The 56,369-nt window shown below is 70.5% G+C and carries 31 protein-coding genes; 14 read left to right on the forward strand and 17 right to left on the reverse strand.

Translation table 11 applies throughout. The annotated features are described in order from the left end of the window. Positions 1–186: 186 nt before the first annotated feature. On the reverse strand, positions 187–1,047 hold the full coding sequence (locus ACFV04_RS18585) for a DUF5655 domain-containing protein (protein ID WP_380530186.1): 861 nt from the start codon (positions 1,045–1,047) through the stop codon (positions 187–189). Between the two features lie 625 nt (positions 1,048–1,672). On the opposite strand from ACFV04_RS18585, the gene ACFV04_RS18590 reads away from it, so the two are divergent. Continuing rightward, positions 1,673–2,530 carry a methyltransferase domain-containing protein gene (locus ACFV04_RS18590; RefSeq protein WP_380530189.1) on the forward strand — a complete coding sequence of 286 codons (858 nt, stop codon included), beginning with the start codon at positions 1,673–1,675 and terminating at the stop codon, positions 2,528–2,530. Between the two features lie 7 nt (positions 2,531–2,537). Here the strand turns inward: ACFV04_RS18590 and ACFV04_RS18595 are convergent, their stop codons facing one another. The 8 genes from ACFV04_RS18595 to ACFV04_RS18630 are packed head-to-tail and all read right to left on the reverse strand — an operon-like array spanning position 2,538 to position 12,395. After that, positions 2,538–3,071, reverse strand: coding sequence for an adenylyl-sulfate kinase (locus ACFV04_RS18595; RefSeq protein WP_380530192.1), 534 nt, complete (start codon positions 3,069–3,071; stop codon positions 2,538–2,540). Next, positions 3,068–3,802, reverse strand: a complete 735-nt coding sequence (locus ACFV04_RS18600) for a sulfotransferase family protein (RefSeq protein WP_380530195.1) — start codon at positions 3,800–3,802, stop codon at positions 3,068–3,070. The genes ACFV04_RS18595 and ACFV04_RS18600 overlap by 4 nt, the downstream gene beginning before the upstream one ends. After that, positions 3,795–4,592, reverse strand: coding sequence for a hypothetical protein (locus ACFV04_RS18605; RefSeq protein ID WP_380530198.1), 798 nt, complete (start codon positions 4,590–4,592; stop codon positions 3,795–3,797). Before ACFV04_RS18605 ends, ACFV04_RS18600 begins: the two co-directional genes overlap by 8 nt. A gap of 5 nt (positions 4,593–4,597) precedes the next feature. Continuing rightward, positions 4,598–6,250, reverse strand: coding sequence for a pyridoxal phosphate-dependent decarboxylase family protein (locus ACFV04_RS18610; RefSeq protein WP_380530200.1), 1,653 nt, complete (start codon positions 6,248–6,250; stop codon positions 4,598–4,600). Beyond that, positions 6,243–7,286: a radical SAM/SPASM domain-containing protein gene (locus tag ACFV04_RS18615; RefSeq protein WP_380530203.1), complete on the reverse strand. Its 1,044-nt coding sequence runs from the start codon at positions 7,284–7,286 to the stop codon at positions 6,243–6,245. Before ACFV04_RS18615 ends, ACFV04_RS18610 begins: the two co-directional genes overlap by 8 nt. Next, positions 7,286–8,485, reverse strand: a complete 1,200-nt coding sequence (locus tag ACFV04_RS18620) for a glycosyltransferase (RefSeq protein ID WP_380530206.1) — start codon at positions 8,483–8,485, stop codon at positions 7,286–7,288. The genes ACFV04_RS18615 and ACFV04_RS18620 overlap by 1 nt, the downstream gene beginning before the upstream one ends. Before the next feature lie 11 nt (positions 8,486–8,496). After that, positions 8,497–10,509, reverse strand: coding sequence for a radical SAM protein (locus ACFV04_RS18625; protein WP_380530208.1), 2,013 nt, complete (start codon positions 10,507–10,509; stop codon positions 8,497–8,499). Positions 10,510–10,556: 47 nt separating this feature from the next. Next, positions 10,557–12,395 carry a hypothetical protein gene (locus ACFV04_RS18630; protein ID WP_380530211.1) on the reverse strand — a complete coding sequence of 613 codons (1,839 nt, stop codon included), beginning with the start codon at positions 12,393–12,395 and terminating at the stop codon, positions 10,557–10,559. Positions 12,396–12,697: 302 nt separating this feature from the next. Between ACFV04_RS18630 and argS the strand changes: the two genes are divergently transcribed. The 6 genes from argS (at position 12,698) to ACFV04_RS18660 (ending at position 33,872) form a co-directional block, all read left to right on the forward strand. Beyond that, entirely contained in the window at positions 12,698–14,458 is a 1,761-nt protein-coding gene (argS, locus tag ACFV04_RS18635) for an arginine--tRNA ligase (RefSeq protein WP_380530213.1), read from the forward strand. A 453-nt stretch (positions 14,459–14,911) separates the two neighbouring features. Further along, the gene (locus ACFV04_RS18640; protein ID WP_107072821.1) at positions 14,912–16,102 is read left to right on the forward strand and encodes a serine/threonine-protein kinase; all 1,191 of its coding nucleotides are present in this window, start codon (positions 14,912–14,914) and stop codon (positions 16,100–16,102) included. Positions 16,103–16,199: 97 nt separating this feature from the next. Next, positions 16,200–19,352 carry a DEAD/DEAH box helicase gene (locus ACFV04_RS18645; protein ID WP_380530216.1) on the forward strand — a complete coding sequence of 1,051 codons (3,153 nt, stop codon included), beginning with the start codon at positions 16,200–16,202 and terminating at the stop codon, positions 19,350–19,352. Next, a complete protein-coding gene (locus ACFV04_RS18650; protein ID WP_380530219.1) occupies positions 19,349–24,805 on the forward strand; it encodes a hypothetical protein in 5,457 nt (1,818 codons plus the stop codon). Before ACFV04_RS18645 ends, ACFV04_RS18650 begins: the two co-directional genes overlap by 4 nt. Next, positions 24,802–31,536, forward strand: a complete 6,735-nt coding sequence (locus ACFV04_RS18655; RefSeq protein WP_380530222.1) for a DEAD/DEAH box helicase — start codon at positions 24,802–24,804, stop codon at positions 31,534–31,536. Before ACFV04_RS18650 ends, ACFV04_RS18655 begins: the two co-directional genes overlap by 4 nt. Next, positions 31,533–33,872, forward strand: coding sequence for a UvrD-helicase domain-containing protein (locus ACFV04_RS18660; protein WP_380530225.1), 2,340 nt, complete (start codon positions 31,533–31,535; stop codon positions 33,870–33,872). The genes ACFV04_RS18655 and ACFV04_RS18660 overlap by 4 nt, the downstream gene beginning before the upstream one ends. 59 nt (positions 33,873–33,931) lie before the next feature. Here the strand turns inward: ACFV04_RS18660 and ACFV04_RS18665 are convergent, their stop codons facing one another. The 5 genes from ACFV04_RS18665 to ACFV04_RS18685 form a co-directional block, all read right to left on the reverse strand. Next, the gene (locus ACFV04_RS18665; protein WP_380530228.1) at positions 33,932–35,221 is read right to left on the reverse strand and encodes a DUF2399 domain-containing protein; all 1,290 of its coding nucleotides are present in this window, start codon (positions 35,219–35,221) and stop codon (positions 33,932–33,934) included. Next, positions 35,221–40,602 (reverse strand): SbcC/MukB-like Walker B domain-containing protein, encoded by a 5,382-nt coding sequence (locus ACFV04_RS18670; RefSeq protein ID WP_380530231.1) that lies wholly within the window; start codon positions 40,600–40,602, stop codon positions 35,221–35,223. Before ACFV04_RS18670 ends, ACFV04_RS18665 begins: the two co-directional genes overlap by 1 nt. After that, complete coding sequence (locus ACFV04_RS18675) at positions 40,595–41,836, reverse strand: DUF2398 family protein (RefSeq protein ID WP_380530234.1); 1,242 nt, start codon at positions 41,834–41,836, stop codon at positions 40,595–40,597. Before ACFV04_RS18675 ends, ACFV04_RS18670 begins: the two co-directional genes overlap by 8 nt. Before the next feature lie 77 nt (positions 41,837–41,913). Beyond that, positions 41,914–43,419 carry a DUF2397 family protein gene (locus tag ACFV04_RS18680; protein ID WP_380530237.1) on the reverse strand — a complete coding sequence of 502 codons (1,506 nt, stop codon included), beginning with the start codon at positions 43,417–43,419 and terminating at the stop codon, positions 41,914–41,916. Between the two features lie 804 nt (positions 43,420–44,223). Beyond that, complete coding sequence (locus ACFV04_RS18685) at positions 44,224–45,027, reverse strand: exodeoxyribonuclease III (protein WP_380530240.1); 804 nt, start codon at positions 45,025–45,027, stop codon at positions 44,224–44,226. Between the two features lie 309 nt (positions 45,028–45,336). On the opposite strand from ACFV04_RS18685, the gene ACFV04_RS18690 reads away from it, so the two are divergent. Continuing rightward, positions 45,337–46,110 (forward strand): GntR family transcriptional regulator, encoded by a 774-nt coding sequence (locus tag ACFV04_RS18690; RefSeq protein ID WP_360262999.1) that lies wholly within the window; start codon positions 45,337–45,339, stop codon positions 46,108–46,110. Positions 46,111–46,437: 327 nt separating this feature from the next. Here the strand turns inward: ACFV04_RS18690 and ACFV04_RS18695 are convergent, their stop codons facing one another. From ACFV04_RS18695 to ACFV04_RS18705, 3 genes are all read right to left on the reverse strand, one after another. Then, positions 46,438–47,601 carry an ROK family protein gene (locus ACFV04_RS18695; RefSeq protein ID WP_360262997.1) on the reverse strand — a complete coding sequence of 388 codons (1,164 nt, stop codon included), beginning with the start codon at positions 47,599–47,601 and terminating at the stop codon, positions 46,438–46,440. 244 nt (positions 47,602–47,845) lie between these two features. After that, entirely contained in the window at positions 47,846–48,187 is a 342-nt protein-coding gene (locus tag ACFV04_RS18700) for a hypothetical protein (protein WP_380530243.1), read from the reverse strand. A 122-nt stretch (positions 48,188–48,309) separates the two neighbouring features. Then, positions 48,310–49,929: a hypothetical protein gene (locus ACFV04_RS18705; protein WP_380530246.1), complete on the reverse strand. Its 1,620-nt coding sequence runs from the start codon at positions 49,927–49,929 to the stop codon at positions 48,310–48,312. 319 nt (positions 49,930–50,248) lie between these two features. On the opposite strand from ACFV04_RS18705, the gene paaK reads away from it, so the two are divergent. The 6 genes from paaK (at position 50,249) to ACFV04_RS18735 (ending at position 56,226) form a co-directional block, all read left to right on the forward strand. Further along, on the forward strand, positions 50,249–51,583 hold the full coding sequence (paaK, locus tag ACFV04_RS18710) for a phenylacetate--CoA ligase PaaK (RefSeq protein ID WP_380530249.1): 1,335 nt from the start codon (positions 50,249–50,251) through the stop codon (positions 51,581–51,583). A 264-nt stretch (positions 51,584–51,847) separates the two neighbouring features. Next, positions 51,848–52,978, forward strand: coding sequence for a sugar ABC transporter substrate-binding protein (locus ACFV04_RS18715; RefSeq protein WP_380340517.1), 1,131 nt, complete (start codon positions 51,848–51,850; stop codon positions 52,976–52,978). Positions 52,979–53,049: 71 nt separating this feature from the next. Then, a complete protein-coding gene (locus ACFV04_RS18720) occupies positions 53,050–53,829 on the forward strand; it encodes an ATP-binding cassette domain-containing protein (RefSeq protein WP_380340520.1) in 780 nt (259 codons plus the stop codon). 71 nt (positions 53,830–53,900) lie between these two features. Then, complete coding sequence (locus ACFV04_RS18725; RefSeq protein ID WP_380340602.1) at positions 53,901–55,169, forward strand: sugar ABC transporter permease; 1,269 nt, start codon at positions 53,901–53,903, stop codon at positions 55,167–55,169. Between the two features lie 31 nt (positions 55,170–55,200). Next, positions 55,201–55,872, forward strand: coding sequence for a class I SAM-dependent methyltransferase (locus tag ACFV04_RS18730; protein WP_380530253.1), 672 nt, complete (start codon positions 55,201–55,203; stop codon positions 55,870–55,872). Between the two features lie 81 nt (positions 55,873–55,953). After that, a complete protein-coding gene (locus ACFV04_RS18735) occupies positions 55,954–56,226 on the forward strand; it encodes a hypothetical protein (protein WP_380530256.1) in 273 nt (90 codons plus the stop codon). Positions 56,227–56,369: the final 143 nt, after the last annotated feature.

The following is a 56,369-nucleotide window of genomic DNA, read 5'->3' on the forward strand; positions in this document are numbered from 1 at the left end:
GTTGCTCACCCCCCTGATGGTGATCTTCACCCTCTTTACGTGGGTGGGCTTCTTATTCGGGCGGGGGGCGCGCCGGTAGCTCGTGGCGGGCCCCGGCGCGAGGACTTCGCCCCCCATGGCAGCGGCGCCCGAGACGGCAATGGGCCGGACACCCAAGCAGGGTGCGCGGCCCATTGCCGTGTCCGATCAGGCCGCTGCTGCGTAGCTCGTTCGCAGCAGCGACATCGACCGGTCGAGATCCTCCACCGAAGCGATCCGGACCTCCAGCTCGCCCGTCCCAAGGTGCCCGATCTTCCGGACATCCCGCGTCCAGCCCGGCACGAGCTGCACCGTCGCCGGGTCGACTCGCAGGAACACGACCAGCGCCTGCTCCCGTGCCAGGACGCGGACGCAGGCGAAGTTCCGACGGCGACGGTAGGCGACGTAGTGCTGCAGCTCCACCGAGTGGCCCTCGCCGAGGTCGAGCAGACGGGCGTCGAGTTCTTCATACAGCTCCCGGAGCTCACTGCGCACCTGCGTCAGCGCATCGCTGACCGTCCGGCGCACTGGTGAGCTAGACCGCATCCGTTCCGACTGGCCAACCGTCGAGGAGCCGCAGCCGCCGGCGACCGAAGCAGCCAGGTCCAGCGTCACCAGGTCGTCCCCGTAGCGCCGGTAGACCACCAGGTCGACACGGTGGTGAGACATGCCCGCCGCCACCAAGTCGTAACGGGCGTAGTCCGCCGCGATGCAGATCACACGCGGCCGGCTCCAGTCCACCTGCTTGGCGGCCTCCGGCCCGAGCCGCTGCTCGACCAGGGCTTCGAACTCGCCGCGGTTCTCAATCAGCCAGGCCAGGTAGAACAGCCCCTGGGAGAGGACGCTCTGGCTGCTCGTGCGCTTGTACTCCACCAGGACCGGGCTCCCGTCCTCGTCAAGACCGAGGCTGTCGATCCGACCCCGGTGGACCGGTCCGGTGGAGTACTCGCTTGCCATGAAGCGAACACCGCCCAGCATCTCCTCCATGTTCGCCTCCACGAGCCGCTGGAGATCGCGCTCGAACTCCACAGTCGCGCCCTCGACACGGCGAACATCCCCACCAGCGACCCGAAACACCTGCAGTCCCGCCACGTACCCCCCAGCACACCACCCGCCGGGCCGTCCAACGATGGACGGCACACCATACATGCCGGAAACCGGACAATCTAGCGGTTGTTGCGTATATCGCATTTCAAGTAGGCGGGAATAGAGGGGCGCGGCGGATGGTGTGGCGATGGCCGTTGGCGGAGGGAATGTCGACGGCGAAGGCCACATGCCGTGCCGGGGTCGGTGACCAGGCGCCGCAGCGGGCGCCGAGCTCGCGGTGATGGCCTTCGCGGCATCCGCAGCGCCGACAGACGCGACCGCGTCTTTGCTGGGGTTCGATGAGCAGCGCACGGTGATCGCCTCGAAGGGTCGCGCGCGGGTCGTCCTCCTTCCCGCCCGGGGCCGCAGGGCGACCTCGTCGCGACCACCCGGCTAAAGAAGCGCCGTGACCTGGGAACCTCCCCTGATTGGTGGCAATGGGAGCCCCTGCAGCAAGGAGGGTTGCGTCTCGAGATGTGATATCTCAAATCATGTCATATGGTGCAAACCTGAACTATTGGTGCCGCCATCTCGGGCTCTGGCGCGGACAGGCGAGGAGGGCAGTGCTGTGTCCGACAGCGCTGAGCCGATCCATGCGCGCCTTGCGGAGCTTGCTGGCCCGGCGGATTCTGGTCAGGTTGTTGTTGATCTCGGGTGTGGTGCGGGGCCAACGCTTCGGGCTGTCAGCCGGAAAGCGCCGCAGGCTTCCCTCATTGGGATCGACCGTTCGGCGGAGTCGTTGCGCCAGGTCCACGCGGCTCTGGCAGGCCACAAGGGGTCGACGGCGACGATCGTTGCGGATCTGCGCGACCGTCTCCCGTGTTCTGACGCGAGCGTGGACGTTGTCCTGTCGTACAACACCATCGAGTGCCTGCCGGACCCGCTGGAGATGCTGGCCGAGGTGGCGCGAGTTCTTCGGCCTGGGGGGCGGGCGGTCATCGCGCACGTCGACTTCGACTCGATGGTCATCGCGGGCGCGGACGCCGATCTCGACCGGCGGGTATGCCACGCGTTCGCGGACGATGCGCAGAGCTGGATGGATCACGCGGACGGCAGGATCGGCCGCAAGCTCGGGCTGCTCCTCGCCCGTAGCCCGCTGGACCTCGTCGGAGTTGAACCACTGCTGGCGTGGTCGACCGCGTTCACGGGGCATGCGAAGGATCGGGTTGACCAGATCCGGAAGGCTCTGTTGTCGGCCGCCAGGCACGGTCGTGGCGCGGTCGCCCCTGAGGAGGTCGAGGCGTGGTACACCTCGGTGTGCGAGGCGGACCAGCTGGGCGGTTTCTTCTTCTCCGAGCTGGCGTTCATCGCGGTGGCGGAGAAGGTGAGGAGCGGTCGCAGCGGGCATGGGGCCGGCTCGCACGACGGCTGGCAGACGGCCCATGTGCGAGCCGGATCGATGCCGCATCTCCCGACTGCTGCTTGACCAGCGTCTATAGGGAAGTGGCGTTCGCGAGGGTGGTGGCGGCGAAGGTGTACAGGGCGGTCACGGTGGTGCTGAGCGGGGCCGTGGTGTCCAGCGCCAGCGCGGGCTGTTCGGGATCGGACCAGGACAGCTCCGGCGCGTCCGGCGCCGGGTTGGTCCGGTAGGCGCGGACGGTGCGGAGGGCGTCGCGGGCGTGGCGCACCGGTTCGGGCGCGTGGACGTGGATGAGGTGGAGGCGTTCTCCGAGAAGGTCTGCGGCGAGCCGGCGCTCCGACTCGGTGGAGGTCACCAGGGTGACGATGCCGACCCGGTGCCGGCCGGCGGCGTGCGCGAGGGTACGGATCGTGGCGACGCGGTCGGAGGGTGACCAGCCGAGATCACGCAGGACGCCGGTGGTGCGTTCGACGTCCGCGTCGTAGAACCCGCAGTCAGCGCCGTGCTCGGTGCGGAGGTGGGCAAGGAGGTGACGGGCGAGGGTGCTCTTGCCGGAGGCCGGCAGCCCGAACAACCAGAAGACGGTTGACGATCGCGGCTGGCTCACGGGGCGTAACCCCACTTCTGGCACCAGGAGTCGAGCAGCGGCGGGACGTCTGGGGCCTCGGGTGGCTGGGTGGCGGCCTGGATGCAGCCCGAGGCGATCTGGGGTGACCAGTCGCCGATGCCGTAGACGAAGGGGCCGTGGTCGTGGCGGCCGTAGTCGAGCATGCTCGGATCCCAGGGGATGCCGATGTGCTCGCACAGGGCCTTGCAGGTGGCTTCCGGATCGGCGGTGAGCTGCTCGTAGGTGACGTGGACGGCGCCCGGGAGGTTGGCGGCGGCTTCGTCGAGGGCGGTGGCGAACTTGTCGACGGTGATGGCCGCTTCGGCGAGGTTGTTGGCGTCGCCGGCGCGGCGGATGGAGTCGGCGATGGCGACAGGGTGGCGGCGAAGGACGATGTAGCGGGCCTGGGGCCAGCAGGCGGCGAGGCGTTGCCAGATGAACACGTTGCCCGGGGACTTCTCGACGAGCACGCTCTTGCCGGCCTCGGTGAGCTGGCGGTGCAGCAGGTGGTCCCAGAGCAGGTGCTCGAGGTCGGTGCGGTTGAGGCCGAGGGTGCGCATGGACAGATCGGTGAACTCGTCGTCGACGGCCACGGTGTAGCCGGCGAGGTGGAGTTCGTGCGGGGCGTGGACGTCGGGGTGGGAGCCGAGAAGGCAGCGCAGCAGGGTCGACCCGGAGCGGATCGGGGAGAGGAGGAACACGGGCGAGGGGACGAGACGGTGGTCAGGCACCGAGTTCCTCCTTCACGGCGTGCTCGCGTTCGGCGAAGACACGCAGGCGGGTGGCGATGTCGCGGCGATAGTGCGCGGAACCGGGGGCGGTCTTCTCGTCGCAGTGGAAGACCCGGAGCGGGAGGCGGTGCAGGTAGCCGATGCCGGGGCCGGCGGGATGGGCGAAGGTGTGGGAGAGCCAGTCCTCGTAGTTCATCCAGTGCTGGCCGTCGTCGTGGAACCGGTCGCCGGGGACGCCGCCGACCGCGGTCATGACGGGGCGGGCCCGATGGGTGTCGTAGATCAGGAAGTGCGAGGAGACGCGGTTGACCGAGCGAGCGCGGTCGCTCAGCGGCGGGCCGACTTCTTCGAGCTTCCACTGCCAGCAGTAGTGATCATCGATGCGCTGGGCGAGCGCGAGCTGAGGGCAGTGGTCGAACGTCGCGGCGATCTCGGAGAGGACATCGGTGGCGTGCGGGTCGCGGAAGGCGACGACGTCGCCTTCGATGGTGATCAGGAAGCGGCTCTTGTCGCTGACGAAGTGGGTGTGGATGTTGTTCGCCTGGTCGCCGGAGGCCCGGTGGCGGGCGCGCCAGCGCAGCCGTACCTCGTCGAACCCCCAGGTGCTGTGGGCGAGTTCGATGATCTCCTCGACCGGGGCGCTCTCTGCACCGTCCACGACGAGTACCAGGTCGTACGGGTGGCGGGTGCCGCGGGTCAGGGCGTCCAGGGTGGTGGGGATGGTTCGGCGCAGGAGTTCGACGTCGCTGTGGACGAGGTAGGCGATCGTGAACGCGGGTGGATAGGTCACGGCGGTCACCATCCCGCTGGCCCGGTCACGCCCGGCCTCGGGGTGCTGGCGGCCGGGTTCGCGGATGCCAGTAGGGTGCGGAGGTCTTCCAGCATGCGGCCGGTGAGCTCGTGGGCGGCTTCGATGATGTCCTGCTCGATTCCGTGCTCGATCTCGTCGGGGATGTGCGGGTGGCCCACGCACATCCCCATGACCTGGTACTTGGCACTGCTGCCGAGTCCGACCCGGTCGGCGAGGTCCTGCAGTGCGAAAAGGTCGAAGACGACCGTGCCCGCGCGGTACAGGCGGTCGGCGAAGGCGGCCGTGTAGTGGGAGATGAGGTCGCGCACGGCGGCGTGGTGCGCGGCCGGCAGGGGGCTCTGTTCGAGGGCTTCGGCGACCGGGGTGGGGAGGAAGACGAAGGCGCACCGGTAGAAGTCGGAGGTGCCGAGCATCCGGAAGCAGCCGGTGCGTTCGAGCAGGTCGACCATCCTCTGGAAGGTGGCCTGACGGTCTTCGACGAGTCGGCCGATGCCGTCGACGCCCTGGTGCTTGATCAGCGCCCAGAGCTTGAGCGATTCGAAGCCGCGGGAGCCGTAGAACGGGGTGATCAGTCCGAGGTCGAGGCAGTCGGGGTCATGGGCGCGGTCCGGGTAGCGGGCGAAGCGGCCGAGCGCGGCAGGGTCGCGGAAGAGGACGTAGCTGGATGGGTAGCTGACGAACAGTCCCTTGTGCGGGTCGAGGGCGATGGAGTCGGCGTTCTCGATTCCGGCGAGCTGGACCTTGAGCTTTTCGGAGAACAGCAGGCTGCCGCCGTGGCAGGCGTCCACGTGGAACCACACACCGTGCTGCTCGCTGAGGTCGGCGAGGGCCTGCAGGTCGTCGATGCCGGTGGTGCGGCAGTTGCCGGCGACGCCGACGACCATGAAGATCCGCTTTCCGGGAGGCGGCGAGGCCAGCAGGCGGGCGACGGAGGTGGGGTCGCTGGTGAAGTCCGGGGTGGCGTCCGCCCATAGGAGTCCGTCGGTGCCGAGGCCGAGGGCCTGGGCGGCGGCGAGGTAGGAGAAGTGCTCGACGCCGCCGGCCAGCAGGATCACCGGCTGCTCGGGGAGTGCGCGCAGGCCGGCGGTGCGGATCTCGGGGTAGGTGTGGGCGAGGGCGGCGGCGATGGCGATGTGGTTGCTCATGTTGCCGCCGGAGGTCCACATGCCGCCGAGCGAGGCGAGTCCCTGGTAGTCGGCCAGAGGCGTGACCGGGTAGCCGATGAGTTCCCGGAGCCAGGTGATCAGCTGGGCTTCGATCACGCTGGCGGCGGGCGCGCTGCGGTCGTAGGCGATCAGGTTCTGGTTGAGGAAGGACGCGACGATGTCGGCGGCGAGGGCGGCGATGCTGTCGCCGATGTCGGGGAACGCGAGGTAGCGCGGGTCTGCCTGGGAGATTGACCACTGGGCGATCTCGTTCAGGGACTCCAGCAGCTGCTCGTCGCTCCGGCCGTTCTGGGGTAGCGGGCCGGCGAAGCGGTCGATGAGCTCGCTGACCGTCGCGTGCCGCAGGACCAGGTCGTCGCGCAAGGCACCGGAGGCGAAGTCCAAGCCGAGGTCGACCGCCCGGTGCAGCAGAAGCCGGCTCTCCCCGATGGGACGGCCGCTCAGTAGAGCGGGTGGATGGGTGTCAGACACGTCCGAACTCCATTCGGTACACGCAGTCTTCGCACGAGGACCAGGCAGGGCCCTGGAAGAGGAACGAGTCCCGCAGAGCCCCGTACGGCTTTGAGGTCCAGATCTCGGCCATCGGCGCCTGGTGGATGTTGCCGAGCACGTTTCCGGGTGAGGACTCCATGTGGATGCAGCACGGCGTGACGTCGCCGTCTTTGGTGATGTACGTGGCGTCCCAGGGCCACGGGCACACGGCCCGGCCTGCGGCCGGGGAGGCCAGCCGGGAGTAGTCGAAGATCGAGAGCTGCAGACCCAGCTCGTCGGCGCGGGCGAGGCCGGCCTCCAGGTGCGGCACGACCTGCGCGGACGGGGCGGAGAACAGGGACTCGGTGTTGAGGGTCTTGTCATCGCCCCAGTGGTGCAGGCTCTCCACGCTGATGCGCGTGACGCCGTGGTCCGCGACGAAGTCGACGATCGCCGGGAACTGGTTTAGGTTCGCGGTGGAGAGCGTCACCGCGGCCGACAGCTCGGTGTCGCGCTGGTGCGTCATCTCCGCAGCTTCGCGAAGCGCGGTGGACAGCTGGGATCGGCGTAGGCCAGAGCGCATCCGCCCGAGCGTGGCGTCGTTGGCGCCGTCCACGCTTATGGCGAGCAGGCCCAATCCGGCGTCGAGGACCGGTTGGAGACGACGGCGTACGAGCAGGCCGTTGGTGTTCGTCGAGGTGAACACGGACCGGTCGGTGCACGCCTGGACGTAGGCGGCGAAGTCGCGGACGATCAGCGCCTCACCGGCGCCGACGAAGGAGACGTGGCCGAGGTCCGGAAGCTGCTCGAGCAGCGCGACGAAGGCGCCCAACGGCAGATGTCCGCCGCTGCTGTCGTGCACCGCCCGCACGCACCCGGCGCAGGCGAGGTTGCACAGGTCGGTGAGTTCCACCTGCAGGTATTGGGGAGTTGGCGTCGGCCGGCCCGGTTCGAGCCCGTAGCGGTCGAAGTCGTCTGTGACGAGGAACTTCCGAAAGCGCTCCGGCACCTCGATCGGCCGCACCTGCTCGGGCATCACCTGGTCACCTCCTTCCGGTAGACGGAGACCATCTCGTCGACGAACGCCTCGAACGCCACTGTCCGGCGGCCGAACGACGGCACCCGCAGGTCCTGAGATCCGGCCGCTGCATCGATCGCCTGTCCCCACGAAGCCGGATCGGCGTACTGCTCGACGAGGTGGACGCCCTCGTCGTCCGCGAGGTGGCGCATGGACGGCACCGCCGAGGACCACACCGGCACGCCCAGGGCCCGGGCCTCGTGCGCCACGATCGGATGGTTCTCCCACCACTGCGAGGGCACCAGCAGCGCCCGGGCGCCGGCCAGCACCGGCCCTACGTCGGAGCGGGAGAGCGCAGGAAGCCAGCGCACCCGCGGATCGGCTGCGGCGACCAGGCGCATCCGTGCCTCGTAAGCGGCGTCGTCCGGCACGGTCGCGACCAGGAGCGGCAGCGTGGTCGGGCTGTCCGCGAGGGCGTCGAGCAGGACGTGGAGGCCCTTCTCGGGTGAGCACCGGCCCAGGAACAGCAGGTACTCGCCGCCGCCACTGTTCTCGGTCAGCGACTGCCAGCTGTCTGGCAGCCCGTAGCAAGCTTGGTCCCGGATCAGCTTGTCCACCGCGACGCCGGCCTTCGTGAGCTCCACAGCCTGGTGCGGCGTCTGCGTCCACAGCGCCCGCACCCGTCCGTTCAGCCACATGACATTGCGCGCCCGCCACAGCTGCACCTCGCCGGCTGCCGCCATCGGTGCGTGGAGGCAGCCCGTGCAGGCGCTGGACGGGGCGGTGCTGGTGCACTGGCCACCGGTAGAGCGCACGAGGAGCTGGTGGTCGGGGCAGACGGCGGTGTAGTCGGTCAGCGTTGCGACGACCGGCACGTTCCGCAGCGGCGCGGTGTCGAGGAACGCCAGGCCGATGCGGCTGAAGTGCAGGACGTGGACAAGGTCGACGGCAGGTCGCGAGGCGAGCAACTGCTCGATGCGTGCCGCCTGCTGGACCTCTTGGGCCTGCCAACCGGCCGGGTATCCGCGCGCGAAGACCGCAGGCACGCTGATGTACTCGGCCGCGCCGTGTCGCTGCGGCGACGGCGGGTCGCCGGCCGCCAGCCACGCGACGCCCACGCCTCGTGCCATCAGGGCCCGGGCGAGGTCGTCGGCCAGGACCTCCGTCCCGCCGGCCTCCTCACCCGCGAACCGGTGGGTGACCAGAAGAATACGCATCTCGCCTCCCGTCAGCAGGTGTTGCCCTGGAGCCCGGCCCAGCGACCGAGCGGCGTGAGCTCAACGGGCATGCGGCCGTTGACTCCCGCCGAGACGGGTCGCCAGGGTGCTTCCGGGCCGACCAGTCGAAGCGGACCCGCCGCGTCGTCGGCCAGGACCGCGAACGGCTCGTGCAACGTCAAGGCCGTCCACCCGCCGTCCGTGAAGTCCGCGAACACGTTCACACCAAGCCCCTCACCGGAACCAACCAGATCAGGAAGCAGCAACAGGAGCTCCACGTGATCGGCCTCCCAGGAGGGGCGGACGTCGTGGGCGTTCTCCCAGACGGGATCGGGATGCGGAACACGGCGGAACCGCGCGTCGGGTGCTGCGAGCCAGCGGGCGCCGTCGCGGGTGCACCGCAGGTACCGCTCGCCGGGCCACTGCCCGGCGGCGAGGTCATGCAGGGTGAATACACCCTCGCCCAACGGCTGCAGGCGTACGCGGACCGCTTGGACGGCGTCGGGCGTATCGCCCAACTCCAGCCGCAGCGCAAGCCCTTCGGCACGTCGGGCGAGCGTGACGGCGAGCCCTGCAGGATTGGCCAGTCCGCCTCGCACCCGGCCCGGACCAGCGAGCGGGATGGACACCCGCTGATCGTCGACCGCGGCATCGAGGCGGGCCGCGGGCAAGTAGGCGGCTTCGGGGGAGGAGGCGAGTGCCTCGGCGGTGAGCCCGTAGGGCGAGGGCAGGGCGTCCAGCACCTCGGGGTGCCGCTCGCGCAGGGCGACGACGAGGCGGATCGACAGGTCGGTGAGGAACCGGATCAGGTAGCACTTCACGCCGTCGGGCTTGGTGATGTCGTCGTTCGCAAGGACTGCCTGGTAGTAGCAGCCGCCGCCGCACACGTACCGCGACGGGCACGAGGAGCACTCGTCGCGCTGGTCGACGACCAGGTCGAGGTACTTGCGGCGCTCGGAGTCCTCGACGCCCGTGGATGCGTGGCCGATGTGCCAGCCGGACTTGCCGATGAAGTGCGCGCACGGGTAGAGGTTGCCGTTGGTGTCCAGGTAGGTGCCGCTCTTGCCGGCTCCGCACCGGTAGACCTGAGCTGCGCGGTCCTTCACCCGGTAGAAGAACCGCATGAAGAAGTCCTCGGAGTTCAGCGCGAGTAGCCGGGCGAGGATGCCCTCTGGGGGCTGGGTGAGGATGTGCTCGACGAGGTCGGCGTAGCCCTGGCGGAAGGCCGGCAGGGTCTCGGCGTTGAGCGCGTAGACCTTGTCGTGGGTGGCGTTGACCGGCTTCATGTAGATGTTGCGGGCGCCGACGTCCTCGAAGAGGTGGCGGAAGATCGCCACGAAGTCGGTGCAGTACGCGGTGAGGACGGCCGAGACCCCCATGTCGGGGTGGCGGGCCAGCACCTGGTCGAGCACGGAACGCACGTGGTCGTACGTACCGCCGCGGTCACCGGTGTAGAAGCGCACCCGGTCGTGGACGTCCCTGGGCCCGTCCAGGCTGATGTCCTGTGGCGGGCCGAGCTGCTCGGCGAGCTCCGTCGTCATCGACAGCGTCGCGTTGGTGACCATGGGCCCCGCCCAGACCACGGCGACGGGTGAGTCGACGAGGTTCTCGACGACCAAGTCCTGGACTGTGGCGTGCATGTGGCGCACGAGCATGGTCTCGCCGGCCAGGCCGAAGTCGATCCGGCTGTACCGGGCGTTCTCCTCGATCAGCCGCTCGCGGTGGGTGCGAAGGCCCTGCACCACGGTCTCCAGCGGGATGGTGACGGGCTTGCCGTCGGCGTGCACCCGGTCCCGAAACGAGCAGTACGTGCAGCCCATGTTGCAGACGTCGGTCAACGACAGCTGGGCCTGGGGGTACGCCTCACGGTAGGAGGTGATCTGGTGGACCGGCTCCAGGCCGCCGCACGGACACGGCTGACCCGGGGCGGTGATCTGTCCGCCGCGGACGTGGAAGGTGTAGCCGTCCGCGAAGGAGACGTGCGAAGCATCGCTGGTGGACAGGGGAATCGCGTCGCTGATCACGGTTGACCTCTCGGGTTGAGATGGCGCGGATCGGGGCGGAACGGGATTTACAGGTTGCGCGGGCCAGGAAGATCGAGGCGGCGACGCAGCACGTCCAGCCGGTCGGCCAGCTGCTCCACCTCCGTGTCCGCGCCGATTGTCGGCGGCGTGGGGTCGGCCGCCTCCCGCAGGGCGAACGCCTGGCGCACCAGGGCCTCCACCTCGGCGGCTTTGTCAGCCGGAACGAGTTCGTGCAGGAGCGACAGCTGGGGGACCAGCTTCACCGGGTGCGGCGCAGCTGCGGCACGGGTGAACACGAGCCGGGCCAGCAGCGCCCGGGATTCGAACCACAGGTACTTGGCGGTGAGTTCGCGGCCCCGCTGCTCGTACTCGCTTGGCTGGCAGGTGACGGTGGCGGATGGGGCGGCGATGGCGGTGGCGACCCAGCCGGGGCTGTGATGGTCCGTGCCGGGCCGGCGCAGCTCGAACCACTCGTGGAGGTCGCGGCTGAACTTCCCGTTCGCGCTGACGACATCGCGCTCGGTCGGCCGGGCGGCGGAGCCCTTGGCCGCAAGACCCAGGCAGGCGAGCGCCTCGATCACGAGATCCTCAAGCGCCCGATGCCCGTTGGGGTAGCCGGGTGAGCTCAGTTCGAAGTCGATGTCGCTGCCGCGTCCGAGGACTCCCTGCGCGCAGGAGCCGCGCAAGATGAGCTCCAACCCCTGTAGCCCCAGGACGGCTTGAGCACTCCGGGCCATGCGGGCGGTGACTTCCTCGGCGACGTCGGCGCGCTCACATGCCGCATCCCACCCGCTGACGGACCGTAGCTCCTCCAGGCGTACGACCAGATGCTCTAGCGATCGGAGGTCGGCGGCCAACGGGTGCTCGGCCGTGGAGAACAGGGCGAGAACCCACGGTCGGCGTAACCGCTCCAGGCCGCGGCCGCTGTTGGCACGGGTGCTTTCGGTGAGGGCATCCAGGCGGTGAAGGAGGTCCGCATAGGTGTCCTCGCCCTGGTCTGCTCGCAGCCGTGAGGTCAGCACCGTGTGGAAGACGCCGAGACTGGGCGGCAGGACGTCCTCGGCGAGATGCCCCAGGCGGGCGGCGCTCGCGGACTTCGGTTCCGCGGCGGGCAGTTCGCTCGTGAGCGTCAACTCGATGCCGCGGCGACGCACCTCCTGTGCAGTCAGTCCGGCCGGCAGCCAGGCGGCGAGTGCGGACTCGAAGCCGTCCAGCGGGGGCTCTTCGCCGCTCCGCACCGTGATGCGCCTTCTGAGTCCGAGATCGCGGCCGGCCAGGTCGGACCACGCGATGTCCCACTTCATCACGGTCAGCGCACCGGGGGCGGTGGTGCCTGCTGGAACAAGAAGCGCGTCTTCCCAGTCGATCAGGACCGTCCGGCCGCTCTGTCGGAACATGTTCCGCGGAATGCACCCGGACGCCTCCACGCCGCGCTCCAGAACCGCGAGGAGGAGATCCTCGATCTCCTGCACCGACAGGTCGGCCAGGCCGTCCGCCGAGGCGGCGAGCGGGATCCCGAGGTAGGGCGACATCAGAGCCGCCGTACGGTCGTCCAGCGGAATCAGGTCGGGAACGCACACGTCGATACGTCCGAACCCGTCCACCGTGAGCGCACCCAGACGACGCGCCGCCTCCGCAGCGAGGGCGCGCTCCGCGTGCGCCGCCGCCTGCGGCCGGAGCTTAGCCACAAGGTCCCGCCCTTCGTGGCGCAGCCGTCGCACTTTACCGGTGACGTCACCGAACTGCGGATCGTCGAGCGCATGCTCCCCACCGTCCCCGGCGAACACCGCCCGGATCGCCGCAGCGACGCCCGGCGAATCACCTGCACCCCCAGACAGCCTGCTCACCCCACTCCCCTCCCGAGCGCCGCACAGCAGGCTTGCCACCGTAGCCGCTCCATCACGCTGTGTTCGATCGAATTTGCGGATTCGACTCAAGGGGGGATACGGAACGCGTGCCTTCCGGAGGTGGAGGTCTCCACCGTTGGTGCTGATGATCACTCAGGATGATCTACGGTCAAGGGCCTTAGGTGGCAGGCTTAGCTTCGCGACGACGTTAATCGGGCCGTTGTCTGTGCGGGGCATGGGATACTCGGCAGACGGCGCCGACCGACTCGACGGAGCGGCGCTGTGCGACTCCCGCGGCCCGTCCGTGGATCCGCCCTCTCACAGAAGTGGTCCTTCGATCTATGCCTACGGTCCTCTCCATCGCCGACGTGCTGCGCGAGCGCTTCGCACAGGCGATCTCCACTGCGTTCCCCGACGCCGCGGACAGCGACCCCCAGCTGCGACGAAGTGACCGCGCCGACTTCCAGGCCAATGGCATCATGGGCCTGGCCAAGCCGCTGCGGGCCAACCCCCGCGAGGTGGCCGCGCGCGTGCTCGAGAACCTCGGCGTCGACCAGGTGATCGCGAACCTGGAGGTCTCCGGGCCCGGCTTCATCAACGTGACCGTCACCGATTCCGCCATCCTCGAGCGGCTGGCCGCCCGCGCAGCCGACGCCCGACTCGGCGTGGGCAGCAACGCCGAGGCCGGCGTCACGGTGATCGACTACAGCCAGCCGAACATCGCCAAGGAGATGCACGTCGGTCACCTGCGCTCCACGATCATCGGGGACGCGCTCGTGCGCGCCCTCGAGTTCAGCGGAGAGAAGGTCATCCGGCGAAACCACCTCGGGGACTGGGGCACCCAGTTCGGCATGCTTATCCAGTACCTCCTCGAGCACCCCGCCGAGCTCGACGAAGGCACCGAGTCGGACGACTCCGGTCCGTCGATGTCCCGGCTGAACCGCCTCTACAAGGCGTCGCGCGGCAAGTTCGACAGCGACGCCGACTTCGCCGACCGGGCCCGCCGGCGCGTCGTCGAGCTGCAGGCCGGCCACGCCGAGACCGTCGCGTCCTGGCAGGGCATGGTCGACGAGTCGAAGGTCTACTTCGAAGCCGTCTACGCCCGCCTCGGCGTCCTCCTCGAAGACGCCGACGCCGTCGGCGAGAGCTACTACAACCCGATGCTCGCCGACGTGTGCGCCGACCTCGAAGCGTCCGGCGTCGCCGTGCGCTCAGACGGAGCCCTGTGCGTCTTCTTCGACGACATCAAGGGCCCCAACGGCGAACCGACCCCGCTCATCGTCCAGAAGAGCGACGGCGGCTACGGCTACGCCACCACCGACCTCGCCGCCATCCGCGACCGCGTCGGCATGCTCGGCGCCAACCAGCTCCTCTACGTCGTCGACAGCCGCCAGGCCCTGCACTTCCAGATGGTCTTCGAGACCGCCCGCCGCGCCGGCTGGCTCCCCGACAACGTACGCGCCCTGCACCTCGGCTTCGGCACCGTCCTCGGCAAGGACGGCAAGCCCTTCAAGACCCGCTCCGGCGAGACCGTCCGCCTCATGGACCTCCTCGACGAAGCCGTCGACCGGGCCCGCACCGTCGTCGCCGAGAAGAGCCCCCAGCTCGCCACCGAGGAACTCGAAGACCGAGCCAAGCAGGTCGGCATCGGCGCGGTCAAGTACGCCGACCTGTCGACCTCCCGCACCCGCGACTACATCTTCGACGCCGACCGCATGGTCTCCCTCAACGGCGACACCGGCACCTACCTCCAGTACGCCTACGCCCGCATCCAGTCCATCCTGCGCAAGGCCCCCGAAGGCGTCACCCCGGCCGCCCACCAGGACCTCGCCCTGGAGACGGCCGAACGCGGCCTCGGACTCCTCCTCGACGAATTCGGCGCCACCATCGACCTCGTCGCCGAGACCTTCGAACCCCACCGCCTCTGTGCCTACCTGCACAGCCTCGCGGCGGCGTACACCACGTTCTACGAGCACTGCCCCGTCCTCAAGGCCCCCAGTCGCGAGGTCGTGGAGACCCGGCTGCTGCTCTGCCAGCTCACTGGCCAGACCCTCCGCCAGGGCATGGACCTCCTCGGCATCGGAACGCCGGAGCGGCTGTAGCTGGTGCGAAGCCTTCGGATAGGCGGCGATAGGCCGGCCTACCCGAAGGCTTCGTATCGGACGGTGGGTGTTTGTGGCCCGCGGGGGCTGTTGGCGAGCTGATACTTCCCGCGGGCGCCGACAGCAGCTTCATGGCGGTGATCAGGGATGCTCACTTGACTGCTGGCCGAGCGCGTCGACCTGTCGATGACCCGCCCCCTCGCCCGTGTACTCCATCGCTCTGTGATCAGGTGCTGACACGCACGTCGCGGTGCCTGCTGCTTGTCGTCTCGGCCGCTTCCGCCCGTTCTCCGGGCCACGGGACGACGGCGCCTTCTGCCAGGCCGATATCGATCGGTACGCTGTGCGGGTGATTCGTCAGTGTCCACACTGCTCGGCAGAGCCTTCTGAGGCGGGTGAGACGCTCACGTCAATCGCGTTCGTGTCGGCACTGTGGAACCCGGGGGGAAGCTGGTGACAGGTACCGTCCTGCCGCAGCAGATCGGCCCGTACGCCGTCGAGCGGTGTCTCGGCACCGGAGGCATGGGGGCGGTGTACCTGGCGTACTCCGTCGCGGGCGACCCGGTCGCGGTCAAGGTCATCAGGCCCGACAAGATCGATCCGCATTCCCGGGCCCGCTTCGAGCGGGAGGCGGAGATAGCGCGCACCATCTCGGGTACGGGCCGGGTGGCGCGCTTCCTCGACGCGGATCCGCTCGCTGAGCAGCCGTGGCTGGCCATGGACTACGTTCCTGGCCGCCCGCTCACCGAGGTCGTGAAGGAGCAGGGCCCGCTGCCGGCACCACTGGTGGCGAGTGTGGGCGCACTGCTCGCCGAGGGGCTGGCCGCGGTGCACGGGGCAGGTCTGCTCCATCGGGACCTCAAGGCGTCCAACGTCATTCTGGGCGACTTTGGCCCGGTGATCATCGACTTCGGTCTCGGCGCCTTCCTGGAGGCGTCGAAGGGCTCCATGAGCCAGCCCGGAACCGTGCTCGGCACGGTCCGCTGCATGCCGCCCGAGCAGGCGCGCGGCGAGACCGAGGTGACGGGAGCGGCGGACGTGTACGGGCTGGGAACGGTCCTCCTGCACGCCGCCACGGGCCACGCACCCTACGACGGTGTGCGGTGGGAGGCGATCGCGGTGCAGGTGGTGAGCCCGGACGTCGGGCCCGACCTGTCCGGACTGCCGGAGCAGCTCACCCCGCTGCTGACCTCGATGCTCGCGTACGAGCCGGGCGACCGTCCCACCCTGGACCAGGTGACCAGGCATTGCGCCGACCTGCTGCGGGAACTGGGCACCAGCCCGGCTCGAGCCCGCCACGCGCTGATCCAGCAGACCAGGCCGGCCGACGGCGCGCCGGTGGCCCTCCCGCAACCGGACGCCCTGATGCTGGACCGCCTGGAGGCCCTCGACAAGCTGCTGCGGGAGCAGCCGGAGGCCGTGCCCGGGGCCGAGGGCGACTCCGCGCCCGCCGAGGAGGGCAGCCCCGCCGCGGGTGACCTCCCTGTCGGACCGACACCCGCACCGGCAGGCCCGCCCACGGAACCCCGGCCCCCCGCCGCGCGCCCCGGCCGTCCGCCCGCGTCCCGGCGGGTGGCCGACGAACTGCGCAAGCGGTACGCGGCCCGTGGGCAGCTGACCTGGTCCGAGCGCCAGAAGCTCTGAGCGCCTCGCCCAGCCCCGACCGCTTGCAGTAGACAGTAGGCACGGATACGGCGGCATCGCTGAACCGGCCGAGCACACCATCATCGAGGAGCACAACGTGACCACGGCGCCACTGCCCGACGATTCTGCTGCGGGCACCGCCGAGGACTCGCACTTCCCGGCGGGGGCGAAGCCGACCTTCGCCCCCGGCGCCCAGGTCCGCATCCGGGACGAGCAGTGGCTCGTCAAGTCGGTCACCGAGAGCCGCGACGGGCTGATGGTCGAGGTCAGCGGTGTCTCCTCGTTCGTCCGGGGCACGGACGCCGTGTTCTACCAGGGCCTCGACCAGATCGACGTGCTCGACCCGCGCAAGACCGACCTCGTCGAGGACGAGACCTCGAAGCACGCCAAGGCCCGCCTCTACCTGGAGGCGGTGATCCGCAAGACCGCGCTTCCGCAGACCGAGCACGGGCTCGCTCTGGCCGACTCGTTCCTGATGGACCGCCAGGAGCACCAGCTGCGCCCGGCCGAGCGGGCGCTGTCCATGCGCAATCCGCAGCCGCGGCTTCTGATCGCCGACGTGGTCGGGCTCGGCAAGACCCTGGAGATCGGCATCACCCTTGCGGAACTGATCCGGCGGGGCCGGGGCGAGCGCATCCTCGTCGTCACGCCGGCCCATGTCCTGGAGCAGTTCCAGCGCGAGATGTGGACCCGGTTCTCCCTGCCGCTGGTGCGACTGGACTCCACCGGCATCCAGCGCATCCAGCAGGAGATCCCCGCCGGGCGCAACCCCTTCGCCCATTTCAAGCGGGTGATCGTCTCCGTCGACACGCTCAAGTCGGCCACCTACGCGCACCACTTGGAGAACACCGCATGGGACGCGGTGGTCATCGACGAGTCGCACAACCTCGTCAACAAGGGCACCCGGAACAACCGCCTCGCAGAGCGGCTCGCCAAGAACACCGACGCGCTGATCCTGGCCTCGGCGACCCCGCACAACGGCGAGGCCGAGTCCTTCGCCGAGCTGATCCGGATGCTCGACCCGGCGGCGATCGCCGACGTCAAGAACTACAAGGTCGCGGACCTCGACCACCTCTACATCCGCCGCACCAAGACCGACCGCGAGGTGCGTGACGGCCTGAAGGACAAGCCGTGGGCGGAACGCGGCCCGTCCCTTCCCGTCCCGGCCCCGGCCACGCCGAAGGAGGTGGCCGTCCTGGAGAAGCTGGCCGCCGAATGGACCCCCGGCGATCCCGCCCGCTCCTCGGTCTGCGCCGAGCCGATGGTGGCGTACGGCTTCCTCAAGGCGTTCCTCTCCTCCCACGTCGCCCTGCGCAAGTCGCTCGCCAACCGCCGTGCCTACCTGGAGCACCCGCGGCGCGCCGAGGCGGCTCCCAAGGCCCGCGAGGCGTTCACGGCGGAACACCGGGCCCTCGCCGAACTCGAAGCGCTCGTCGCGGAGTTCGAGGACAAGGACTCCGCCAAGCTGGACGCTCTGGTGGACACGCTGAAGAAGGAGCTCGGCGTCGGCCCGCGCTCCGAACGCCGGGTCGTGGTCTTCTCGGAGCGGATCGCCACGCTGGAGTGGCTCGCTCAGGTCGTCCCGGAGCGGCTGGGCTTCAAGGCGAAGCCGGCCCTGGCGGAGAAGGCGCGTCCCTGGAAGGCGTACGGCGGGGCGGTCGAGGTCATGCACGGCGACGCCACGAACGACGACCAGCAGCGGGAGATTGTCGACCGCTTCGGCCGCCGCGACGAGCCCGTACGGCTGCTGTTCACCGGCGACATCGCCTCCGAAGGCGTCAACCTGCACCACCAGTGCCACGACCTCATCCACTACGACCTGCCGTGGTCGCTCATCCGCATCGAGCAGCGCAACGGCCGAATCGACCGCTACGGCCAGGCCGTCAGTCCCGAGTTCCGCGCGATCACCCTGACCGCCGACGTTCCGTGGCGGCGCGACGAATCGACCGGAGAGCAGCTCACCCTCGACGACCGGCTGGTCGGTGTCCGGCTGCTAAGCCGCGAGGCGCAGGCCCACGAGATCGAGACGGGCGAGGGCTGCGCCGAGGCCGTCACCGGCCTGTACGACGCCAGGAAGGAGGACGACCGCCTGACCCGCGACCTCATCAAGGGCGGTACGGCGGAGCGCTCCATCCAGAAGTCCCGGCAGGAGGCGGGCGGCGTCCTGGCCGGCCTCCTCGCGAACGTCAACGCGCTGATCGCCGATCCGTCGGCCGCGTCGGCCGCCGCGGGGATCCCCCCGGTGGCTAAGGCGGACGTACCGCATCTGTTCGCCGACACCGAGGCGTACTTCCATGCCGCGATGGACCTGGTCTACCCGCAGGCCGAGCGCGAGGCCATGGGCTGGAAGCCCGTCACGGACCGGGGCCGCGTCGAGTTCACGCCGCCGGACGATCTCCAGTATCGGCTGCGCGCACTGCCCGCCTCGTACCTCGACCAGGAGAAGATCCTCACGACGTCCAAGTACGACGGCACGCTGAGCCTCACCTTCAACCGGAAGTACGCGGCGGAGCGGCTCGAAGCGGCCCGCGACGCCAAGCGGGGAAAGACCGAGCAGACCGCGTCGCAGTGGCCGAACGTCTCCTACGTGTCCGACATCCACCCGGTCCTCGACTGGGTGACGGACAAGGTCCTCGCCAAGCTCAAGTACGACGAGGCGTTCGTCCTCGCCCACCAGCCGGACGCTGCCAGGGCCGCCCGCATCCACCCCGATCTGCCGGCAGCCCTGGGCGGCCCCGTCTATCTGCTGCAGGGCGTCCACTCCAACGCCGCCGGCACTCCGACCGTGGTCGAGTGGATGGCCGTCACCGGCCTCGACGGCGCCGACCCCCGGGTCTGGCGGATGGATTCGGCGTTCCTCGCCGCCTGCGGCGTCGGCCCGAACATGCCGGGACGCGACCGGATCCTCGACGAGAGCGGCCTGAAGGCCCTCGTGCCGGCCGCCGTCGACGCCGCGGAGGCCCACCTGCGGGCCCGGCGCGCCGAGTACGACCGGCTGATCGACGGCTACCTCGCCCCGTACGAGGATCGCGTCCAGACCTGGGAGCAGCTCGCGCTGGAAGTCGCAGGAAACCAGCACCGCCGCCGCGAGAAGGTCGAGGACACCGCGACCGACCGCCGCGAGCTCGTCCGACGCATGCGCACCTCCGGCGACCCGATGATCCGGGTCCTTGCCGTCCTCGAACCCCTTTACTCCGCCGCATCTACCGCCGCACCGACTGCCGCCCGCGCCGAGGAGTCCGCCCGATGAGCTACACCTTCGACTCCTTCGCCAACCGCGGCGAGTACCTCTCCGCCCACTACTTCAGCGAGGAACTGGAGAACACCCTCAAGAAGAAGTCGGCGGACGACGAAGGCCTGTTCACACTGTGGACCTACCGCGAGACCGACCAGCACGACACGCAATCCACCCCGCGTGAGCTGCTGCTCAGGCTGCACACCGAGTATGCCGGCCGGGTCCGGCCGGCCCTCGCCGCTGACGACGACCCGGCAGGCGAGCGGGCCGAGCGCCTCGCCGCCTGGCACACCGGCCTGCTCGCCGCCCTCGGGTACGGCAGGTCGGACCGCCTGCTGCCGCTGCACAACGCCGGCCGCGCGTACGAACTCCCCGTCGCCTGGCACGGTGACGGAATCGTCGCCCTCGACTGCGGGTGGACCGACAGCCTGGACGACGCCCTCGACGCCGACGGCGCGGGCCGCCTGCTGAACCCCCTCAAGACGTCCGAGGGTCTGATCGGTACGGGTGAGAAGCTCGCCGGCTGGCTCTTCCAGAGCGAACTGCACGAGCCGGGCGGCGAGGCGCCGCGGTTCGTGCTGCTGCTCTGCGGCGGCGTGATCGTCCTCGCCGACCGCACCACCTGGTCCGAGGGCCGGTATCTCGCGGCGAGCGTGGACGCGGCGCTGCTGCGCAACGACACCAAGAAGACCGGCGAGCTCGCCCTGCTCGCGGCACTCTTCTCCCACGACATGCTGGCCCTCCGCCCAGACGGCAAGGGCCGCCGGATGGACGACCTTCTCAAGGCGTCCCGAGAGAACGCGGTCGGCGTCAACTCCGAGCTGCGCAAGGGGCTTCAGCGCTCGGTCGAGATCATCGCCAACGAGGTGCTCGCCCGGCTCAAGGAACACAAGGTCACCCCGCGGCAGATCGAGGACCCGGAGCGGCACGGACCGTTCGCCAAGCAGCTGACCCGCGAGTCGCTGCGCTACCTGTACCGCATCCTCTTCCTGCTGTACGCCGAGGCCCGCCCCGAACTGGGCATCCTGCCCGCCGACGACTCCACCTACGAGGCGGGCTACTCGGTCGCCCGGTTGCGCGAACTGGTCTCCCGTGACCGGAAGTTGGTCGACGAGGAGAGCAAGAGGGGGTTCCACCTCTACGCCTCGCTCGATGTCCTGTTCAACAAGGTCAACTACGGCCACCGCCCTCACGGGACCGAACCCGAGGACCACAAGGCCGCTGGCGAGCGCAGCGAACGGCGCGGTCTGCGCTTCGAGCCGCTGCGCAGCGAACTCTTCGACCCGAAGGCCATCACCCTCATCGGCCGGGGCGTCCGCGATCCGCGCGTCGATGCCGACAGCGGCGCGGACGAGTTCCCGAAGTGGCTCGACCTCCGGCTGCGCAACGAGGCCCTGCACGAGGTGCTGCGCCTGCTGACCATGAAGGAGGCGAGCGCAAAGGGCCAGCAGGGCGGCTTCATCTCCTACCGCAACCTCGGCATCAACCAGCTCGGCGCCGTCTACGAGGGCCTGATGTCCTACACCGGCATCATCGATGACGAGCGGCTGCTGGCAGAAGTCGCCAAACCGGGCGCCGCGAAGAGCGGCACCCAGCAGCACGGCGACCCCGAGAAGGGTTCCTGGCTCATCCCCGCCGACCGGCTGAGCGACTACCCGGCGAACACCCACGTCGTCTACTCCGCGCAGGACGCCGAACAGCACGGCCTCCGCGGCCCGAAGAAGTACGAGCCCGGCACCTTCGTCTACCGCCTCGCCGGGCGCGACCGCGAGACCTCGGCGTCCTACTACACCCCCGAGTCGCTGACGAAGGTCACCGTCGAACTGGCCCTGAAGCACCGGCTCGACCAGAGGAAGGACGAGGACGGCGGGACCGTCCGGACCCGAGCGAGCGAACTGCTCCGCTACACCATCTGCGAACCAGCCCTGGGCTCCGGCGCGTTCCTCAACGAGGCGATCAACCAGGTCGCCGAGGCTTACCTGAAGCGCCGTCAGGAGGAGCTGGGCCTCACTCTCGACACCTCGCAGACGCTGGAGGCGAAGCAGAAGGTCAAGGCGTACATCGCCCTCCACAACGCATACGGCGTCGATCTCAACCCGACGGGTGTCGAACTCGCTGAGGTGTCGCTGTGGCTCAACACCATGCACCCCGGCATGCGAGCACCGTGGTTCGGCCTGCACCTACGGCGTGGCAACTCGCTGATCGGGGCCAGGCGTTGGGTGTACGCGGCCGAAACCGTCAAGAAGGAGCGGACGGTCGCCGCGCAGACGCCGACCAAGCTGCCGTTCCGGTCGGCGGAGGACGGCACGGAGCAGCCACTGCCGGAAGGCGCGGTGCACCAGTTCCTGCTGCCCTCGCCTGGGTGGGGCGCGGTCCAGGACGCTGGCGGGGACGCGAAGAAGCTGGTCGAGCGGCTTGCCGGGGACCAGGTCGACGCCCTGAATTCGTGGCGCAAGACGGTGATGACGAAGCCCAAGTCCACCGGCGGCAAGGGCAGCCAGCTGGCCCGGCTCCAGGCCGTCGCGGAGCGGGTGGAGTACCTGTGGGGGCTGGTCGCCAGGCGGCTGGAGCTGAGCGAACAGGAGATCGCCCGGACCATAGACGTCTGGGGCGCAGACCGGCCGGAGGACGCCGAGGAGTACGCCTTCCTGCGCCGCGACAAGGAGAACGCGGGCGGTGTGCTGCCGCTGAGCAAGGAACAGGTCTTCAAGGACCTGTTCGCGGCGGAGGGCTCGCCGTACTGGCGGCTCAAGCAGGTTATGGACGCCTGGTGCGCGCTCTGGTTCTGGCCGCTGGACAAGGTGGGCCTGCTGGACGGCTCCGATCCCGAGTACGCCACCGCACCGGTTGTCGGTCTGGATGCGCTGCTGTCCTCCGGAGTGGCGCCGGTCACGGGAGCTGCGGAGCCGGTGGCCGAACCTGAGGCGGAGCCCGCGTTTGTGGAGCACGGGCTGCTGTTCGCCTTGCCCGGAGACCAGTTGGCCTTCGGCGAGGGCGGGGACGACCTCCTCGAGCGGCGGGAGATCAAGAAGGCCGGCGCGTCGTCGTCCGGCCGCAAGGGCGGCGCGGGCGGGCCGGTGCGTCGCCGTGACGTCATCGCGCTGACCGGCCTCGACGACTGGCTCGCGTTCCTGGAGTCCATGGTCGGGACGGGTGAGGTGCCCAAGGGGACGTTCGCCACGTCCGTCGACTCCCTGGCCAAGCTGAAGGACCTGGAGAAGCTGGTCGAGGCCGAGATGGGCATGGACGATGCCCGCCGAGCCGTCGAGACGCGATACCCGTGGATGCGGACGGTTCGGGACATCGCGGCGGAACAGGGCTTCCTGCACTGGGAGTTGGAGTACGCCGGGGTCTTCGCGGGGCAGGCCGGAGGGTTCGACCTCCAGGTCGGTAACCCGCCCTGGGTGCGGCCGGAGTGGAAGGAGGACCCGGTCCTCGCCGAGTTCGAACCGTGGTTCGTGCTCCAGGAGAAGCCGAAGGCCGAGGAGAAGGCCAGGCGGCGAGAGGTGGAGCTCGGACAGCGGAGGGCGCAGGAATACCTGCTGCGCGAGGCCACGAACACGGTCACGACAGCGTCGTACCTGGCGTCCGGGCCCGTCTATCCCCTGATCTCGGGCAGTCAGCCCGACCTGTACCGCGCGTTCATGTGCGAGGTATGGGACCACGCGGCCGCCGACGGCACGGCGGGAATGGTGCACCCGGACACGCACTTCTCCGGCGACAAGGAGGCGAGGTTGCGGGCGGCCGCCTACACGCGACTGCGGGTGCACGGTGACTTCGTCAACGCGGGCAATCGCTTCTTCCCGCCGCCGGTGGGGCGATCGAGCCACTTCGGCGTGCACATCTACGGGAGTGCGGGGGACATCGCGTTCGACTCGCTGTCCTGGCTGTTCACGGTCGACACCCTGCGGATGTCGGCCGTTGCCGCTGTCGATAAGGACGACGAAGATCCCGGCGTGAAGTACCGGGGCGACTGGGATGAGCGCCCGCACCCGAAGCGGGTCATTCGTGTCACCCCGGACACTCTGCGGCGCTGGCAGCTCCTTGCCGGTGACGTGGGTCCGGTGGAGCACACGCGCCTGCTCACGCCAGTGAGTACGGCCGAGGATCCGGCAATTGACGCACTGGGCCTGTACCCGTTGCGGCTTGGCGCCATGTCGCCGGACATCACTCCGGGTTACCACGAAAGCGCTGCCAAGAAGACGAAGTTCGGCCCCGGCAAGAACGTGCGGCTCATCGACTACAACACCGGCGTTGACGGCCAGGAGGACTACCACGCGGACTCTTGGGAGGACGTCATCCTCAAGGGCCCGCAGATTGGCGTCGCCAACCCGATGTTCAAACAGCCGAGCCAAGGAGGCGGCGAGACGCGCGGCCTCGACCCGCGGGCGCTCGCGGACGATGCGGTGCCGGAGTCGGAGTACCGGCGTGTGGCCCCGGTCGAGGTGTTCCGGGGAGAGCAGGATCGTTGGGTCGACTGGGCGCGCTACGAAGAGCTGACTGCTTCAGAAGAAGAGCGGGCGGCGGCACGGCTGGCGGTTTCGGAAAGTCGGAAGGTGGGACTGGAAGAGGTAAAGGCCGCGGAGATCGAGGAGTTCCTGCGGGACAAGGCAGGAAGGCCGTATAGCCGAGAATGTCGTGTTGCCTGGCGTCAGATGATTGCGCCAGATACCGAACGTGCCCTTTACGCAGCTCTGTTGCCACCCGGCGTCACGCATGTACATGGGCTGCGAACGATGCGCCTGCGAACTCCCCTGGAGACCGCCCTTTCGGGTGGCTTCTTTGCAGCTCTGCCCGCCGACTACCTGCTGAGGACATCCGGTACGGCCAACTTTGACGTCGCCCAGGTCTCCAAGTTCCCAGCTCCTCAGTCCGACAACCCGCTCGCACCCGCTCTCCTCCTCCGCATCCTCCGCCTGAATGCCCTGACCGCCGCCTACGCCGACTTCTGGGAAGAGCTCTACGATCCCACCTGGGTCGGGCACGAGCCCTGGGCGATCCAGTGGCCCGGAATGAAGACGGAGCTGCACGCGGTGACGCCCTCCTGGCAGCGGAATACGCCGCTCCGCACCGAGTACGCGCGCCGCGCTGCGCTCGTCGAGATTGACGCGCTCGTCGCAGTCTGGCTCGGCATCGACGCCGAGACGCTCATCGCCACGTACCGGGCCCGGTTCCCGATCATGCAGGACTTCGACCGGGTGACCTGGTTCGATGCCAACGAGCGCAAGATCGCGGGCGACCGCTACAGCTACGGCTTCGACCAGACCAAGGAGCACTGGCAGCAGCTCGAGGCCTACCAGGAGAACCCCGCGGCAAACCCCGTCCCAGACGGCTACGTCGCGCCCTTCTACAAGGCCGACCGCGAAGCGGAGATGCGCCGTGCCCACGCCCACTTCACTGCTCGCCTGAACGACGCCGTGGCCAAGGGTTTGTGGGATCCGACGACGATGGAGGTCCCGAAGCCGTGAGGCCGACGCTCGAAGCGCAGGGGCTGAAGGAGAGCCTGCTCCAGTACCTCTCCACCACCTACGGTCTGGCCGACGAGGGGGCCCGCAAGGCGCTGCACACCTTCCTCGGTGACGAGGCCACGGGCATGTTCCGTGGCCCGTACCTGCGCCTGCGCACGCCGTTCACGCGTGCGGAGGATAGCTGGCAGCAGCACCTTGACTGGCACCGCTCCGGCGGCTGGTCGCCGTACGCACATCAGGCCCGGGCTTTCGCACGGCTCACCACGAAGGACGGGCACACCCCGCAGCCGACCCTGGTCACCACCGGCACCGGCTCCGGCAAGACGGAGTCGTTCCTCTACCCGGTGCTCGACCACTGCGCCCGCGAGCGCGCGGCCGGGAACGCCGGCGTCAAGGCCGTCTTCCTGTACCCGATGAACGCCCTCGCCACCGACCAGGCAGGACGCATCAACGACCTGCTGGACGCCGAGAAGGACGCGCTCAAGGGAGTCCGCGCCGGCCTGTACATCGGCGACAAGGCGGCGACACACTACGACTACGTCTACACCCGCCGGCAGGACATGCAGTTGTCCCCGCCGGACATCCTGATCACCAACTACAAGATGCTGGACCTGCTGCTGCAGCGCTCTGCGGACGCCCCGCTCTGGGACAGCAGCGACATCCGCTACGTCGTCGTGGACGAGTTCCATACCTACGACGGCGCGCAGGGCACCGACGTGGCGATGCTGCTGCGCCGCCTGGCATCCGCCGTCGGAGCGACGCAACCCGGTAGCCCGCTGGGGACGATCACCCCGGTCGCCACCTCCGCCACCCTCGCGTCCGGAACCGACGCGGACGGAGTGCGTCAGCTGCTCGACGTCGCCGCGCACGTCTTCGGCACCGAGTTCACCGAGGACGCCGTCGTCGGCGAGGACCGGCTCACCGTCGACGAGTTCATGCTCGACGAGACGGTCCCGGACGCCAAGTTCCTGCCCGGCCGGGTACCCACGCCCGAGGCCGTCACCACACTGCCCGACCCCGCCTCCGGCTACGCGGCACTGGCCGCACTCGCCGAGGCCGTCACCGAGAGCCGGTTCGACGCGACCGGCCCGCTCGACGGCCGGACGCTGGGCGCGGCGCTCAAGCGCAACCGGCTCACCTACGCCGTCCTGTCCGCGTTCGACGGCACGGTGCGCAGCTACGACGAGATCCTGGACGTCATGCGGCGCAGCGGAGCCGCCAGCTGGGACGAGGCGATCACCACCCGGCCCGAGGTGGCGGCACTCGCCCTGGCCCGGTTCGTCGCCCTGCTGTCCGTCGCCCGGGATCCGGACGAGCCCGCCGGGAGCAGCCGTCCGCTGGTGCAGGTGGAGGTGCACCAGTGGGCGCGGTCGGTGACGCGGATGCTGCGCGGCGTCCAGCCGTGGCCCCAGGCGTCCTTCGCCTGGGACGCGGCCGGGGCGCAGGCCCCGTCGCGGACGACGCCGGACACCACCGGCCCCCGTGAGACCCGGCTGTTCCTGCCAGCGGTGTACTGCCGCGAGTGCGGCCGTTCCGGCTGGTCCGTCCTGGCGCCCGAGTCGGACGCCGAGGAGCTGAGCTTCGAGTCCCACAAGATCCGGCGCGCTTCGGTGACCGCCGACAAGGCGAAGATCCGGACCCTGATCGCGGCCACCGACAAGGAGGCCATGGAGGGCAGCGGCCGTGCCCCGATGGACCCGGCGGCCCAGCGGTCGCTGACCACCGGCGGTGCGGGCGTGCTGATGGTGCTGGACGGCCCCGACCGCCGCCTCCGGCTGCCGGATCCGGTCGACGACTACACCGCCGAGGGCGATCCCCGACCCCGGGGCGCGGACGCGGCCTTCGTCCTCGTCCAGCTGGGCGAGCGCGCCGAGCGCGCGGCGCAGGACGACTGGTGCCCGGCCTGCGGCACCCACAACGCGATCCGCTTCCTCGGCACGGGCGCCGCCGCGCTCGCCGCCGCGTCCGTCACCCAGCTGTTCACCGGCGGGGAGATGGACGAGGAGCAGCGTGAGACGAAGACGTTGATGTTCAACGACTCGGTGCAGGATGCCGCGCACCGGGCCGGCTTCGTCGCCTCCCGCTCCTACACCTTCTCGCTGCGCGCCCTGTTCGCCCGGCACTTGAGCGAGCACCGGCCCACCGCGCTCAACGACCTGGTGGCCGACGTGGTCGAGGCCACCACCGACCGCAAGACCCTGGCCGCCGTCGTCCCGCCCGACCTGCACGACGACTCGGGTGTGGCCCGCCTGTTGTCGGGTGCCGGCCGTGGCGGGGACAAGCGGACCTGGGACCTGATCGGCGAGCGGTTCGCCTTCGAGGCCGTCATGGAGTTCGGCCACCGCTCCCGCAACGGTCGAACCCTCGAACTCACCCGTACCGCCGCGGCGTTCGCCGCCGTCCCGGACGAGCGGGCCGCGATCGCGCTGGTCCGCACGGCCCACGAGGAGACCGCAGACCGGGGCCTCACCCTGACCTCCCACGACGACGACCGCTACCTCGCCTTCCTGCGGGGTTTCCTCGACCGGATGCGCACCCGTGGCGCGATCGGCCACCGCTGGCTGGGGAAATACCTCGACGAGGCCGGGACCAGCCGGTTCTTCATCTGGGGCGGCCGCCCGCCTGGCATGAAGGCGTTCCCCAAGGGAATCTCCGCCCCGGTCTTCCTGCTGGCCAAGCCGAAGCCCAACAGCGAGTTCGATGTCGCCGCCGGGCGCTTGTCCTGGTACGAGACGTGGGCGCAGCGCTGCCTGGGCCTGACCCGCGAGCAGGCGGACGAGTTCTGGCTCCGTCTGCTGCCCCGGCTCGCCGATGCCGAGTTGCTCGCCGTCAGAACGCCGGGCGATTCGGCGGCCCGGATCTACGGACTCCAACCCGGGTCCGTGCAGATCCAGTTGCTCTCCGACGAGCAGGTCAACAGCGCGTACGTGCGCTGCCCCAGGTGTTTCTGGGAGCAGACCGTGCATCCGTCGCTGCTGTCCCAGTACCACGACCAGCCTTGCCCCGCGTACCGCTGTGCCTCCGGGCGGCTCGTCGCGGGCGACCGCTGGCAGGAGACCGTCGACCGTCACGACCGGGACCGGGACTACCGCGACGACTACTACCGCGGCCTCTATCGGCGGGCCGGCGTCTTCCAGGTGATCACCGCGGAGCACACCGGGCTGCTCTCCCGGGCCAAGCGCGAGCGCGTCGAGGAGGCGTTCCGTAAGGGCGAGGGCTTCAACGATCCCAACGTGCTCTCCTGCACCCCGACCCTGGAGATGGGCATCGACATCGGCGACCTGTCGGCCGTCGTGCTCGGGGCCCTGCCGCGCCGTCCCGCCAACTACACCCAGCAGGCGGGCCGGGCCGGCCGCCGCACCGGCAACGCGTTCATGCTGACCATCCCGGACCGCTCGCGCCGCGACCTGTACTTCCTGGACCGGCCGCGCGACATGATCGACGGGCAGATCGTGCCGCCCGGCTCGTACCTGTCTGCCGTCGAGATCCTGCGCCGCCAGTACACCGCCCACCTGCTCGACCTCGCGGCCCGCGGCCGGCTCCTGCGCGAGGACGGCAGGCCGCTGGCCGCTCTGCCGCACCGGGTGGACGAACTGTTCGGCCCGTCCGGCTACCTCGCGGACTTCGCCGCCGCCGCCCTCGCCCACGGCGAGGAACTGGTCCGCGGCTTCCTCGACCTCTTCCCGGTCGGCGTGAGCGAGAACGCCCGGGCCGAGCTGACGAAGTACGCGGTGCGCCGCCTGCGCAGCGCGGTCGAGCGGGCCGAGCGCGACTGGGAGCGGGAGAGCCAGAAGCTGCGCGACCGCATCCGGACGATTCGCTCGGCCATCGATGAGCTGAAGGACGGCGACGAGGAACAGGCCCGGACGAAAGCCGAGTTGGAGGCCGAGGCGCGGGCACTGTCGAAGAAGGGCGGCGCCAGGCTGCGCCAGCCCGCCCAGAGCGTCCTGTGCGACCTCGGGCTTCTCCCGAACTACGCGCTGATCGACTCGACGACCACCCTGTCCGCCACGCTCTACTGGCCGGAGGGGAAGACCGGCACGGGGCAGGAGACGTACAAGTCGAAGCCGTACACCTACGAACGGCCGCGGTCCTTCGCCGTCGCGGAACTCGCACCCGGCAACACCTTCTACGCGGAGGGCTTCAAGCACCGCATCACCGGCATCGACATCGTCACGGGCCAGGACCACGACTGGCGGTACTGGCGGTTCTGCCCGTCCTGCGGCCACGTTCGGACGCACAACGCCCAGCAGGACATCTCACCGTGCCCGCGCTGCGGGGACGCCGGCATCGCCGACTCGGGCAGTCTGTGGCAGGTCGTCCAGCCGACCACGGTCACCGCCCGCGCCAAGCGCGAGGACGCTCGCATCGGAGACGAGAGCGACGACCGCGACCGGCGGTTCTACAGCGTCGTCGACATGGTCGACATCGCCCCGGGCGACTTCGTGCCCAAGACCTCCTGGCGGCACACCGGCGAGGTGTTCGGCGTCGACTACACCCGACGTGCCGTGATCCGGCGAGTCAACGTCGGGCCGCTCAGGATCGGCGCCCAGGAGGGCGACCGGCTCGCCGGACGACCGCTACGGATCGCCCCCTTCCAGGTGTGCACCGCATGCGGCGCGGCGAGCGCGGACGGGCAACCGGTGTTCGACGACGACCGCGACGCCGTCGACATCTCGGCCAACCGCCAGCGCGCTCTCAAGCACCACACGCCCTGGTGCCCGCACCGGCGCGGCACGAGGGCAGTGGCGCAGGAACAGGTGCTGCTCGCCCACGAGTTGGAGACCGAGGCGCTGCGAGTCCTGCTCCCGGCGGCGACCGTTCTGGTCGACGAGAAGGTGTACTCTTTCCAGGCCGCCCTGCGGCTCGGCGTCGACCACGCCTTCGGCGGGGACCCGCAGCACCTGGACTCCTGCCTCGCCACCATGCCCGACCGCGACACCGACGAGACGAGGCACTTCCTCGTCGTCTACGACCGGCTCCCGCACGGCACGGGCTACCTCGACCGGCTTACCGCCCCGGCCGCATTCCGCCAGGTCCTCGAAGACGCGCGGACCCTCCTCGTCGACTGCCCGTGCGTCCAGGAGAACCGGCCCGCCTGCCATCGCTGCCTGTACCGCTACACCGACGAACGGCGCATCGAGGCCGTGTCCCGACAGGCGGCGCTCGACATCCTCGACGACCTCCTCGGCCGGGGCAGCGACGCCTGGACCACCAAGGAGGTCGGCAACACGGACCAGATCGGGCTGGACGGGCAGGTCGAATCCGACCTGGAGGCACGCTTCCTCACCGTCCTGCGGGCCTGGGCCGAGAAGCGTGGCAGCGACGCCTCGCTCGACGAGAGCGGTGACAACAGTGGGTACCTCCGGCTCAAGGACTCGACCACGGTCCACGGCTGGCGCCTCACCGCGCAGCGCAGCGAGGGCTTCACCCGCACCGACTTCACCTTCGAACGCACCGAAGGCCCGAAGCGGAAGGTGACGGTGTACCTCGACGGCCGCCGCTTCCACGCCTCCCGCCGCCACAACCGGCTCGCGGGCGACGCGGACAAGCGCAACCGGCTGCGGGCGCAGGGGCACGCCGTCTTCCAGCTCACGTGGGACGACCTGGCCGCCTTCGAACAGCACACAGGCGTGCACGCGGGGGACCGCGACGCGGTCGAGCCGGTGTGGCCGCCGTACGAGCACAGCGCCCGGGCCGTGGCCAAGCAACTGCACGCCGAGCACGGCCAGGACGACCTGGACTCCACCGCCTTCCTCGACCCGATGAGCCAGCTCCTCGCCTACCTGCGCAGCCCCGACGACACCGCCTGGGGCAGGCGGGCCGCATCCGTCGTGGGCGGGCTGCTCGGTGCCAACCCCATGGCGCTCGTCGGCAACGGCTCTGCGGAGGAAGCACACCGGACGCTCGGGACGCTCCTCGAAGCCTGGGGGCGGACCGGCGGCATCGACCCGGCTTCAGTGACGGGGGGCGGGGCGTTCAACCTGTTCCAGGCCGCCGACCGGTCCGGACTGCCCGTCGCCTTCATGGTCGACGGCGCCACCGGCCGCTGGACGGCGCTGGCGTGCCTCGACGACACGGAGAGCGACCAGCTCGGCTCCCCCGAACACAAGGCACGGTGGCGGGCCTGGCTGCAGTGGTCCAACCTGCTGCAGTTCCTCACCCACACCGGTGGCGACGGCGTCCAGCTCACCACCTCCGGCGCCGGCCTGTTCGACCTCGGCACGCTCAAGGCGTTCGGCGGGATCGGCGAACTCGAGTCCCTGGTCGTCCAGTACGGCGGGAGCGCGAGCGCACCGCAGGCCGCGACGGCCGAACCGATGGACGAGACCCCGCTGGAGGCCGCACTGCGGGACCTGCTGTGGGACCGGGAGATCCTCGGCTACCTGGACGAGGACGAACCCGACGCCCCCCTCGCCCGCCTCGCCCACGTCCTGGCCGACCGCGGCCGGCGGGCACCCGTCTACGGTTACGAGCTCGGTGACCGAGGCTGGCTCGCCGACCTCGTCTGGGCCGACGAAGAGCTGCGGATCGCCGTCATGGCCGAGCCGTACGACAGCGACGACGAGGAGCACCACAAGACCTGGCAGGCCTACCGCGATGCGGGCTTCACCGTACGCTCGGCCGAGGAATGGCTCGGCCGGCTCGACCACCTGCTCGCCACCCTCCCCGATGCCACGGACCGTCCCGACTCTGCCTCCGACTCCCACGAACCGAGTGCCGCACGATGACAGCACGCCTGAGCCTCTATCAGAAGGCCGAGAACGAGCTCTACAAGATGGACTCGTCGGTCAAGACGAAGTTCTACGACTTCTGCCACCTGTTCCGGAACGACCCGGCGCACCCCAAGCTCGACCTCAAGCCCCTCAAGGGTGACCGCCGCATCTTCCGCGCCAAGATCGATCCGTCGTACCGCGCCCTCCTCGCTCCCGTCGGCGTGGGCCCGGACGGCGTCGAGCAGTGGCTCGTCGTCGCCGTGCGGCACCGCAGGCTCGTCTACGAAGAGCTCAGCGTCGCCATCAACCGGATCACTGGCGAGATCGAGTTCGTCGACCTCGGCGTCGTCGGCCAGAGCGTGCTCAAGCGGGCCGGCATCCAGCTCACCCCCGACCCGGCGGAGCGGGGCGCGCCGGAGGCCGACGCCGCAGCCGAACCCGTCGCCGCTGCGGCCCCCGTTGTCGAACCCGCCGCCGTCGCGCCCTCCGCAGAGCCGCTGCTCGCCGCCTGCACCGCCGACGACCTCCGCCGTCTCGGCGTCGCGGAGGCCCTGGTCGAGGTGGCCCTCCTGGTCACCACCGACGAGGAGCTCGACCAGCTCGTCGCCGGTGCGCCGCGCCTCACCGCCGAAGTGCTCACCGGCCTGGGCGCCGGCATGAGCGTCGACGAGGTGGAGAGCGAGATCACCCGCCCCGCCGCCACCGTCCTCGAAGCCGGCTTCGAGGACGACATGGGCGCCGCCCTCATCCGTACCGCGGTCACCACTGTCGACGACGACCTGCGCAACGTGCTCGCCGAGGGCGACTTCCGGGCCTGGAAGGTCTACCTCCACCCCACCCAGCGCAAGATCGTCGAGCGGAACTACAGCGGCCCGGCCCGGGTCAGCGGAGGCCCCGGCACCGGCAAGACCATCGTCGCGCTGCACCGCACCGCCCGTCTCGCCGCCCAGCTCCAGCCCGGCCGGGACAAGCCGATCCTGCTGACCACGTACACCAAGAACCTCACTGCCGACCTGCGTTCCCGGCTCAGCTCCCTGGTAACCCCCGACCTGCTCGCCCGCGTGGACATTAAGCACATCGACATCCTGGCCCAGGGCATCCTCAACGAGAACAGCGCCGCCGGAGCCCAGCGCTCGCTGATCGGCGACGCCCAGGCGAAGGAGGTCCTCGGTGAAGTCTTGTTCGAGTACGACGCGCAGCGGCGCTGGGACGCGGAATTCCTCTTCGATGAGTGGGAGCAGGTGATCCTGGGCCAGTCGCTCGCCACCCGGCAGGACTACTTCAAGGCCCGGCGCCCGGGCATGGGCCGCGCCCTGACCCGCCCCGAACGCGGCGGCGTCTGGCAGGTGCTGGAGCAGTTCACGCTGCGCCTGAACGGCATGAAGCGTGAAACCTGGGCACAGGCCGCGGAGCGTGCCGCGCGCTACGAGATGGAGCGCGCACGCAAGATCCAGGATCGCGCCGAGCGGAAGGCAGAGATCGGGGGCGGAGACCTGACCCACCGCGACGACAACAGCTCCGCGGTCCGCTACCTCCGCCACCGCTACCAGCACATCGTCGTCGACGAGGCCCAGGACCTCAGCGCCGCCCACTGGAAGATGCTGCGCGCGATGGCCGCCCCCGGCCCGAACGACCTGTTCATCGCCGGTGACACCCACCAGCGGATCTACGACCGCCAGGTCACCCTCTCCACAGTCGGGATCAACATCCGGGGCAAGGCATCCAAACTGACCCTGAGCTACCGGACCACGCAGGAGATCCTCGACCAGGCCGCCAAGGTCGTCGGCGACTCCACCTACGACGACCTCGACGACGGCACCGAGAACCTCAGCGGCTACCACTCCCTGCTCCGGGGCCCGGCACCGGAGTTCGTCGCCTGCGCGGACTGGGACGACGAGATCACCCAGCTCGCCGCCAGGCTGAAGCTGTGGCGTGAGGAGATCACCCGACCCGGCGAGGACGGCAGCGTCCGCGACCCGGGCGGCGCCATGGCCGTCTGCGTCGCGGACGGCGACATGGCCGGCCGCGTCGCCGCCGATCTGTCGCTGAAGCACGGCATCACCACCGCGACCCTCACCAAGGACGGCCCCCAGGGCGGCGGTGAGGTACACATTGGCACCATGCACCGGTTCAAGGGGCTGGAGTACCAGAAGCTCGCCATCATCGGCGCGAGCGACGGCATCCTGCCGCGCACGGCACTGATCGAGAAGTTCGCGCACACCGACCCCAAGCGCTACGAACGGGAACTGAAGCAGAGTCGCAACCTGCTCTTCGTGGCCGCCACCCGTGCCCGCGACGCACTATTGATCTCCTGGCACGGCGCCCCCAGCCCGTTCCTGCCGGTCCACTGATCGCCCAGCGCCGAGCGGGACAACCTGCAGGAGAAGCATGCCTACGGGCCGGGCGGCGCTCACAACGAGTGTCTTTGGCGTGGCACAGACAACGGATCGCCGGCGCTCGGCCCCAGGAGGAGATCCAAGATTACGGAGTGCTCCTGGAAGATGACCCGCTGGGTTTGGCTGCCAGCCGTGGGCTCGGTCGGTGTCTTCGCAGGAGAGTCGCCTTCGCGCTCAGCACCTTTCTGCTCAGGCAGAAGAACTGACCCGAAGCGTGAGCCAGCGTCGACGGCGAGCCGCGCCGCCTCGTCCATGTACCGGATCGCGGCCTGATACCGGGCTTGTACGGCGGCGGCGATCGCGTGCCCCGAGGGGTCCAGGTCGCCGGAGTACTCCAGCGGGACGCCGTTGTCGACGGCGAGGGCCAGGAGGGTGTGGTCCACTGCGGTCAGTGTTCCGGACGTGCACACGATCGGCTGGTCGGTGCCCCGCATGAGGGCTTCATCGACGACGGACGGGTTCTCCACCACCAGCCAGGCCCGGCTGCTGTCGAGGGCGGGCGGGTGGGCGGTCAGATCGTGAAGGGTCACGTGGACGGGGCGGTTGTCGGAGCACGCGAGGTTCAGTGCTCGGTCGGTGGGTCCATCGCCGCTGGCGGCGACGTTGAGCACGAGGACTGTCTGGGATAGGCGGTCCGCGATGACGCCGAGGCGCGCGAGCAGCGCGCGTTCGGCGGCCGGCGTGTCTGGTTGGGGAACCTGAAGGAGGTCGCGGGCGAGGAGAACGACCTTGTCTCCGTGCCCGGTGTCGTTGAGGTCGAAGTAGTGAGGATCACCGGTGCAGTGGTGGGCCAGCCGTGCGAGCGTCACAGGCCGTGGCAGCGGCAGGAGTTCACGGAGGCGGCTCAGGGAGTCGATGAGCCAACGCCGGTCCTCCAGCGTTTCGTCGCTGATGCCGTAGCTCCGCAGCCGGGCGGTCAGCAGCGGGGCGTCGGGCAGGGCCCGCGCAGCGTAGTCGTTGATGTCCGCGCGCATCTGGTCGGCGGTCCGGCGCTGGCCAGCGAGGTCTGGGATTGCTACCCCGGCTGCCTCCACCAGGCCGCGGAGGTCATCCGGGGTCCGACCGAGGGCATCAAGCAGCTTCGGGACCGGGACGACAGAGCCATTGCCCGTTGCGCGTAGGGCGACAGGCCGACTGCCCGTTCGGCGGCCTCGGGTGAGCCAGCCGGCGACCATCGCCTGGCCGGTTCGCGACAGCGGCGCGGTGACGTTCCTGATCGCCGCGGCATCGTCCCCGCGCGCGAGGCGGGCGGCGACCGCCTCCCACAGCGGACGGACGTCGAGGTCGGTGAGGTCTCCGGACATCAGTCCTCCTGCCCGGCGGCCGAGAACAGATCGCCGGGGTACTGGTTCGCGGCGTCCACGGTGAGGTCGTCGGCGGGCCGGCGGGGAGCGCCGACGTGGATGCGCGCTGTCTGGGGCGTCCCGCGCCCGGTCCAGATGCTGGGGATGGTGTACCGCATGGTGTTGCTCTTCTGGTGGATGCGGTGGATTCCGACTGCGCCGGTCTCGGGCACGAGCAGTGGCTGCATCGCGGGGAGCGTGACGAGTGCGTCGAAGTCCCAGGTCCGCAGGAGGGCGAGCAGCATGCGCAGGTTCGGGGCGTCGAGGGCGGCGTTCAGCTCGTCGATGAAGATCGCCCGCGGGCCTTCGTATCCGCTGGTGGAGTAGAAGGCATGGGCGGCGGCGAGCAGCGGCAGCATGGTGGCCAGACGCTTCTCGCCCGCGGAGAGCCGGGCCAGCGGGTTGCGGCGCGCGCTGACGGTCTGGAAGACCTCGGTGGCGCTGGTCGGATCGTCGGAGAAGGACCGGTGGGTCAGCGAGATCTCCCACGTGTGCCAGTTCCGGTAGTCGAAGACGTGCTCGACGCGCTTGGCCCAGGTGAGGTGGGTACCCTCCTCGTTCTTCAGCTGCTCGACGAAGAAGTCGTACATCCGGTCGAAGCTGCCCTCGTGGTTGACGTCACGGATCAGAGACAGGGCTTCGCGAGCCACCGGGTCGTCGCTCTTGGGCTTCCACTCCAGCCTCACCCCGACCTGGGCGACGCCGGTGCGCACCTTCGTGAGCGTGGTACGGATTTCCTTGACGATCTCCTCGGCGGTGTGGATCCGGACGTTGATGTCCTTGCGGAGCTCGGAGAAGACGACCCCCTTGATCTCCGTCTGGACCTGCTCGTTGAAGTCCTCTTCGAGGGAGGTGATAGCGACGTCGAGTTCGGACAGCGCCTGGCGCAGGGTCTTGGCACCGACAGAGGCGGTGCCGGTCTCCTGATCGTGACCGTGCTCGGTGACGACGACACGTCGCCACCCGCTGCGGGGGTCCTCCTCGGTGGTCACGTGCCGGCGGATCTCCAGCAGCTTCTCCAGGACCGTACGCACCCTGCCTTCCAGGGCACCGCGCGCGGCCTGCTCCGCCAGACGGGCCTCCTCCGCGTTCTGGCCCGCGGAGGAGCCTCGCTGTTCGAGGATCAGCCGGACCGTGTGAACGGCGTCGGCAGCGCTCTCGGGACGGCTGAGCGCCTCAGCTCCGGCGAGCTCGTCGACGAGGCCGTGGTCGAAGAGTCCCTGGACGGTCTCCAACGCCTTCTCGGCCGCGTCGGCCGCCTGCGCGAGGATGCCGGCGTGGCTGCCGAGCTCCTGCGATACGAGAGCGAGGTCGACCTCGACGTCCTTTTCCTCCTGCGTGTGCGTGGCCAGGTTCACGCGCAATTCGGCCTGGGCCGTCCGTGAGTTCTCCAGCTCGGCCAGGAGGTCCTTGTACGGCTGGTCGTGCTGGCGCAGTTCCTCGCTGTAGTGGTAACGGGCAGCTTCCGCGGCCGATGCGTCGTCCTCCGCGCGCTCACGCAGAGCGCCGGCTCGACGTTCCGCATCGGAGGCTGCCGAGCGATGCCCTGCCGCGGCCGAGAGGGTGAAGTACGTCCGAATCGCTTGGTCGGCCCACTCCCCGAGCCCACTCTGAAGATCGCGCAGCGTCTGCCGGTGGCTGCGAAGAGCCTCGGCCTCGACCGGAACGGTCACGTGGGTGACACGGGCCTTGCGGTGCAGGGCCGTCTTCGTCTCGTGGACCAGGGCGCTGTGCCGGCCGACCTCCCGCTCCACGTCGACGAGCGCGTCGGCGGCCTCTGCGGCCCGGCGGAGCCCTTCGGCCGCGGCTGTCCTGGTGGGCAGGACCGATGCGAGTTCGGCAGGAAGGCTCCTGCGGTCCTGCTCGATCTCGGCTGCTGCTGCCTGTGCGGTTCGCCAGGCGGCTTCGGCCACGGCGTGCTCGCCTTGCACGGTGACGGCTTTCTGAGCGGAGGTACACATGGCCGCCGTGCCGGCCAGCGCGGTGCGGGCAGCTTCGAGGCATGCCATCACCAGGCCGGGCAGCTCCGTGCACACTGCCTGGGCGGTGCGCACCAAGCCGGTGGACGGTTCCACGAAAGCGGCTTGGCACGCCAGCTCCGCAGCCAGGTCGGAGTCCTCGGCGGTGCGCAGCGCCGAGGACGCGTCGGTCTCGGTCCCGTCCGCGATGGCCTCGTGCCTGTCCGCATCCGCAGTGGCGGTCGCGGCGGTGCTCTCCAGTTTCAGCCACTGCGCTGCGTGGGGGAAGACGCGCTCTCGGTCGGCGGTGGCCAGGTCCTCGGTCAGCGCATCGACCAGCTGGCGTGTGGCATCGAGCGCAGCGACTGCCTCCTGTCGCTGGGCACGCAGGTCGGCGAGCAGGATCTGGCGCATGCGTTCACGTGCGGACGCGCCGATGTAGCGCGGCGTCCAGCCAGCGGGGCTCTGGGCGCTGAGTGGACCGAGGTGGACGGTGCCGTCAGAGGCGAAGGCCGCCTGCCCTGGGGTGGGAGCCTCGCCGTGTTCCAGGACCCGGATCGACGCCAGCACGTCGCGGATACGGCTGGCAGCGATCGGGGCTTCCGGATCGGGCACCAGCAGATCGGCGAGGGTCCGGCCCGCGTGCCTGGACGTCGGCAGCAGTGCGACATCGCCCGCCGTCAGCTCCCCGTCCGGCGACACCCAGGCGTCCAGAACACCAGCGGCGAGCAGCGCACCCTCCAGCCGGCCGGCCTCCTCGGCGGGCAGATGACCGGCGAAGTCGACCACCGCCCACAGCGATGCACCCGGCCGGCCGTGGCGTGCGGGGCGCCACGCAGGCTGGCCGGGGCCGGCTTCGCTTCGTTGGGCTTCGACGATCCGATCGTCGATTCCCTCCACCTGGGCCTTGCAGGAGGCCACGTCGATCTTCGCGGTGGTGAGCTCGGCGGTGATCCGGGTGGAGGCGAGGCGGTAGGCCGTAGCCGTGTCCTCCTTCAGGACTTCCGCGTCCACGGCTCGGGGGACGCTCTGATCGTCCGGCAGCCGTAGCACCGTACGGTCCAGGACTGTGAGCGAAGCGGCCCACCGCCGGGTCGCCTCAGCCCAGGATCGGCCTGCCTGCTCGGCGTTCGCTTGGTGCTCGTCGGCGCGGGCCCGCAACAGGGCTGCTTTCTCCCGCGCTTCGCCGGCTTCGTCCCCGAGGCGGGAGGCGTGGGCGGTCGCTGTAGCGGCGGCGTCGAGCGCTTCCGCAGCGCCCTGCAGCAGTGCCCTCCGCTGGCCGAGTTCAGCCCGGGCGTCCTCGGCGAGTTCGGTGACGGTCACCTCCAGGCCGTTCGGCATCGGCGCAGTGTCCTGCGAGGGCACACGCTCGGCGAACTCGGCGACCTGCTGGACGGCCTCGACCATCTCCTCGACGCCAGCGGGGATGCGCGCCAGCTTCGCGGCCTCGGCGGCAAGGTCGCCCGCCCGGTCCCGAGCCCGGCGGCCGGCCTCGGCGGCGGCGACACGGGCCGCTTCGGCCTGCGCGACGGCGGATTCGGCACCGTCGGCCAGCGCCCGGGCCCGCGCCTGCACACCTGTCAGGTCGAGCGAAGCCACTGCTTCGGCCGAGATCTCCTGAAGCCAGCCGTAGATGGCGTTCGGATCCAGCTGAGATGCGACGACGAGTTCACTCGGCGGAGTCGGCAGCCGTACCAACCCGGCGGTGAACCTCTCCAACGCCTTGCGGGCGTCCTCCTCGGCCAGCTCCGCCTCCCCGGTCAGCCGTTGGGCCTTCCCGGCGGCGGTCTCGGACCGCTGCCGGGCACCGTTGTACCGTTCTTGGACATCGGCCTGCGCGGTGAGCAGCACACCGAGCTCTCCGAGGGCCGCGCTCACCTCCTCTGCCGCGGAGGACTGAGCCTCCAGCCAGGCGGCCATCTGTTCCCGAGCGCTCTTCGCTTCCTGCTCGAGTGCAGCAGTCGGCTCCTGCGTGCGGGACGCCCCGAGCCGGTCGCACACCTGGGCCATGGCGTCGTGGAAGGCACCCGCGCCGGCCTCGGCCGCCGGACGGCCGACCTCCCGCGTCAACAAGGCGAGCTGACCGACCGCTTCATCGGCCTCCTGTTCCGCTTCACCGCACGCGTTCTGCGCATCCAGGTACGCACCGGCGGCATCCCCGGCTTCCCCGGCGCTCGTGCGGGCCCGCTCTTCCTGCTGCTGTGCGAGGGCCGCGAGGCTGCCGAGGTCTGCCCCGGGATGGCCGGCGACTCGGCCTTCCAACATCTTGATCGTCTGGGCCAGCAGGCCGAACCGGCGTTCTTCGTCGCGGACCAGCTGGCCGGCGTCCCGAAGGCTCTCCGTAAGGTTGCTCTGCCGCTCGGACAAAGCCCGGTGCTGCCCGACGAGTTGGCCGTGGCGTGCGTGGCTGTCACGGAATTCCACCGCCGCAGTGGAGGCTGCAGCTGCGACGTAGCGGCGGTAGACCGTGCGAACGCTGCCGAGGACCTCCTTCTCCTTTCGGGCGCTGCGCAGTCGGTCCTGAAGCTGCTCCGTCTTCGCCAGCGCGTCGGCGAGGGTCTGCACCCGCCTGGCGTCCAGCGACGGCAGCGCCGACGTGAGGGTGGCCTGCATCGTGCTCGGGCTGATCTTGTCGTTGGCCTGGACGCTGCGCAGCGCGCGAAGGACCGACCCGAGCGCGTCCATCTGGGACGGGTCCAGCGGCTGGTACATCGCCGATCGCACCGCCTCGGTGTACTCCTCCTCGCGGCGCACGACCGAAGCGTGCTCCCTACAGGCGTTCTCGAGCGAGGTGGAGGAGGTGAACAACAGGCCGCCGTACTGGGCGAGCTGACTCGCCAGGTCACCGATGTCAACCGGCATGCCGTCGCGTTCCAGCGTCAGCTGGGCGTTCACCCGTGCCGGGACGAGGAACCACGCCCGCTCCAGGGAGGTGCGCTCGCCGCCGCTGCTCTTGAGCCACAGGCCGGCGGTCAGCCACTGCGTGCAGGTGGTGCCATCGGGGCCGGGATCGGTGCGGCCGTACTCCTGCCACCATGTCCCGCTCTTCGCCGGGCCGGGCCGTCCCTGGGTGTGGATGCTGGTGAGTGTTCCGGCCGCATCGCCCGAGGCCGACAGACTCTTGGAGCTGATGTCGCCGTCGATGAACGTCGGGCACAGGACACCGCCGGTCAAGGACTTCCCGGAGCCGTTCATCCCGACGAGCGCGAGCCACCCGGCGCTGAAGAGGAACTGCTCCTCGCTCCACTGCCAGGAGTTCACGGCACCGGCCCGGGTTGCCTGCCAGCGGCCCACGGCGCCCGGATGCGGATCCAGGACGACCGTCTTCCTGCGCGAGCTGCCCGGCCCGGCAAGGCTCTCCAGCGTACGGTGGTGCTCAGTCATCGAGGCTCTCCCGCCCATCGGTAACGCCTGAAACGGTCGCGGTCTTTGCCGCGCTGGTGGCATGGGAAATCCGGACCTGCCACAGGTGGACGGCCGGAGTCGGCCGCCAGCCCGAGCCCGGCGGGGGATCGGCGCTCACGATCCCGGCCGCCAGCAACTGCTGGATGCTCGCGTCGGCGAGTGAACGCTCGCCGCCCGGCCCCTGGTACCGGCGGGCCCACCACGGACGCTCAGCCAGGTCCCGCCGCACCTGTGAGGACGCCCATTCGATGCCGAACCAGTCCATCGGATCGTCCCGACCGACGAGAGCGTCGAGCAGGAGCAGCGCTCCGTGCTGTTCGAGACTGCGCCCGGCGGGAAACGTCAGATCGGTGCTTCGTCCGTGCGGGTCGGACACCGACCACCAGTCACGGCGCACGGTGCACACGAGTCCGCCAGCTGCGGCGGCGTTCAGGGCGCGCTCGCGCCCGGTGTAGGAGGACAGGTACTTGCCCGCCTCGGTCGCGGGGTCCGGCACCACGCCGGGATCGTCGAGGACGGCCCGCATCGCCAGATGCCTGCGGCGCCTCTCCTGGACCTTCACCGGGGCGTCCTCCGGCAGGTCCTGCTGGTCCGCGCACAGAGCCGCGGCGTGGGTGTCCGGCTGGTCGATATCGATGTCCAGCAGCGAAGGTGCGACGGAAGCGGTCAGCAGGGCAAGGCGCTCGCGGCGCGCCGTGATGACCAGATCGAGTCCCTGGTCCTGCTCGAGCTGGTCCAGGGCGACGTCCGACTCGATGACGTGCCAGGACTCCAACAGCAGCAGGGCGTCGATGAACGCCCGCCTGTGGGCGCCTGCGGTCGCCTGCTTCTCGCCGGCGTCGGCCACGGGACGGAAGCGCGGCAAGCGGCCGAGGTCCGCCTCGGTCCCGCACGCCTGAACGACTGCACGCTGCAGGTCGTTGAAGGTCGCCTGCGTACTGCGCCACAACTGCTCGCAGATCAGGCTGGCCAGCACCAGGACCAGTGGGGAGGCGGGAACCTCCCCGGACTTGCTTCGTCGGACCACGGGGCCGCGGTCCGACGGCGGGTCGGACCGCCGCTTGTACAACCGGCACAGCCCCTCGGAGCGGTAGACCTCGAAGCGCCACCCGACTGTGTGGTCGAACCAGGCGGCCACCTCCCGCTGGTGCGCGGCGGCCAGGCCGAACAGCTCCGGATCGTCCTCGACGGAATGGATCTGCTGGCGCAGCATCCTTGCCACCACGACGCCGGCCTCGGGCTCCAGCCCTCGGGCTGAGCCGGCGCCCGCAGGGCGAGACTGAGCGCCCATCACGCAACCTCCCCTTCCTCGTCGTCCAGCAGGCTGACCTCGACGAGCACATCCGGCGCGGTCAAGGTCCCGTCCTCGAACTCCACGGTCACCATCTGATCCGGATCGCCGGGCCACAGGGTCAGCGCCGCGCCGACGGTGTAGGTCGACCCGCACCCGGCGGAGTCGTCGAAACCGTTCAGGGCTTCCTCCAGCAGCCCGACCAGCACCGCCGTGTGGTCTGCGGCCAGCCCCTTGAAGAAGGACAGCGAGACAGGGCCGGGGGTGACCAGATCGCGGGCGATCGCCTCGAGACGGTTGAGCTCCGCGTCGTTCTGTTCCTCTCCGTGGCGTCGTTCGAGGCCGAGGTCAGGGATTTTGCGAGGCCGCCCGGTCGACTTCGCACCCCGCTCGGTATTGCGCAGGACGACCTTCACCTCGTGATAGGCGCCGGCTTGCGCGATGTCGTGTACGGCGATGTCCTCCTCGGCCGGCGCGAGCGCGTGGCGTGCCGGCCACATTCCGAACGCCGCCGCGAACACCTCATAGGCAGCGGCAGTCGTCGGCTGCGCGTGAAGCATCCGCGCAATCTGCCGAAAGTCCGCACCCACATCACTGCCGCGCGTCGTGGCGTAGTAACGGCGGTCGATGGCGCCGAGCAGCGCGTGGATGGCATCCGCCGCCGCATCCACGAGACGCTCGATGGATCCCCTGGGCGCGAACCATGCCTGGAGGTCGCCCAACTCCCGCTCCCTGTCGGCGGACCAGCTGTCCTGAGCCTCGGGCTCCAAGATGCCGGCACCCGGAAGGGCCCGCCTCACCACCGACGCCACACCCACCGCGTTCAGCTCGTCGAAGGCCGAACGCACACGCCCCAAGGACTGCTCGGTACGTCGGGCGAACTGCCGAAGAGCGAGCAGAATGTGCTCGCGGCTGGTCGCGAACACGGCGTCGTTGCTGACGTCGTGCTGGGCCAACGTCCCCACCGCGCTGTAGAAGTCACCACCCGCCTCCTGCAACTGCTCCAGATGCGCGTTGACGTGCGCCAAGGCAGGGGCGAGCATCCCCGCATCCTCCTTGTAATGGAGCAGCAGTCCGCGCAGAGTCTGCTCCACGGCATCGAGCAGCCGGGGCGGCAGCTGCAGGGTGCGGTCGAGCCGCCCCACGGCCTCCCGTACGGCAGCGACCATCACCCGGCCCTCCCGGGTCAACGACCACGCCTCCCGCCGTCGCCCGCCGTCGGCGTAGCTGCCGACCGGGGCGCTGTAGTTCCGGAAACGGGTCACATATCCCGTGTCCGTCAGCCTCTCCACGACCTCCGACAGGGCCTCGTTGCCGACTGGATCGGCGTATCCGACCTCGGAAAGGAGCCCGCGAATGTCGGACAAGGTCCACATCGGCCCGCGACTGCTCGCCAGCAGCAGCGCTCCGAGTACCGCCGCCGACAACTCCCTCCGCTCGTCGTCCTTGTCGGCAAAGACCCCGAACAGGTCCGTATCGAGCATGCGCCACCAGGCACCGGTCACGTTCAGCTGCCCTTTCGAGTGCGACTCCCCGGACACGTCGATGGCCGAGGCGAGCTATCAGCCGAAGCCGGGCGCGGCACAGCCGCCCCAGTGTCCGACTCCCACGACACAGCGACATCGAGCACCATAAGGAGCAGCACTGACAATTCACGGAAATAGAACAAAAGGGCGAACGAAATTGGCCTGACATCGATTCGATCCGCCCCGACGAATGCCTGGCGGGAGGGCTGCCGAAAAAGGGAGCATCCTTCCCCACCTGGCTGTAACCGGCAACAGTGCGGCGCGACCACAACCAGCCGCACCGCCAACCGGGCTGAGGCCCAGTCGGCCTACGCAGCGCGACACAAGCCCCGAGGGGTCCGCTCAAGTTCGGCGTCAGCGCGGTCGAGTGCGGCGGCCAGGGCGACGACGGGGTCGTCGGCGGAGTCTTTGCCAGCCGTCAGGGTGACCGGCCATCTGGAGCTCTGCCTGATGGTGGAGGGCGGCCGTGACCATCGTGCTGTGGGCTCAGGCGCGGATCTGGTTACCGGCCGATCTTGTGGGGAGTCAACGGCGACGCAAAGCGGCACGACGGGCCTGGGAGGTCTGGCGCGTCCTCCGCTCGGATCTGGCCGGGCGACCGTCCTGTTGATGGTGGCCCTTTTCGCCGGGAGCACGGTGCAGGCCAGGTACGGCGCTGCCTATCGTGATCCGGGTATAGCTCGCGTGCTCTGTGGGGAGCGTGGCGACGGCCGCTTGGGGGACCACGCAAATCGGCCCCAGCTGAGCCGCCGATCAGTGGGCGGCTCAGCCTCCTGGTCGTAGTCAGGCCTCCAGGTTGTAGACCACCGTGACAGGGGCGTGGTCGGACCACCGTTCGGCGTGGGTGGCGGCGCGCTCGACGTATGCCTCAATCGCCTTGGCGGCGATGCCGGGTGTTGTACAATGCAGGTCGATGCGCCAGCCGGAGTCGTTGTCGAAGGCGCGGCCGCGGTAGGACCACCAGGAGTAGGGGCCGGTGCGGTCGGGGTGGAGGGCGCGGACGACGTCGACGTAGCCGGCCTCGTCGTAGACGCGGGAGAGCCAGGCGCGTTCCTCGGGGAGGAAGCCGGCTGACTTCTGGTTGGCCTTCCAGTTCTTGAGGTCCTCGGGGCGGTGGGCGATGTTCCAGTCGCCGCAGACCACGACCTCGCGGCCGTCGGCGGCGGCGCGGGTGCGCAGCGCGGTGAGGTGGACGAGGAATTCCGCCATGAAGCGTTCCTTTTCGTCCTGGCGCTCGGTGCCGACCTCGCCGGAGGGGAGGTAGAGGCTGGCGACGGTCAATCCGGGAAGGTCGATTTCCACATACCTGCCCGAATTGTCGAATTCCTCCGACCCGAATCCGATCACGGTGCGCTGCGGCTCCTGTCGGGACAGGATGGCGACGCCGGCGCGGCCCTTGGTGGCGGACGGTGCCCAGACCGCGTGCCAGCCGTCCAGGTCGCGCAGTTCGACGGGCAGCTGCTCGGGCTCGGAGCGCACCTCCTGGAGGCAGATCACGTCCGCCTCGGTGCCGGCCAGCCACTCGACGAGGCCCTTCTTGGCCGCCGCCCGGATTCCGTTCACGTTCACACTCGTCACCACGATCACCCGGGCAGCCTACCGACTGGCCGTATCCGACCCGAATCGTGACGCGCGGCAGGGTCGGGTCCGACGGAATGCGGCAGCGACTGACAGGAGCTGTCGTGAACGCGGCATGAATATGTGCGACAGTCGCACCGGGCCGCGTCATTGGTCTTGACCATCTCCGGACGGAGCACCTAGGGTCGCTTACTGCAAGGACCTTTAATAAAGAAGGACGGATAAAGCCCGCTCTCCCACCTGCCGCAACAGCGGACAGCGGGCCCGGCATCCGCCCTCCTTGTCTCAGGGCGGACGGAACAACAGGTGGAGGACGCGGTGGGGACGACAGGACAGCTTTCTGCGGTGCCGGAGCCGAAGTACTGGCACCTGCGCACCGTGCTGCTGCGGGCCATCGACTCGGAGTTCTCCACCGGTCAGGTCCTTCCCAACGAGCGCGACCTCTCCGCCCGCTTCGGCGTGGCACGGGCGACGCTGCGCCAGGCGCTCGACCAGCTGGAGCTGGAGGGCCGGCTGGTCCGCCGCCGGGGCATCGGCACCCTGATCGCTGCCCCGCGGGTCGGCGTCCCGGTCAACCGGCAGGAGGAGGGCTGGCCCGGCACCGCCCGCAGCCAGTCGTGGCGGACGATCGACTGCACCACCGCCCCCGCCACCGCGCAGCTGGCCAAGGGCCTCGGGATCGCCGAGGGCGCCACCGTGCACACCGTCCGCCGGGTCCGCATGGTGGAGGGGCGGGCGATGGCGACCGAGTCGCTGCACGTCCCGGCCGCCGCCCTGCCGCACCTGCCCGGCTTCCGCGCCGAGAGCGACCGCGCCCGTTCGGTGCTGCGCCAGCTGGAGCGGCTGGAGGTCGACGGCGAGTCGCGCTCGGTCGAGCTGGGCGTCGCCGAGGCCGCCGAGGCTGCCCTCCTGGAGCGCCCGCCGGGCTCCCCGGTGCTGGTCCTGACCACCCAGTACGCCGCGGGTGGCCGTCTCGCCGCCCTGGCCGTCGCCACCTACCGGGCGGACACCTGCAAGCTGACCTTCGGCGAGACCGGGCTGGTCGAGGTCACCCCGGTCGCCGGGACGACCGAGGTCCGCTCCGCCTCCTGAGGCAGCGCGTTCCGAGGGAGCGCGTTCCGAGGGAGCGCGCCCCTGAGGGGCCCGCGTCCTGAGGGGCCACGTCCTGAGAGGGCGTGTCCTGATGTGCGGCCTTCCGACCCACCACCCCTGAACCACTTTCCGGAAACCCTCAGGTCGAGGCCCGGGCGCCAACCGGCCTCCGGGCCTTTGCCGTTGGGCCCTCGGCGGTCGGGGCCACCGCGGTCGGGGCTGCTGTCCTCGGGCCCCGGCAGGGCGGTGGCGAGGGAGGCGGCGGGGGAGGCGGAAGAGCCGGCCAGGGACGCCCGCGCCCCCGCCCCCCGCCGTCCCCCGTCGGGGTCAGGCCCGGGGCGGGTCCACCGCGAAGAGCTGCTCCTCGACGTGGTCCAGGGCGACGCGCAGGGCGCCCATCGCCACGACCTCCGAGCCGAGGGCCGCCAGCGCGACCTCGGGGGCGCGCAACGTGAACTGGGAGAGGCGTTCGCGAAGGGGGTCGAGGACGCCGTCGAGGCCGGCCGCCCAGCCGCCGATGACCACGAGCTGCGGGTCGATGGCGAGGACGAGCGCGGCGACGCCCTGGACGAGGCGGGTGAGGAAGCGGTCCATGGCGACCTTCGCGACCTCGTCGCCCTCCCGGGCCAGCCGCAGGACGCGGGCGACGGCGGCCTCGTCCAGCGGGTTGAGCGGCTTGCCGGTGGTGGACAGCAGGCGCTCGGGGGTGACCTCCTGGCCGAGCAGGTGCAGGGCGCCGATCTCGCCGGCCGCGCCGCCGTAGCCGCGGTGCAGTTTGCCGTTGATGAGGGAGCCGGCGCCCGGGCTGAGTCCGGCCATCACGAAGACGACGTCGTCGGCGCCGAGCGCCGAGCCCTGCCAGTGTTCGGCGATGGCGGCGAGGTTGGCGTCGTTCTCGATCATGACCGGGCAGCGGAAGGAGCGCCGCAGCCGGGCGCCGAGGTCGAGGCCGGTCCAGCCGGGCATCGCGGTGCCGAGCCGGATGGTGCCCTCGCGGTCGACGATGCCGGGGGTGCCGATGCCGACGGCCCAGAGGTTGTCGCGGGAGATCCCCGCCTTGCGCAGCACCTCGGCGACGGCGGTCCGGACGGCGGTGAGCCGGTCCTCGGCCTCCAGGGTCTCGTCGACCGGTTTGAAGTGACTGCCCACCACGTCGCCGGTGAGGTCGGCGAGGATGACGCGGATGTCGTGCACGCCGATCTCGATGCCGAGGATGTGCCCGGCCTCGGCGCGGAAGCGGAACCAGCGGGCCGGGCGGCCGCGGCGGCCGGTGCCCGGCTGGCCGTCCTCCTTCGGCTGTTCGACCTCGGCGACCAGTCCGGTCTCGACCAGACCCTCGATCACGCCCTCGACCGTCGGGCGGGAGAGCCCGGTCTCGCCGACGAGCTGAGTGAGGGTCACGGAGTGGCCGTTCCGCAGCGCCCGGAGCGTGACCGCCGCGTTGATCCGCCGCAGCAGCGAGGAGTCTCCTCCGGTGAGCCGATCCGCCAATGCGATGCCCTTCGCCGTTCGCGCGACTGCCCTGGCGCGCGGTGTCGAGTGCGCGGTGCCCACCGAGTGGCCCGCGGGGGTGCGTCCCCGGAACGCGGCACGGCGGCAGGGGGCCGCCTGCGCGAGGGCCGGAGGACAAGCGGAGCCTACCCGGGGACCGGCCCGGGCGGCGAGAATCCTTGCAGCTCACCCATGCTTCGGTATCGAAATGGTACGGATCGGGTGGCGGTGCGTGACCCGGACTTCACCGCTCGGCCACGAGCGGCCCGCGCCCGGGCCGTCGGGACCGCACGGACCAGCGGGAACGCGTCGACAGCAGTGAGCCGAGGCTGCGCCGGGAGCCGGCCGACAGGGCGCTGAGCACGGAACAGACCGAGCCGGCCGAGCCGACGGAGAGCAGGCTGCCGACCGAGAGCACGGAGCCGGCCGAGCCGATCGACAGCACCGACCCGACCGATCCGACGGAGAGGACGGACCCGACGGAGCCGATCGACAGCACCGAGGCGATCGAGCCGATGGACCGGAGGGAGCCGATCGAGCCGCGGGCGGACCGGGCGGACCGGGCGAGACGTGCGGGAGCGGTCATGGTCCTTGATCGTAGCTGCGGTGCCCCGACGGCCGCGGTGCCCGGGCGGCTGTCCTGCCGCGCCCCCGTCCGCTGGCCCGCCAAGTTCCCTCCCGCGGTCTCGGCCCCCCGTGGCCGCCGCCTCAGTCCACCCGGGCCACGAACAGCCGCTGTCCCAGCAGCTCCATCGGGTGCCCGTCCTCCGGCAGCGTGCGGACGGTCGGGCAGCCGGCCGCCGTGAGGGCGGCCTGCCAGTGTCCGGACGGGTGGGCGGAGGGGTGCCGCCGGGTGCGGCCGGTGATCAGCAGGTCGAGCTGTTCGGCGGTGGGGGCGGTGAGCAGCAGCCGGCCGCCGGGGGAGAGCAGCGGGACGAGTGCCGCGGCCTCCTCGTCCGGTTGCCGGGTCGCGGTGGCGACGACGAGGTCGTAGCGCCCGCCGTCGGGGGTGGTGTGGTGGTCGGCGCTCGGGCGGGGGCGGGCGGCGAGGGCCCGGGCGACCGTGGTGTCGACACCGTCGAGGTCGAGTTCGAGGACGCGCAGTGGCGCCGGTCCGTCGTGGGCGTCGGCGGTGGCGCGCACCAGGGTGGCGAGGGCGGTGCCGAGGTAGCCGCGGGCGGTGGACCAGCGGACCGGTGCGGAGGCGGGGTGGGGTGCCGCTTCGCCGGTGATCAGGCGGGGCAGCCGCAGGGCGCCGCGGCGGACGCGGTCGAGGGGGGCGGCGGGGCCGAGTCCGTCGGCCCAGGCCTCGACGACGGGTTGCCAGGATTCGCGGACCTCGGCGGCGACGAGGGCGGGTCCGCCGTGGAAGAGCGGCCCTTGGGCGCCGCCGTCGTGACGGGTGATCAGGCCGTTCCGGGCGAGCGCGTCGAGCCAGCGGGTGACGCGGGGGCGCTGGGCGGGGGCGACCATGGCCGTGGCCTGCACCTCGGCCTCGGAGTACCCGCGTCCGGGGTCGGTGAGGACGCCGCTCTGCTGGAGGGTGAGCAGCAGGGAGAGGAGCACGGCGCGGTCTAGGCGGGCGCCGAAGTCGCGGACCTGTTCGGCGGTGATGCCGATGCTGTGCTTCCAGGCGGCGGCGGTGGCGGCTTCGGTGGCGGCGCGCAGGCGGCGGTCGGCGGCTTCGGCGTTGCTGTCGGGGGCGCGGACGTGGGCGAGGACGGCGCCGAGGGCGTCGACGGCGGCGTACACGTCCTCCTGGCGGGGTTCGGGGCCGATGTGCAGGACGAGCCGGAGCGCGCTGAGGTCGTGGCCGGCGGGGTCGTGGCCGGTGCGGTCCTGGGCGCCGGGCTCCGCGCCGCCACCGCCGGCGGCGGCGGCGTTGGCGTCGGCGCCGGTCGGTCGGCTGAGGCGCCAGAGCAGGGCGGAGGGCAGGCTGAGGTGGGTGGTGCGGTGGGCGGCGACGGCGGCGAGCTGTTCCTCGGGCGGCTGCTCGGGGTCGCCGCAGTGGACGGTGCCGCCGGCCAGCAGGGTGGCGAGGGAGAGGTCGACGGCGAGGTCGGTGACGGGGTGGAGGACGGTGTGCCGGATGGGCGGCGGGCCGAGGACGCCGGCCCAGTACCGCAGTCGCTGCTCGGCGGCGCGGGCGGCGGAGGGGGCGAGTGCCGCGTGTTCGGCGACGCGTTCGGCGAGGGCCCGCGGGAGGCCGCCCGGCGGGGAGACGCCGAGTAGCAGGCCGATGCCGCTGATCGCGCGCCCGTCGGCGACGACGGCGGGCCGGTCGCCGAGTTCGCGCAGCGCGCTGACCAGGGCAGGAGTCGTGGGCACGGTGATCACTCCGGGGTGCGGGGGAGAAACCGCACTACTGAACCATGTGGCCGGGCCGGGGGATGCCGCGTACGAGTCAAGCTTCCGTAATGATTTTCATATCGGCCAGCCAAGGGTCGGGGTGAAGCCGGAGCGAATCCGTCGGAACTTCGCATTCCGGGAGTCCGGGCCTTGGATTCGGAAGTCCGGAGTTCCGCGTTCCGGAACTCCGGCGCGATCCCTTGACAGCCGGTCCGGAGGCTGGATTACTGGGCCCGAGTATGCCTGACCGAACGATCGGTAGGCCGCTCCGGATCGGCCGACCAGCGAAGGAGCGATGATGACCGGCACCGCACCCGTCCCGCGCCGACACCTCGGGGAGCCGATCCCGCCCGGACTCCTGGACGCCGGTGAGCGGATGGGCCCGGAGGAGCTGCGCGCCCACCAGCTCACCCGGTTGCGGGCCACTCTGCGGCACGCCTACGACAACGTCGAGCTCTACCGCCGCAAGTTCGACGCGGCCGGCGTCCACCCCGAGGACTGCCGCAGCCTGGCGGACCTCGCCCGCTTCCCCTTCACCACCAAGGCCGACCTGCGCGAGGGCTACCCCTTCGGCATGTTCGCCGTCCCGATGGACCGGGTCCGCCGGATCCACGCCTCCAGTGGCACCACCGGCCTGCCGACCGTGGTCGGCTACACCGAGAACGACCTCTCCATGTGGGCCGACGTGGTCGCCCGCTCGATCCGCGCGGCCGGCGGCCGGGCCGGCCACAAGGTCCACATCGCCTACGGCTACGGGCTGTTCACCGGCGGCCTCGGCGCGCACTACGGTGCCGAGCGGGCCGGCTGCACCGTCATCCCGGCCTCTGGGGGCATGACGGCCCGACAGGTGCAGCTGATCCGTGACTTCGAGCCCGAGATCATCATGGTCACCCCGTCCTACCTGCTCACCCTGCTCGACGAGTTCGAGAAGCAGGGCATCGACCCCCGCAGCACCTCGCTCAAGGTGGGCATCTTCGGTGCCGAGCCGTGGACGGAGGAGATGCGGCGCGAGATCGAGGAGCGGCTCGACCTGCACGCCGTGGACATCTACGGCCTCTCCGAGGTGGTCGGCCCGGGCATCGCGCAGGAGTGCGTGGAGACCAAGGACGGACTGCACATCTGGGAGGACCACTTCTACCCGGAGGTCGTCGACCCGTTCACCGACGAGGTGCTGCCCGAGGGCGAGGGCGGTGAGCTGGTCTTCACCTCGCTCACCAAGGAGGCGCTGCCGATCGTCCGCTACCGCACCCGCGACCTCAGCCGGCTGCTGCCGGGCACCGCGCGCCCGGCCTTCCGGCGGATGGAGAAGGTCACCGGGCGCAGCGACGACATGATCATCCTGCGCGGGGTGAACGTCTTCCCGACCCAGATCGAGGAGATCCTGCTGCGCACCCCGGGTGTCGCACCGCACTTCCAGCTGCGGCTCACCCGGGAGGGGCGGCTGGACCGGATGACCGTCCGGGTCGAGGCCCGGCCGGACGCGCCGGCCGAGCAGCGGGACGCGGCTCGGGAGGCGATCGTCCGCGCGGTGAAGGACGGGGTCGGTGTCACGGTCGCGGTCGAGGTGGTCGACCCGTACACGCTGGAGCGCTCGGTCGGGAAGATCAAGCGGGTGATGGACCAGCGGGGCTGAACCTCCGGGGGTCGAGACCGGAGTCGAGCCCGGGCCCGGGTCGAGGACGTGGGCCGGGCCGCCCTGAGGAGGTCGGAGGCGCGCGGCTGTCCGGGGGGTGATGCCGCGCGCCTCCGACGTCTACAGAAATGTAGACGTTCGGCCGGGGGTGCGTCCAGCCGCCACTCCTGCTACCCCTTTCGGCCCACCGGAATCGTGGGCGCGGCACATGCTTCCCAGACTCGGAGAGGAGAAGGGGGTGGACCCAACCGGAGAGGCACCTTCATGAGCATCGGGTTTCGCCGCGTCCTCGCGGTCGCCGCAGTGGTTTCCGTCGGCCTGGGCGTGGCATCCTGCGGCAGCGCCAAGCAGTCCTCCTCTGGCTCTGGCGGCTCGTCGGGCAGTGCGGCCGCCGGGAGCGGCAGCGCCTCCGTGGGGGCCGTCCGGATCGGTCTGCTGCTGCCGGAGACCAAGACCACCCGCTACGAGCAGTTCGACCGCCCGCTGATCGAGCAGAAGATCAAGGAGCTGGCGCCGGACGCGCAGATCGACTACTACAACGCCAACCAGGACGCGACGACCCAGCAGACCCAGGTCGACACCGCCCTCACCAAGGGCGACAAGGTGCTGATCCTCGACCCGGTCGACTCCAAGTCGATCCAGTCCTCGGTGCAGAAGGCCCACGACGCGGGCGTCAAGGTGATCGCCTACGACCGCCTGGCCCAGGGCCCGGTCGACACGTACGTCTCCTTCGACAACCAGAAGGTCGGCCAGTTGCAGGGCCAGGCGCTGGTCGCGGCGGTCGGCAACAAGGCCAACGCGGGCCAGATCATCATGATCAACGGGTCGCCCACCGACCCCAACGCGGCCGACTTCAAGGCCGGCGCGCACAGCGCCATCGACGGCAAGCTGAAGATCGGCAAGGAGTACGACACCCCGCAGTGGGACCCGAACCTGGCGAACCAGGAGGCCGCGGCGGGCATCACCGCGATCGGCCCGGCCAACGTGGTCGGCATCTACTCCGCCAACGACGGCATGGCCGCCGGTATCGCCACCGCGCAGAAGGCGGCCGGGATCAACACCCCGCTCACCGGTCAGGACGCCCAGCTCGACGCCATCCAGCGGATCGTGGCCGGCACCCAGACCATGACGATCTACAAGCCGTTCAAGCCGGAGGCCGACGCGGCCGCCGAGATGGCCGTCGCCCTGGCCGCCGGTCAGACCCCGGCGCCCAGCCTGGTGCCCACGACGGCGACCAACGGCAGCAACAACAAGACGCTGGCCAACCTGATCACCCCGATCGTCGTCAACAAGGACAACATCAAGACCACCGTGGTCCAGGACGGCCTCTACACCGTCGCCCAGATCTGCACGCCGGACTACGCCGCCGCCTGCCAGGCCGCCGGCCTCCAGTAGCCGCCGTCCCCCCTCGAAACCCGAACAGGCCCCGCCTCCACGACGGAGGCGGGGCAAGGGAGTTGGTCACTGTGGCAGGTGAGACCGTACTGGCCCTGCGCGGGGTCTCCAAACGGTTCGGCGCCGTCCAGGCGCTCACCGACATCGAACTGGAGGTGCACGCCGGCGAGGTGGTGGCCCTGGTCGGCGACAACGGCGCCGGCAAGTCCACCCTGGTCAAGGCGATCGCCGGCGTGCACCAGCCCGACGAGGGCGTCATCGAGTGGCAGGGGAAGCCGGTGTCCATCCACCGGCCGCAGGACGCCCAGCAGTTGGGCATCGCGACGGTCTACCAGGACCTCGCGCTCTGCGACAACCTCGACGTGGTCGGGAACCTCTTCCTCGGCCGCGAGATCCGGCGCTTCACCATCCTCGACGAGGTCGCGATGGAGAAGCGCTCCCGGACGCTGCTGGACACCCTCTCCATCCGCATCCCCAGCGTGCGGATCCCGGTCGCCTCGCTCTCCGGCGGTCAGCGCCAGGTGGTGGCGATCGCCCGCGCGCTGATCGGCTCGCCCAAGGTCGTGATGCTGGACGAACCCACCGCCGCCCTCGGCGTCGAGCAGACCGCCCAGGTGCTCGACCTGGTCGAGCGGCTGCGTGAGCAGGACCACGGCGTGATCCTGATCAGCCACAACATGGCGGACGTGATGGCCGTCGCGGACACCGTCGCGGTGCTGCGTCTCGGCCGCAACAACGGCGTCTTCGACAAGCACTACACCAACCAGGAAGAGATCATCTCGGCCATCACCGGCGCCACGGACAACGCCGTGACCCGTCGCAAGGCCCGTGGCCAGGAGGGTTCCGAGTGAGCGAGAACTATCCCGGGGGCACCCCGGGCGGCGAGCCCGAACACCGCCACACCCCGCTGCCCGAGGACAGCATGCCCACCGGCGGCGTCAACGCCCCCGAGCCGGTCGCCCCCGGGGCGACCCCCGTGGTCGACCCGCGGCTGATCGTGCGCCAGCAGGGCGTCAAGGGCTACGTCGGGGAGTTCCGGCGGCGCCTGCGCAGCGGTGAACTCGGCTCGCTGCCGGTCGTGCTGGCGCTGATCGTGATCTGGGCCGTGTTCGGCAGCCTGAACAGCAGCTTCCTGTCCGCCCAGAACCTCTCCAACCTGTCCCAGCAGATCGTCGGCACCGGCATGATCGCGATCGGCGTGGTCTTCGTGCTGCTGCTCGGCGAGATCGACCTCTCGGTCGGCTCCGTCAGCGGTCTGTGTGCCGCGATCTACGCCGTCCTGAGCGTCTCGGACGGCGTCAACCAGTACCTCGCGCTGATCACCGCCCTCGTCGGCGGCGCGGTGGTCGGCTGCATCCAGGGCGTCTTCTTCGCCAAGGTCGGCGTCCCGGCCTTCGTGGTCACCCTCGCCGGTAACCTCGGCTGGAACGGTCTGATGCTGCAGATCCTCGGCAGCACCGGCACCGTCAACCTCCCCGGCACGGACATCGTCTCCCGGCTCTACAGCACCATCTACGGCCAGCAGGCCGCGGCGTACGGGGCGGCGCTCGTCGGCGTCCTGCTGTTCGTCTTCTCCCAGTTGCTCGACACCCGCCGGCGGCAGGCCGCGGGCGTCCCGTCCCGGCCGATGACCGACATCGTGCTGCGGACCGTCCTGCTGGCCATCGTGGCGTTCCTCGCCGCCTACACGCTCAACCAGTACAAGGGGCTGCCGCTCGCGCTGCTGATCTTCCTGATCTTCATCGTGGTGCTGGACTTCGTGCTGCGCCGCACCACCTACGGCCGGCAGGTCTTCGCGCTCGGCGGCAACATCGAGGGCGCCCGGCGTGCGGGCATCAACGTGGCCTGGATCCGGATCACCGTCTTCACCATCTGCTCCACCATGGCGGCGGTCGGCGGCCTCTTCCTGGCCGCGCAGATCCAGTCCGCCAGCCAGACCTCCGGCGGCGGCAACCTGCTGATGAACGCCATCGCGGCGGCCGTCATCGGCGGCACCAGCCTCTTCGGCGGGCGCGGCAAGACCTGGTCGGCGCTGCTCGGTGCGCTGGTGATCGGCTCGATCCAGTCCGGGATGAACATCCAGGGCCTGAGCAACGCCATCCAGTTCATGATCACCGGTGCGGTGCTGCTGGCCGCCGTCGTGGTCGACTCCCTGGCCCGCCGCACCCAGAAGGCGGCCGGTCGCGCCTGAGCCCACCCCGTCTGGCCCTATGCTGCGGGACATGCCGAGTGAGCTGCGCACTCTTCAGCCGGCCGAGGACCTCGCCTTCATCCGGCGTGTGACCGAGCTGAAGCCCGTCCCCTTCGTGTCCGAGATCAGCCTGCACATGGCCGAGGACGCCATCGCCCTCTGGGAGACCACCGAGCGGGCGCGCGGGCGGGCCGGACTTCCGCCGCCGTTCTGGGCCTTCGCCTGGGCGGGCGGGGTGGCCGTCAGCCGCTACGTGCTGGACCACCCCGACCTGGTGGCGGGCCGCACGGTGCTGGACGTCGCCGCCGGTTCCGGACTGGTCGGGGTCGCCGCCGCGCTGCGCGGCGCGGCCTCGGTGCGTGCCGCCGAGATCGACGCCTACGCGGTGGCCGCGATCGGCCTCAACGCCGAGGCCAACGGGGTGCGGGTGGAGGGCGCCTTGGTGGACCTGGTGGACGGGGACGGCGCCCCGGCCGAGGTGGTGCTCGCGGGCGACGTCTTCTACGAGCGGGCCATGGCCGCCCGCTTCCTGCCGTTCCTGGAACGGGCGGCGGCCCGCGGCGCGACCGTCATCGTCGGCGACCCGGGCCGTGCCTACCTGCCGCGGGAGCGGTTCACGGCGGTCGCGGCCTACCAGGTGCCGGTGGTCGCCGACCTGGAGGACACAGCCGTCAAGACCACCACGGTGTGGCGGCTCGGCTGACGGGCGTTCGATCCGCCGGGGCGTCCGACCTGTCGGCGCGTTCGACCCGCGCCGCAGCGGTGGGGTTTCGGTGCGGGTGCGGTGCCCGGGCGCGTCCTGACCGCAGCCCTGGCCGGGGGCGCCCTGGCGACGGTCGCCAAGGTCGCCACCGCCCAGCCCGCGGCGGCCGCCTCGATCACCGTTGACCTCAACAAGATGCGCCAGCAGGTCCAGGACCTCCGTCAGAAGGCCAACCGTCTGGACCACGAGGGCGAGCGGGACGCGGCGTGCAAGGCCCGCGCCCAGGCCGACCAGCTGCAGCGCCGGATCGACCAGATCGAGAAGTCCGAGCGGGAGGCCGGCCGTCACTTCTGAGGGTCGCCGTGTTCCCGCTGCGCTTTCGCCGCCGCCCGCTCCGCCCGCTTGACGGGCCGGGGCGGGCGGCGCCCCCGTTAGCCGAGAGGGCCGTACTGGTGCGGGCCGTCCCGGGAGTGGAAATCCCTGTGGCGGAAACAGGC

It is taken from the genome of Kitasatospora sp. NPDC059599, from assembly GCF_042735125.1.
Lineage (GTDB): Bacteria > Actinomycetota > Actinomycetes > Streptomycetales > Streptomycetaceae > Kitasatospora.

Bases quoted from the DNA above. Each gene is read 5' to 3' on its own strand.
- ACFV04_RS18725 (WP_380340602.1), top strand. From the start codon at position 53,901: ATGCCCACCGGCGGCGTCAACGCCCCCGAGCCGGTCGCCCCCGGGGCG.
- ACFV04_RS18660 (WP_380530225.1), top strand. From the start codon at position 31,533: ATGACAGCACGCCTGAGCCTCTATCAGAAGGCCGAGAACGAGCTCTAC.
- ACFV04_RS18650 (WP_380530219.1), top strand. From the start codon at position 19,349: ATGAGCTACACCTTCGACTCCTTCGCCAACCGCGGCGAGTACCTCTCC.
- ACFV04_RS18730 (WP_380530253.1), top strand. From the start codon at position 55,201: ATGCCGAGTGAGCTGCGCACTCTTCAGCCGGCCGAGGACCTCGCCTTC.
- ACFV04_RS18675 (WP_380530234.1), bottom strand. From the start codon at position 41,836: ATGCTGCGCCAGCAGATCCATTCCGTCGAGGACGATCCGGAGCTGTTC.
- ACFV04_RS18665 (WP_380530228.1), bottom strand. From the start codon at position 35,221: ATGTCCGGAGACCTCACCGACCTCGACGTCCGTCCGCTGTGGGAGGCG.
- paaK (WP_380530249.1), top strand. From the start codon at position 50,249: ATGACCGGCACCGCACCCGTCCCGCGCCGACACCTCGGGGAGCCGATC.
- ACFV04_RS18615 (WP_380530203.1), bottom strand. From the start codon at position 7,286: ATGCCCGAGCAGGTGCGGCCGATCGAGGTGCCGGAGCGCTTTCGGAAG.
- argS (WP_380530213.1), top strand. From the start codon at position 12,698: ATGCCTACGGTCCTCTCCATCGCCGACGTGCTGCGCGAGCGCTTCGCA.
- ACFV04_RS18700 (WP_380530243.1), bottom strand. From the start codon at position 48,187: ATGACCGCTCCCGCACGTCTCGCCCGGTCCGCCCGGTCCGCCCGCGGC.
- ACFV04_RS18670 (WP_380530231.1), bottom strand. From the start codon at position 40,602: ATGACTGAGCACCACCGTACGCTGGAGAGCCTTGCCGGGCCGGGCAGC.
- ACFV04_RS18620 (WP_380530206.1), bottom strand. From the start codon at position 8,485: ATGCGTATTCTTCTGGTCACCCACCGGTTCGCGGGTGAGGAGGCCGGC.
- ACFV04_RS18715 (WP_380340517.1), top strand. From the start codon at position 51,848: ATGAGCATCGGGTTTCGCCGCGTCCTCGCGGTCGCCGCAGTGGTTTCC.